We start from the raw sequence: 52,847 nt of genomic DNA, 5'->3' as shown, positions 1-52,847 counted from the left end.
AGTACGCGCCGAGCGTAACCGTGTCCTCGCCGGAAGGCCCCGGTCTGGGCAAGAACGAAAGCATCAGCATTCGCGGTTTCCAGGACGGCCAGTTCAATATCACTTTCGATGGCATTCCGTTCGGCGATGCCAGCGATCTGCATCACACCACATCGGCGTACTTCAACAATCACGTGTTGGGCCAGGCCGAAGTCGATCGCGGTCCGGGTGGCGGTTCGACCATTGGCAACGCGACCTTCGGCGGCACGGTGGGTCTGCGCTCACGCGACCCGAGCGATGAGCCGGGCATCACGCCTTACCTCACCGTCGGCAGCTGGAATACCCGCGCGGGCGGCGTCAACATCGACGAAGCCATTGGCGCGCACACCAAGATTTTTGCCGACGTGTCCAAGGAGGCGAGCGACACCTTCCTCAAAGGTACCGACGACAAGCGCGAACACATCTTTCTGAAGACGATTACGCAACTGGGCGGCGAAACCGCGCTGACCTTCGTCACCAGTTACAACCGCGAGCACCAGAACACCGTGCAGGGCGCGACCCTGGATGAGATCGGCCAATTCGGCTGGCGCTACGGTTTGACCGACAACCCGGCCCTGCAGTCCTATAAGGGCTATAACAACGCCGCCTACTACTCGAGCTTTACCTATGTGGGCCTTACCAGTCGTCTGGGTGACTGGAATGTCGATAACAAGGTCTATCTCAATACCTTCGATCACTGGTCGCGCAAGACCACGGATGCATCGGACAACGATCCGGCCGATAACGGCGTCACCTTCTACAACGCCGCGGGCAAGAAGGTCAGCACGATCAAGGGCGATGTGCCCGGCAAGCTGGCCGATTCGGGCTTCCATTCTTTCGGCGACGTACTGCGCCTGGCGCGCGACCTGGGACCGGGCACGCTGAGCACGGGTGTATGGTTGGAACGTTCGCTCGATGCGCGTTACCAGTTACCGATGGACCTGAGCACCGACCAGTACACCGGCACCAAATACGGCCCATTGCAGAATTACCAGCTGGACGATCGCACCGACACTTTCCAGCCCTACGTGCAATACGACTGGAAGATCACCGATACCACGACGCTGAGTCCGGGCGTGCGCTATTCCGAAGTGACTCGCTCGCTCGACGCGCTGCTTAACAAAGTGTCGCCACCGGTACCGTCGAACGCCGAAGCCACCTATCATGCGACGCTGCCCTCGATCAGCCTGCACCAGCAGGTCAGCGATTCGTGGAGCGCGTATGCGCAAGCCGCCAAGGGCTTCCTCGCGCCGCCGATCGACGTCATCGAGATCAACGGGTCGCATAGCCTCAAGCCGGAGCAGACCACCAACTTCCAGCTCGGCACCGCCTATGCGTCGCGACAGTTCACCTTCGGGGCGGACGTCTATTACATTCGTTTCTCCAACCTGCTGGCCGAAACCACAGTGGCCACGGACAACGGTAACGAAAGTGTTTACATCAACGGCGGCGGCGCGATCTACAAGGGGGCCGAAGTCGAAGCGACCTACGCGCTGACCCACGCGTTAAGCCTGTACGGAAACGCCAGCTATAACAAGGCGGCTTATCGCGATACAGACGTGCAGATCGCCGGTACGCCGAAAGTCACCGGCACACTGGGCTTGCTGTACAGCAGCGACCGGGGCTATTACGGCTCACTGATGAGCAAGTTCGTCGGCAAGCAGTACGGCCTGGACAACACGACTGACAATGCCGGTAATACCGTGTTCGCCAACAGCCAGCGCATCGGTGGCTACATGAGTATGGACGGCGCCTTCGGCTATCGTACGGATCATGGTCCGGCAGGTACCAAGGGCTTCTCGATCAGCGTGGATGTCAACAATATCTTCAACGTGCACAAGATCACCAGCTATGCCGGCACGCAGTCGGTCAGCGGTGAGCCGTTGTTCTTCGGCCTGCCTGGCCGCGGCGTCTTCCTCGACCTGTCGGTGAAGTTGTGATGCGCGGGCTTGGCCTAGGCCTGCTCTGGCTGGCGGTGGCGCTTGCGCCGTCGCTGGCCTGGGCTGCAAGTGCGGGTACGCTCAAGCTCGAGGTGGTACTGGTGCGCCATGGCGTGCGTTCGCCGACCAGCGCACCTGAGGCCCTGGGCAAATACTCGCGCCAGCCCTGGCCCGAGTGGCCGGTCGCCCCCGGCGTCCTGACAGAGCATGGCGCACAAGGCATGCAGTCGTTGGGCGCACGTTATCGCGAGCGCTACGCGAGCAGTGGCCTGTGGAACGGTCGCTGCGATACTGTGGCGGATATCCTGATCGTTGCAGATAGCACGCCACGCAACCGCGACAGTGCGGCCGCCTTCGGTCGTGGCCTTGGCGGCGATTGCGCTCTCGGCTATCTGGCGCGTGAGCAAGGGCAGGACAATCGTCTGTTTCACTTCCAGCGCAAGGATGGCGATGACGACGATGCGGCGACGTGGCCGAAAACGCCGGCGCAGTTGGAGCTTCTCCAAGAGGTGTTGCTCGGCTGTCGCGGCGAAACGTGCCGCAAGGGGGCAGAAATCGCCGGTACCAAGCTTCTGCTCGACGGATCGGTTGCACCCGAGGCGCTGGCCAAGGCCATGAAGACGGCCGGCTCCTTGAGCGAGAACCTGATGCTGGAATACGCGCAGGGCATGCCGCTCGATCGAGTGGCCTGGGGGCGGGGCGGTGCGGCAACGATCGGGCAACTGATCCAACTGCACAACCTGCAGTTCGCCGCCAGCAAGAAGCCGTTGGCTCAGGCTCAGCGAAGCGCGTCGAATCTGCTGGCACACATTGTCGCCACCCTCGAGGCTGCCGCTGGCCGACAGGGCGACGTACAGCCGCTGGCCGACGCTAGCATGCGCGCGGTTATATTGGTCGGCCACGACACCAACCTTGCCCAAGTCAGCGGCTTGCTCGGTACGCAATGGCATAGCGCCGCGCAGCCGGACGACTACCCGCCTGGCGGTGCGATGGTGTTCCAGCTATGGGAAGACAAAGGGCATTACACAGTGCGCGTGCATGCACTGTTGCCAACATTGCAAGGGCTGCGCGAAGCGAATCTTGCCCGCGCCGATAGCCTGATCGACATGCCGCTGGCGTTCGGGCCTTGCGCGGCAGCCAAATCCTGCTCGCTCGAGGCTTTTGTCCAGTGGACTTCCGGGCGCATTCTGCCGGCGGCGGTGGAAGCGGCGATACCGGCCATGCAACATACCGCACCGTAAACCCTATTTGGGCGGCGCAGCCACGCATCCCTGGGCGCAGGTAAACCAAGCCCGCGCCCTGGGGTAGTCGAGTGTCACGGAAAAGTGGCTGAGCACATTGCCCCCGATGGCGCCCTCGGGCGTTTCATCCATCATTCGCGCCATGGTCTTGTGGAAATTTTTATTGGGACGCTCGGTGAACCATACCGGCCCCACGACCCAGCCGGCGATCTGCACCTTGGGTACTTCGATCAGGCGGGCGGCATAGCCAGGCAACAAGTCGTCGCCTTGTTCGACCACCCGCCAATCCGGGTGCTTCTTGTGCCAGATGTCGAACATCCGTGTGGTGATGTAGCTGGTCACGCCGATGCCATCGGCCTCGGTTTCGGTGCCCGCGGCGGCCTTGCCGGCGGCGGTCGGGTGCGCCGTGGCGCCCGTATCGAGCAGCATGTTGATCGGAATGCTATCCACACGGATCACGATGCGCGGGAAGTAAGCCGACACACCGCCGGTATCGTCGTGCTGGAAGCCCAGGTTGGCGGGTTTGGCGACCGGGTCGTGGCGCCAGGCGCTTCCCTCGGCGCGCAGCACCTGGTGCGGATAGTCGAATGTCCAGACGCGTGTGCCGAGATAGTTGGAGCCGAGCATTCCATCGCCGCTGTATTTTTCGGGCAGCACCAGCACCTTGCCGGCGCAGATCCCTAATGCGGGTGGAATGCCAGCCTGTGGCCGATACGAGGGTGGGTTATGCACCTTGAGCATGTGGCCGTCGACTTTGCAGGAGGCTGGAGTCAACTGAAGTTTCTGTGCCACGGCATCGGTGAGCCAGTAAAGATTCGCCGTGCCGCCGCCGCCGGTATCCACCAGCAGCCGTAGCGTCTGTCCGGACGTCGTCGTCGGTGTGGCGTAGAAGTGACCGGCCGCGTACTGGGTCGGCACCGTTTGTGCGACGGTGGTCGCTCCGGCGAGGGCTATCGCTATGGTCAGTGCTGCGGTCATACCCTTCCCACGTGTTGACGTTCCGGCGAATCCTAGAGCGCATCGGCTTTACCGAACATGTGTAAATGCCGCAGGGCGGGCGCAGTTTCCTGCGATGGCATCTCCCTGGCACATAGTGTCCGGTACGTATCTTCCGGCTAGCTGTCGCAATCTGCCAGTTTTCCAGGAGGCTCCGGTGCGGAGCCTCGCAGTGAAGCCGATGGTGCATCGCGCCATCCGAGGGCCACGGCGTTAATGCAGCACTCGAATCCGCAATCCGCGCGGCGTCAGCCAATGCTCCACACCTTCGAATATTGCCTGCACCGCGAGTGCCAATACGGCCGCTGGCACCGCACCTTCCAGGATCAAGCCAATGCTGTCCAGCCGGATACCGGTAAGAATGGGCTGCCCATAGCCGCCCGCGCCGATCAGCGCTGCCAGCGTCGCCGTACCGACATTGATCACCGCCGCTGTCTTGATGCCCGCCAGGATCGAGCGCATCGCCATAGGTAGCTCCACATGACGTAGCCTTGCCCAAGCGGAAAGCCCAAGCACGGCGGCCGATTCGCGCAGTTCATGCGGGATGCCGATCAAGCCGGCATGCGTGTTACGCACCATGGGCAGCAGGCTATAAAGAAACAGCGCCGCCAGTGCCGGCCACGTGCCAATGCCGAAGAAAGGAATCATGAAGACGAACATCGCCATGGAGGGAATGGTCTGCAGGATGCCGGTCAGCGCCATGACCCATTGGCCGAGTCGCGATAAGCGCGCGGCAAGCACGCCGAGCGGAATGGCCAGCAACACGGCGAGTCCTAGCGAGGCGATGACCAGTCGCACATGTTCGAGCGTGCGCTGCAGTATCCGCGCCATCAGTCCGGGGCCGTCGTGCTGGCCGTCGATGCCGAGGAAGGCTGCAGCAACCTCGCTCTCTTGACGACCGTCGAGTTTGACCTCGGCATTGAGCCGCCGCATCGTCGTGACATTAATTTGCCCCGCTAGTTGCTCGAGCGTGGCTATAAATCGTGGCGCATCCTTTTCCAGTGCCAGGCGATACAGGAATACTGCCTGGTAGCTCGGAAAATAATGTCGGTCGTCATCGAGTACACGCAGCCGGTAATACGATATTTCCGCATCGGTGCTGTAAAGATCGATGGCATCGACGGCGCCATCGGCGACTGCCCGGTAGGCCAGCGTGTGATCGAGTCCACGCACTTGTGTCTGTGGCAGCGCGTAGCTTGCGCGCATGCCAGGCCAGCCGTCCTGGCGGTCCATGAACTCGTTGGAAAAGCCCAGGCGCAACTGCGGGTGGGCCGACAAGTCGGAGATACGCGCAATGCCCCATTGCGCCGCACGCGTTTCCAGCATGCCGATGGCATACGTGTCGCTGAAGCCGAGCGAATCGGTGATGCCGATACCCAGGGGCGCGAGCCGGGTACGCAAGACATCGATGCCGGCATCCGGTGCGACATCGCGGAGCAGTTCGCGTGTCAGCGTGCCGGTGTACTCGGGGTAGGCATCGATATCGCCATGCAGCAGTGCGGCCCACAAAATACTGCTGCCGCCAAGTTCGCGCCGGTGCGTTACATCTACGCCGGCCCGCATGGCATCGAGCCGTGCGATTTCGCTCAATACCACCGATTCGGTGAACTGCTTCGAACCTATGCGTACCGGTGTAGCCGATGCAAGCATCGGCAGCAGCCATGCGAGCAACAACAGCGCACGCTTCATGGCGCCTCCGGCAGGCGTCGCTGCGCGGCGACAAAGCGTCGTACAAAATCGCTGGCCGGCCGTTGGCGCAAGTCCGCCAAGCTACCGTCCTGGACGACTTTGCCTTGGCTCATCAGTACCAGCCTCTCGGCAAACCAGGCCGCTTCGGCCAGATCGTGCGTTACCACGACCACGGTCTTGCCCAGGCGATCGAAGATGCGCTTGAGCTCGTCCTGCAGTTCGTGACGCACGATCGGATCCAGCGCACCGAGCGGTTCGTCCAGCAACAGTGCATCCGGATCGAGCATCAGTCCGCGCATCAGCGCCACGCGCTGGCGCTGCCCGCCGGAAAGTTCGGCGGGATAGCGGTCGAGTACCTGCTTCGGCAAAGCCGTCAGTTCCGCCAGTTCCTGTGCACGTGCGGTAATCCGGTCCTTGTCCCAGCCCAGGTGACGCGGCTGCAAGGCCAGGTTGCCCAGGCAGGTCAGGTGGGGAAACAACCCGCCGTCCTGGATGACATAGCCGACACGGCGTCGCAGCGGTTGCACGCCGGCAGGCATAAGTGGGCGGCCGTCGATGCGGATCGTGCCGGAGTCCGGCCAGGCTAGCCCGAGGAACAGGCGCAATACGGTGGATTTACCGGAGCCGCTGCTGCCGATCAGGGCGGTGGTGCTACCCGTGGCAAACGCCAGTTGCACATTGTCGAGCGCGATTGTCGCGCCGTAGCGCTTGCTAACGCGCTCGAGCGCGAACGCCGGTTCAGCCGCGGACAATGGGTGCTCCGATCCGCATCGGTGCGGCTGGCTTCGAAAGGTCGGCTGACATGGGTTCGAAACTTTACCGCAAGCACTTTCGCGCAGCCATATCGGTATGATCGTGCGGACACCAGGGAAGCGGACCCATGCCGACGGTCAAGACGATAGAGGAGAGCGTGTCCTTGCCGCTCGTGCTCGGGCCCTCGGCCGAGCGCGATATTCCCCTGCCCGCGGCCGTCGTCTTCCACATCGTGCATAGCAAGCTGTGGCACCTCATCGCCTGGTCCGATCCCGCTTCGAACAGCTGCGGTCTGTGGCTCAAGGGCATGGCTATTGCCCTGCCGCGCGACCGGCTGGCGACCCTTTCCATCGAAGTGATGCGCCCCGCCAAGGGCGGTGGCTGGGTTGCGCTCGAGGCGCGCCTGGCCGCGCGGCCGGTACCGGTGACGCTGATGCAGTGTGTGACGTTCCAGGAAGCCGCGCTGGCATGGCTTAACGAGCATCGTCAGCGGCTAGCCCTGGCATTCGATTGCGTCGTTACCGACAACGATTACGGCTGCGATTACTGACTGAGCATAACTTTGAGGTTTCAGTCGTCCATGCCGGGTGCAGGGAACACGAGGATGGTAATTTCCTTGCCTTGTTGAATCTGTGCTACTGGCGGGCCCAGTTCGGCCAGGGCGTTCTTGAAGGTATCCACATCTTCGCGCACGCCCATGGCCGACCGGCCGTTGACCGCCCACACGCGGCTGCCTTGCTTCCAACGTGCTACGGCGACGTCGAGATTCTGGGTGACCAAGGCAGTGTCGGCGATGGAGGCCTGCCCCTTCGGTTGCAGCACCGACAGCATCGTCGGTGCGTTGGGGTCGGCGGTGAGCACGGTATCGCCCGGACGCACATGCGCGGCAAGTGTCGCGGCAGTCACATCCCAACGCGGCTTGGTCTCCAGTCGGTAAACGGGGGCCAGGTTCACTGCCGCGAGCAGTACCAATGCTGTACTCAACGCAATCAGGCCACGACGCGGCAATGCCGCCGCACCGAGGCCGGCGAGCACGAAGAACGGTGCGGCACTCCACAGGATATAGCGCGGCAGCAGCATCGACTTGAATAGCGATACGGTCAGCAGCAGCAAGGGCAGGGTAAGGAAGGCTAGCAACAGCACGCGCCCATCCAGACTGCGGTGCATGCGATACATGCCGACCATCCCCAGCAATGCAACCAGCGGCCCGAGCAAGGGCACGGCGGTCGGCATCAGGCCGTACTGCACTACGGTGGCCATGCGCATCAGGTATACGCTCTTGGTGGCGATCCAGATGTTTCGCCAGCTCAATTGCGGAATCCAGTTGAAGTTTTCCAGCATATGGCTGCCGTTGGCCATCACGATGGCGCCATACAGCGGCAGGCAGCACGCTGCCACGACGGCCTGGCTGAGCAGCCAGTTGCGCTGGAAGCTGCCGCGTAGTGTCGGAGTGTGCCGCAATCGATGCCAGATCAGAGCGAACGCAAGGTTGGAGGCCAGCAGCCACGGCGCTGCGTCGCCTAAGACATCGAGTGCGCCGACCGTGCCAAACAGATAGCTCGCCCAGCCGATGCCATCGAAACCGGGACGGCGCATACCCAGCGATGCGCGTTGCGGATCCTGCGCCAGGCGTACGAGGCCCCAAAGCGCAACGGCGATCAACAAGGTCACCAACGTATAGGAGCGCGCTTCCTGGCCGTATTGCACCTGCAATGGAGAGAACGCCATCAATAAACCGGCCACCGCAGCCGCTCCAAGCCCGCCCACGCGCCGGGCGATGGCAAAGATCACGCCGATCGATGCGGCGCCCAGCAGGGCCGAAGGCAGCCGTAGCAAAGCCGCATCGGTACCGAACGGCAACAGCATCTGCAGCAGCAGAAAATAGCTGGGCATGTGCCGGTTGGCGAAGCTGTCGTTGACCAGGTCCGGCAGGTTCAGGTGAATGCGCTGAAAGGTCAGTGCCTCGTCCAGCCAGAACGGTTGATGGCCGATGCGAATCAGTCGAAGCAGCAGGCCGATCGTCACGATCGCGCCGCACCAGGCGATCTCCCGCGCGCCCCAACGACCGGCCGTGGATGCGCCAATATCCGCGGCCGGTAACTGAACGCAGGGCGCGCCGGACGGCGCATCGCAACGTGTAAGAGACAGTGCTTGCTGGTCCGACATGGACTGACCGGGGCGGCTTCTCGCTGGGGACATCGACTCCCAACGGGTATGACACAAATCGGTTGTCGGCCGCATCGGTCTCAGGCTCTCCATGCCCACTATCGGTTAACTCCTGTTGGCTTTCGTCTTTTTTGTGCCAGTGGCCGGTGACGTTTTTAAGTCAGCCAGCCGCAAGCGTCCCATATCTTCAGCTGCCGCTATGTTGGCTGACGGCGTCCATCACGCGAGCCGAGTAGACCAGCGCCGCGCCGGCGTTCATGGAGACCGCCACGCCGAGAGCCTCGGCAATTTCTTCGCGTGTGGCGCCGTGTTTGAGCGCCTCCCCTGTATGTACCGTGATGCAACCGTCGCAGCGGGTAGTCACGGCGACGGCCAGGGAGATCAACTCGCGCGTTTTCGCGTCGAGGTGCCCGGTTTCCTCACCCGCTTTCGACAGGGTCTGGTAGCCCTTGAGGGTACCTGGCGTAAGTTTGCCCAGTTCGCCGATGCGGCCGAGCAGTTCTTTGCGGTAATCCAGCCAATCCATCATGAGAAGCTCTCCTGCTGGTGGGGGGAGCCTCGAGTATCGCGCCGCCGCTACTGCCAGGACAAGCTGTTGCAAGCCTGCTACACCGCGCGGAACGTCACCACCAGCACGTCGCGATGCGAGGGGCGATGCGGATCGATCGGCAGCACAGGCGTTACGCCATGAAAGACGCGCGGGTCGTGAATCAACGCGGTATCGAGCGCGTGCGTCAGGGTGAACTCGCCCAGTGGCGCACCATCGGGCGAATGGATACTGGTCGAGCCGCTGGCGATGTTCTCGCGATCGACCAGCAGCACCAGCACGAAATCGACGCCGTCGCGATGGCTGCCCTCGGGCGTGGGCTCGCCGGCCGCGTCAGCGGTGGCTTCGATGCGGAACTGATGCACTTCCACATGCCATTGCTCCGTGGCCGGCGCCAGCGCATCGAAGAAGCCATGGCAGAACGTGAGGATCGACCGCAGGCTCTGGCCTTGCGCGACCCCGGGCTCTAACGGCTCGAACCAGCGCTGGATATTGCCTTGCAGGGGGTTGTACTGCAGCGACTGGTAGTGCGGTTGATGCGGCCGCTGCACGATGCCGTCGCGGTCGGCGGCGAAGGTCGCATGGCGGCGACGGCGAGAGCGTCCCGTGGCGGCGATATAGGCATCCGGTTCGAGCCGGTTCCAGCTATCGGCAAAGGCCTGCCAGTCATCCAGGCCACCGGCGGCATCCAGCAAAGGTCGCATGGTGTCGGCGGTAGCGAAGCAAAAACCGTCGTGCTGCACAGGGGCGAGCAGCGGCGAAACGTCCGAAATGGGGATGGGGTGCATCGGCCTATTATACGGCGACTTATACGGCGACCGACGACTTCCCGCTGCGAACGGTTCAACCGGCCGGTTGAGTCGTTGGCGTGTGGGTGGCCACGTTCGACACGACCGGCTTGGCGGTGACCATGGCTCCCAGCGTCAAGGCGCACAGCAGCAGCGCGGCGGCGAACAGGCTCTTCATCATCAGGGTCTCGAATTTCATGGCAGTGCTCCTTGGCAAAGATGGATAAGGAATCTTCGATAGGTAGATGGCAAAGGGCGTGCCAGGGTTTAAAAGCGCTGCAAACCTAGCTGTAGAGCCATTTCTCCGAGAGGAGAGGAGAGCGGGTGAGTGTCCGCGGACAGTTGGGAGTGTCCGGTGTACGAAAGGGCGCCCCTCACTCCCACCCGATCCTCCAACACGGGAGCCAGGGGAGAGGAGCAGGTCGCGAGTACGAAATACTGAATTTTGCCCCCGTCAGGCTCCATCTCCATCGGTTTCGCCGGGTGAGATGGTTGGAATGAGGGGCGGCCTCATGAAACCGGCTCTCGACAATGTTCGCCACAACACCAGCAGCAAGCCGATCGGCGCATAATTCACCGGCACTGCTTATCGGCAACGTCGGCAAGAAGCTCTGCAAGCGCACGGCAACGCACATCGAGTTGCTCATCGTCGCGTAGCGACAGCGTCGCCGTATATACGACGCTATCGACGTGCCTCAGCCGCAACGTCGACATCTCGATGTCAAACCATCGGATCGACGGTCGCGCCGGGATTCCCGTGCTGCGGTACTGTTGTCAGATGGCAGCCGTGGCGTTTTCGCAATGAACGAGAAGATTGTCGTATTTACCGGAGCGGGAGTCAGTGCCGAAAGCGGACTGCGGACCTTTCGCGATATGGGCGGTTACTGGAACGAGTACGCCATCGAGGATGTCGCCTCGCCGCTAGGTTGGAAGAAAAATCCGGCAACGGTGCTGCGTTTTTACAACGAGCGCCGCCGGGGGGTGCTGGACGCCACGCCGAATGCAGCCCACCTGGCTATTGCCGCGCTGGAGTCGAAGTTCGAAGTCGTGGTTATCACGCAGAATATCGATGACCTGCACGAGCGTGCCGGATCCACCCAGGTCATCCATGTGCACGGGGAGATCCTCAAGGCAAGGAGTTCGATCGACGCCAATCTCATATACAAGCTCGACAGGCCGACGATCGAATTCGGTGACCTATGCGAAAAGGGCAGCCAGCTGCGTCCCGATGTCGTCTGGTTTGGCGAGAATGTCCGTTTCATGCAAGAAGCGGAGGAACACTTCGCTTCGGCGTCGCGAATCATCGTGATCGGAACATCGCTATCCGTATATCCTGCAGCGGGCTTGATCGATTGTGCAGCTCCGTTGGCAGCAAAATACCTGGTATCGCCAGAGAGGCAGCGAGTGCCTCGAGGTTTCCGCTTTTTGAACGGAACAGCGACTGCGGTAGTCCCCGAGGTAGCTGCATGCTGGATGGCCGGCGTCGAGCCCGGAGAGTAAGAGAAGACTGGCAGACTGCCTCAGTCAAGCTCCCACTCCCCTGGCTTCGCCGGGGAAGAGGGGAGGGGTGAGGGGGCAACGCTGCACGCTAACGCAGAAGACGGTTTTCGCGAAACAAAGCAACTTCCGCTCAATCCGGCTTCAACCCAAAATACGCATACGCGGCGGCCACCGCCAGACCGAACCATGACTGCCCAACGCTGGTAAGCGGCTGCAACTGATTGGGATTGACCATGCCGACCAGAAACGCAGTCAAGCCGGCCAGCAGCCACACCACCAGGTAAAGTCCGCTGATCCATTTGAGCACGCTCTTGGACCTGTCCGATGCATCGGGGGACAAGATCCGGGCCACCGGTGTTTCGCCCGGCTTGGTTACCGCCAGTTCCGCAATAACGAGCGCGGATATCAAACCGCCGATAACCGAAAGCGTCTGTGACATGACATCGTTGAAGGCCAGCCCGGAGGCACCTTTGGAGCCGACGATGATGCATCCGTCGACAATCAGGTATACATAGATGGCGAGCAAAATGATGGCGATGACACCACCGGCTGTGGCCTTCATAAAAATCCCCCTGTTCCGAATGAATTGACTACCCGAGTCAAGATGCCGTCGTTGTCGCCGTTGAAGTGAAAGCCCAGGCTTTGCCACATCGACAAGCCATTGTCGACGTGGGTCACTTTTTGCGGTACGTATAATCCCCTTTTTGCCGCGGCCCAGAAATTAACCGATGCCGTGACGAGACTGGATGCTACAGCAATCCGAGTCGAGCTGTGCATAATCTCGCCATCAAAGGCGTGGTGAAAGGACGTTTGGCACTGCCGGAAATTGCCAGGGTGAGGGATGCTTAGTCTAGATGATGCTCGATGGGGTGCTTTGAACCACGCATATGGCAATGCTTCGGATATACCGGAGTTATTGCGCCAACTGTACGAATTGCCGCAAGTATCCAGTCAAGAAGAACCTTGGTTCTCTCTCTGGAGCGCATTGGCCCACCAAGGCGACGTCTATTCCGCGTCGTTCGCGGCGGTCCCTCATGTTGTGGCAGCCTTGTCGGCGAATCCATTGAAGGCCAGCTTCAACTATTTTCATTTTCCAGCGTGGGTCGAATGCTGCCGAGCTCGGGCGAGTATGCTGGTGCAAGATGACCTGCTCTGGGCATACAAGGCAGCGCTGGAAAAACTGCCGGGACTAGTTGCGAAGGCGAGCAATCGTCCTTGGGAGGAGGGTTTTCTGCAGTGCGCCCTGGCTGCTATCGCAGCAGCAAAGGGCAAGACGATCATCGCTGAGGCAGTGATGGAACTCGACTATCAAGTTGCAAGCGAATTCTTGGTATGGTTCATGCGCCGAGATGTGTGAAGTAAACAGAAGTGTGCTGTCTAGAGAATTCGGCGGATACCTTCCTTCAGTGGGAAAGTGATGTGGAACCCTCTATGCTGACCGTTCAAGATGAAAATTTCGATCGCGTAGAGAAGCGCCGCATGTTGTTGCTCGGCATTCCGACATTCCTACTTGTCTGGTATGTCAGCCTGCGGTTGAGCTTGTTGGCCAATGTTGTGTTTATGCTTTTCTCAATGGTTCCCTATTCTTACTTCTACATGGTGGCTTATCGCTTGTCTGGAATGGCGGACAGACCGGTTGGACGCTGGAAGTTCTATTTGACGGTGCTCGCCACGCAACTGATCGTGATCGCTGGGCTGGTTCTCCTGGGCAGGCATGATACGACCGCACGGTAGGATCGGTTTCGGCGGACTAGCCTGGTCAACGGCATGAGCATCTGCGATGGCCGGATCCCGGCGATTGCAAAAGATGGAAAACCTCGCGTATTAGCCTGGATTCGCCGGTAATCGTATCCGCACTGGCACTCCCTTGGCTGCCGGTGTCTTCGATGCCCGGTCGTGATACCAAAGCGGCACCAACGCATTCATCTCGGGGTAGTAACCGCCCAGGCAACCCCTCGGAATGTTGAACGGCTTGATCGTGAGCCCATCGACGTGCCGATAGATACCGTCCTCGGCGTCACCGACCAGATCGACAATATCGCCTTCGTGCAAACCCATTTGCTGCATATCGCCAGGATGAATCAACAGGATCATCCTCGATCCGGTCAGGCCGCGGAGGCGATCGTCATAACCGTAGATCGTGGTATTGAACTGATCGTTGGAGCGCATCGTGATGAGATGGAATCGCCCCGGGGCATCGCCCACGCCGAGGGCGGACAAGACGTCTGGCGTTGTAAATTCGGCTTTGCCACTTTCGGTTTTCCACTCGCGCTCGTGAGCCGGATTGCCTCGGTAGAAACCGCCGGCTTGAAACATTCGCTTGTTGAAGTCATGGAACTGGTCCGGGTAGGTCTGTTCGATCAGGTCGCGAATTCGTGCATAGTCGGCAATCCAATCGTCCCACTTCCATCGCGGATGAGCGGGCAGGGTAGCCTTTGCAAGGCCGGCGACAATGGCCGGTTCAGATAGGAGCGTGGGGCTGGCCGGCCTGCGGCGCCCCATCGAGCCATAGATATGGCTGAAGCTATCTTCCATCGATACAGCCTGCGGCCCAGATGCTTGAGTATCCAGTTCGGAGCGTGCGAGACAGGGCAGGATATAAGAGGCTTGACCGTGAACCAGATGGCTGCGGTTGAGCTTGGTGGCAATGTAGACGGTTAAATCCAGGGAGCGCCATGCAGGCTCCATCCGATCCCTATCGGGAATCGCGCGCACGAAGTTTCCACCCAGGCCGATAAAGGCGCGGACCTTGCCGTCGCATACCCCTTCGCAGGTATCGACCGTGGTCATGCCTTTTTCCTTGGGTGGTTCAAAGGCAAAAAGCGCTTCAAGTTTATCCATGGGCACCAGCGCGGGCTTTTCGGAAATGCCGACGGTACGCTGCCCTTGAACGTTGGAGTGACCGCGCACCGGTGACACTCCAGCGCCCTGTCGCCCGATATTGCCGCGCAAAAGGAGTAGATTGACCAGCATGGCGATGCTTTGGGAGCCATGGACATGCTGGGTCAATCCCATTCCATACACTCCGATGACGCGCTCGGCCCGCATGTAGATATCCGCGGCAGCTTGGAGATCGTGCCGATCCAGGCTGGACTCGCGTTCGATATCCTCCCAGGGCACGGCTGAAGCATGGTGGGCGAACGCCTCGAACCCTCGTGTATGCCGGTCGATAAATTCCCGGTCGAGAAGGCTGGGCTGTCCGTCATTCAACCGCTGCGTGTCGACGGCCAGGATATGCTTGCACAAGCCGAGAATCGCCGCGATATCGCCACCACAACGTAACTGCAGATACATGTGTGCCAGTTCGGTGGGGCTGTCGGACAACATTTGCAAAGGGTTTTGTGGATTAACGAAGCGCACCAGTCCTTGCTCACGGATAGGATTGAATACGACGATCTTGCAGCCTCGCTTGGCGGCTTCCTGCAGTGGGTGCAGAAAGCGCGGGCTGCACGTGCCGGGATTCTGTCCAAAGTAGAAAATGGCGTCGCAGTGTTCGAAGTCCTCGAATACGCACGTGCCCACAGGCGAACCGGTCACCTTCTTCAAGCCCACCGACGTGGTCTCATGGCACATGTTGGAGCTATCGGGAAGATTATTGTGCCCGTACATGCGTGCGAACAGCGCATATAAATAGGACGCCTCCAGCGATGCCTTGCCCGATGCATAAAATACGGTTCTTCGAGGCTCCATGGCCTGAAGTCGCTGGCCGATATCCCGGAACGCTTCGTTCCAGTCGCAGGCCACATAGCGATCGGAGCCAGCGTCATAGCGCAACGGTTCGGTGAGGCGCCCTTGCATCTCCAGGTCATGGTCATTCCATTCCAACAACTCCGTTACGGTATGCTTCGAAAAGAAAGCTGGCGTACAACGATCGGTCGTGAGTTCCCAGATCGTCGATTTGGCGCCGTTTTCGCAAAACTCAAAAGGGTGCGGATGCGCTGGCTTGGCCCATGCGCATGAGGAGCACATGAAGCCGCCTGTCTTGTTCTGATGGAGCAGTGTGGAGAATGTTCCCGCTTGGGGTTTCTCCCGCAACGCCACCTTGCCGATGCTGCGCAGCGAACCCCAGCCGCCGGCAGGTCCTTCATATTGATATGCCTTATCTGCTTTCTTGGCCATTTCTTATAGGCTCCGTAAAGGCTGGAACGGGCGGCGACATTCAACTATGCAAGGTGCGCACGGATCCCATCCCTAGTGTCTATCTTCACGACGAACTGTGCATTTCAAGTCTGCGACGAGCTCGGCAAAGGCCCGGTCGCGTTCTTCGGCCCGACGTAAACGCAGGATTGCGGAAGGATGCCAGGTCGCCAGGCCTTGAACGCCATGCTTCAATGTATGCCATTGGCCGCGGTCGCGCCCCATGCGGAATGCATTGCCAAAAAGGGTTTGAGCGGCCATCAAGCCTAACGCGACGACTCGCTCAGGTCGGACGCGCGCTAATTCGGCTGCCAACCACGGGCGACATGCTGTCTGTTCGGTGGCATTGGCGCGCTGGTGCAAGCGCGCCTTGCCACGCTGCTCGAACTTGAAGTGCTTGACGGTATTAGTCAGGTAGACCGCATTTCGCGCCAAGCCAGCCTCCTCCATGGCTTTGTCGAGCAATCGTCCTGCCGGACCGACAAAGGGGCGACCTTGGATATCTTCTTGTGAGCCTGGTTGTTCGCCGATGAGCATGATCTTGGCCCGAGCCCGTCCTTCGCCGAACACCGTCTGCGTAGCTTTTCGCCACAGTGGACAGGCGCGGCAATCGGCGGCTAGCGTTTTGAGTTCCCGCAGCGTTCCAACCGGCATCGAGTCTACAGGTTTGGCTAGCGGCGTATCTGCGGGCGGCAGTCGGCGTGGCATGTCAACTTACCTGTCAGACAGCAATCCATGCGCTCAGGGTTTAAGGACCACTTTCGTCCAACCCTTTTCCCTGGCATCGAAACGCCGATAGCCCTCCGGCGCCTGTTCGAGCGGCAGTTCGTGGGACACGATGAAAGAGGGCTTGGCTTTACCTGTTTCGATGAGCTTTGCCAGTCGCCGGTTATAGGCTTTTACGTTGGCTTGCCCCGTACCAATGCGTTGGCCTTTGGTAAAGAATTGACCGAAGTCAAAAGCAATCTTGCCTTGTTTGGCAAGCTCATCGGCAGCTCCCGGATCGTTGGGCATGAATACGCCCACGACGCCGATAACGCCGGTGGGCTTTACGGCCTTGACCAGATTGTTCATGGTGAGGTTGGGGACTTCGTGGCCTTCGCAGTTAAAGCACTGATAGCCAACGCACTCACATCCACGATCGGCGCCGCCGTCCGTTAACTCCAGGACCTGTTCTGCGCCTGTATTCTCTGTGTCATCGATGCCAATGGCACCGATCTGCTCGGCGAGCGCAAGACGTTCGGCGATAGAATCGACAACCAGTACTTTGGCCGCACCTTTAATCAATGCCGAATGCGCGGCCAGCAGGCCTACGGGGCCGGCACCGTAGATAACCACAGTCTCGCCGGGCAGGACGCCTGCCAGTTCGGTAGCGTGATAGCCCGTAGGCAGAATGTCAGACAGCATCACATAATCGTTCTGGTTATCTCGCGCGCTTTCGGGAAGAACCAGGCAATTGAAGTCTGCATACGGCACACGAAGCAGCTCGGCCTGGCCGCCACGATAAGGTCCCATGCCAGCATAACCATAAGCGCCGCCGGCTTTGCCTGGATTGACAGTGAGACAGAACCCGGTAAGTCCGCGTTCGCAGTTTTCGCAGAAACCGCAGGCGACATTGAATGGCAGGCAGACAAAATCGCCGACTTTCACCCGATCCACGGCCGGGCCTGTCTCGATGACCTCACCCATGTTCTCGTGACCGAGCACCTGCCCGGGCTTTACGTCCGTGCGCCCATCGTACATGTGAAGGTCCGAGCCGCAGATATTGGTTGTTGTGATGCGTACCAGAGCATCCGTGGGCTTTTCGATGCGTGCATCGGGTACATTCTCCACGCTTACGTCGCGCGGACCGTTATAGACGACGGCTCTCATGTAGCACTCCAGGCAGGAACCCGCAGAAGATTGCATTACCGAACGTACGCCAGGACATGTCCTTATGCCGGCAATACAACGTGCCTTCGGAGTGAATACAACCCATCTCCTTCGGCCTGTATCTGTCAGGAATAGGGCTATGCGGGCGGCATACGAGTGACAGCTTTCGTCAGGAGACGCTTAAATGCCATGGTCATCCAGGCAGCCACGCCGAAAACACTTCGCGTAGAGTCTGCCGAATCACAGCCCGCTCATCCGGATCGCCTTTATAAAGCGCGGTCAGATATGCTTGTGCTTGTGACCAGGTGATATGCGGTGGTAGCGGCGGCACATTGGGATCGGCCAGGATCTCCAGCACCACCGGCCGGTCGCAAGCGAACGCTTCGCGCCAGGCGCGTGCAATATCCTCCGGCCTTTCGACACGTATGCCCTTGAACCCCAGCAGCTCGCCGTACTTGGCATAGGGGAAATCTTCGACATTCTGTGCGGGTTCGAATTTCGGGTCGCCAGCGAGTGCGCGTTGCTCCCAGGTCACCTGATTGAGATCGTGATTGGCTACTACTAGCACCACGAAGCCAGGATGCTTCCAGCGACGCCAGTACTGTTTGACGGTAACGAGTTCAGCGTTGCCATTCATCTGCATGGCACCGTCGCCGACGATGGCCAGGACGGGGCGATCCGGATGTGCCATTTTAGCGGCAATGGCGTACGGTACGCCGCTACCCATCGTCGCGAGCTTTCCCGAGAGCGATGCCATCATGCCGCGACGCAACTTCACGTCGCGCGCGTACCAGTTGGTATGCGAGCCGCAGTCGCCGCAAACAATCACATCGTCGGGCAGGGCGGATGAAAGCTCCCAGAAGATACGCTGCGGATTGATCGGATTGGCAGGCTCCATCGCTTTGCCCTCCAGGGAACGCCACCACTTGCGGATATTCAACTCGATGCGTTCGCGCCAGTCCGGCCGTGCACGTGCCTTAAGCTTAGGCAGCAGGCGACGCAGAACTTCGCCGCTGTCGCCGATGAGATTGACTTCCGTCGGATAGCGCATCGATACGTTGCGCGGCGCGATATCGATCTGCACGGCACGCGCCTGACCGTCGGCAGGAAGGAATTCGGTGTACGGGAATGTGGTGCCTACCATCAATAGCGTGTCGCAGTTATCCATCAGCTCCCAGCTCGGTCGAGTGCCTAGCAGGCCGATCGACCCGGTTACGTAGGGCAGGTCATCGGGCAGGGCCGCTTTTCCCAATAGTGCCTTGGCAACGCCAGCACCAAGGCGTTCCGCGACAGCTGCCACATCGTCGCCCGCCTGCAGTGCACCGGCGCCAACCAGAATTGCCACGCGCTCCCCTGCATTGAGAATATCTGCGGCGCGGTCGATTTCCTGATCGTCGGGCACGGGGTGCGGTATGGCATAGCCCACGCCGGACAACACGTTGCCATGGGTGCGCGGAGGGCTGGCGGCGGATTCCATTTCCTGGATATCGTTGGGAACGATGACACAACATACGGCGCGCTCTGCCGCAGCGATTCTCATGGCGCGATCGATGACGTGACGCGCTTGAGCAGGAACCACGATAGTCTCGACATAAGCAGCCAGATCTTTGAACAGCGCCTGCAAATCGACTTCCTGTTGATAGTCGCTGCCAAGCGCCGTACGCGCCTGTTGCCCGACAATCGCCAGTACGGGTACATGATCGAGCTTGGCGTCGTATAGTCCATTGAGGAGATGGATGGCACCCGGCCCTGAGGTTGCCATGCATACACCGACTTCGCCGGTAAATTTGGCATGGCCGCCAGCCATGAACGCAGCCATTTCCTCATGTCTCACGCGGATATAGTCGAAACGATCCGCTGCGCGACCCATCGCGCCCATGAGGCCGTTAATGCCATCGCCTGGATAACCGAAGATCCGCTTGATGCCCCATTCGGTCAGTCGATGCAGGATGAAATCCCCGACTTTCTCGCTCATGGTTGCGCTCGCTGTGCAGTTATGAAGAGCGGTAAAGGCTGCGCCGAGGACGGTCGGCTAGCGGTGAAGCCGGCGGCAATGCGAATCGGAGAAGTCGTTCCCTCTCGGTTGCGTTCGGTTTCACGTCATCGCGGTGGGTGGTAATCGATACTCCTCTTTCGCTCATCCGTGGAGTCAATAACATGCAGCGCTTCGACAAGAAGGTCGTCTTGGTGACCGGTGCGGCCTCGGGCATCGGCGCCGCGGCCGCACGTCGTTTCCTCGATGAGGGCGCGACAGTAGTCATGGCCGACCGGCAAGAGATAGAACTATCCGATGACAGCCGCTCCAGCGAGCGCGTCTGGACGTACCGAGTGGATGTGTCCGATCCCAAGCAAGTCAGAGAGTTGGTGGAAGCCGCTGTCAAGCGCTATGGCAAGCTTGACGTACTGGTTAACAATGCGGGTGTGGCAGAAACCGGATCGCCGGATGAAATTACCGACGATCAGTGGCGGCGAGTGATGGGCACCGACCTCGATGGCGTCTTCTACGGGTGTCGTGCCGCGACGGAGCATTTGATCAGTAGCGGTGGGTGCATCGTCAATACAGCCTCTGTTTCAGGCACGGGCGGCGATTGGCAAATGAGTCCCTACAATGCGGCAAAGGGTGGCGTGGTCAACCTGACCCGGGCGCTGGCACTCGATCTGGGTCCACAAGGCGTGCGCGTCAATTCGGTGTGTCCAAGCCTCACTCGAACCGGTATGACACGTGACATGCTCAAGGATGAACAACTTGTGGCTAAATTTCGCGAACGTATTCCATTGGGCAGGGTGTGCGAACCGGAAGAGATTGCGGCAGTCATCGCTTTTCTTGCCAGCGACGATGCGAGTTTTGTCAATGGTGTCAATTTGCCTGTCGACGGCGGTGTCTCGGCTTCCAATGGCCAACCGGCACAGTAGGTGAGCAGGTCGCCGGCGACACACGTTTGCATGTCGCCGGCTGTCCGGACCAGCCAAGTAACTTAGCGGTTCTTGTGGCTTTGTTGCCCAGCCTTTACATGCTGTTCGTGACTGGCGTGATCGCCGCCGCCCTTTTTTCCGGCCTGCACGTGTTGTTCGTGTGACGCATGATCGCCTCCGCCAGAGCGACCGCCTTTGGCAGCGATCTCACGCTGCTTGTCGTCATCCATCGAGCCGAAACCGCGTTTGCTATTAGCCATGTCATTCTCCACTTAGCCTGATTTGGGTAAATGTTCCATCGCGGCGCGACGCGAGTGCGCCAAGTGCGACGTCGAGGGAACACGATCCAAAATACGCTCGAAGGTATCAATCGAAGATCAATAATGGATTGAATTCGGTGAAAGCGGGCGAGGCAGCGACGGCAATTGCACATGCGATGGAGCATGCTCGAGTGCGTCGACGACAAGGTCATGCCTCTTCATGTTCTCGCTAGAGCCAGCTCTTCTGGACAGGATGCAGCGTTATTGGAACGCCGCCAACTATCTGACGGTCGGTCAGATCTACCTGCGCGACAATCCATTGCTGGAAGAGCCTTTGACGCTCGACCACGTGAAGAAGCGTTTACTTGGGCATTGGGGCACGACGGCAGGGCTGAATTTTATTTACGTCCATCTCAACCGTCTGATTTGCCAGCACGACCTGGACATGATCTACATTGCAGGGCCCGGTCACGGCGGGCCGGGCCTGGTCGCCAATAGTTATCTGGAAGGCTCTTACACCGAGATATATCCGCATATCGAGCGTAATCGCGAAGGCATGCGTCAGTTGTTTCGTCAGTTCTCCTGGCCTTATGGCATACCCAGCCATGCGGCGCCTGAAACACCTGGGTCGATTCATGAAGGCGGCGAGCTGGGTTATTCCTTGTCTCACGCTTACGGTGCGGCTTTCGATAACCCCGAGCTTATCGTTGCCTGTATCGTCGGGGACGGGGAAGCGGAAACCGGCGCCCTGGCCACGGCGTGGCATTCCAATAAGTTTCTCAACCCTGCTCGCGATGGCGCGGTGATCCCTATTCTCCATCTCAATGGCTACAAAATCGCCAACCCGACGGTGCTGGCTCGCATCGGCGATCGTGCACTGAAGCAACTGATGCTGGGTTACGGGTATGAGCCGATTTTCGTCGAAGGAAACGATCCAACGGCTATGCACAGGGCCTTCGCTGCCGCACTGGATACTTGCCTGACCCGTATTCGCCGGCTTCAGCGCGAGGCGCGAAAAGGAAAGGTACCGTCGCTTCCCCGCTGGCCCATGATTGTCTTGCGTTCCCCGAAGGGATGGACAGGCCCCGTGTCCGTTGACGGATCGCCTGTCGAAGGAACGTGGCGGGCACACCAGGTTCCACTGGCGGACATGGACAAGCCCGGTCATCTTGCCCTGCTCGAACACTGGATGCGTAGCTACCGGCCTGAAGCTTTGTTCGATGCGCACGGTGGCTTCATCGAAGAGCTGGCCAACCTGGCGCCTATGGGACAACGCCGCATGAGCGCCAATCCTCATGCGAACGGAGGGCAGTTACTCAAGCCGCTGCGCATGCCCGATCTGCGCCAGTCCGCTCTATCGTTGAACGCTCCTGGGGCTGTCAAAGCCGAAGCGACCCGCCAATTAGGATATTGGTTGCGCGAAGTAATGGCCTTGAATATCGATCCAGCCCACTTCAGGCTGTTCGGTCCCGATGAGACGGCGTCGAACCGGCTGGATGCCGTTTACAGTGCCAGCGCAAAAACGTGGATGGCAGAAAGGCTCGCTACCGACGAGCACCTTGCGCCCGAAGGGCGAGTCATGGAAGTGCTCAGTGAACATCAATGTCAGGGGTGGCTGGAAGGTTATCTGCTTACCGGGCGACATGGGTTATTCAACTGCTATGAAGCTTTCATCCATATCGTCGATTCGATGTTCAACCAGCACGCCAAATGGCTGAAAGTGACCCGTGGCCTGCCCTGGCGTGCGCCGTTGGCATCGCTCAATTACCTGTTGAGCTCGCACGTGTGGCACCAGGATCACAATGGATTTTCGCATCAGGATCCTGGGTTCATCGATCATGTGGCCAACAAGAAAGCCGAGGTGGTACGAATCTACTTGCCGCCGGACGCCAATTGTCTCTTAGCGGTAACCGATCATTGCCTGCGCAGCAGGCATCTGGTCAACCTGATCGTGGCCGGCAAGCAGCCGGGCTGGCAGTGGCTGGATATCGAATCGGCTATTGCCCATTGCACCGCAGGTGCCGGTATCTGGCCGTGGGCAAGCGACGATCAGGGCGACCCCGACGTAGTGATGGCTTGCGCGGGCGATGCACCGACAGTCGAGACTCTTGCTGCCGTCATGCTGTTGCGCGATTTCGCGCCGGAATTGCGTGCGCGCGTGGTCAATGTCGTCGATTTGCTGTCACTGCAGCCTTCGGAGGAACATCCTCATGGCATGGACGACGATCAGTTCGACCGCCTGTTTACCAGGGACAAGCCCATCATTTTCGCTTTCCATGGTTATCCCGGGTTGATCCACCGTCTGACTTATCGCAGGCGCAATCACGGCAATCTGCATGTGCGGGGCTACAAGGAGGAGGGCACCACAACGACTCCCTTTGACATGATGGTGCTGAACAACCTCGACAGGTTTCAGCTGGCCCTCGATGTCATTCGGCGTGTGCCGAAGATGGCCGGTCGTCGTGAAGAGGCCGAGCAGTGGTATGGGGCGAATATTCAACGCCATCGATTGTACGTCAGCGAACATGGCATCGATTTGCCGGAAGTTCTTCACTGGCGATGGAAAGGCGCATGAAGCTCCTGGTCCTGAACGTGGGCTCGTCATCCCTGAAGTTCGGTGCTTACGCCGATATCGGCAAGGAACCTCGCTTGCTCGCAGAAGGCGTTATGGCGGATGGCGAGGCGAGCCCATGGCACGATGTGCCGTCGTTGCACGATCTGGGGACATTCGATGTCGTTGCTCATCGGATCGTGCATGGTGGGCCGTGGTTGCGCGACCATTGCCTGATCGATCGCCAAGTCGTGGAAAGAATCGAGGCGGCTGCAGACTTCGCGCCGCTGCATGTCCCGGCCGCCCTTCGATGGATTCGGCGCGCCCAGGAAGCGTTCCCGCGCGCACGTCAAGTGGCCTGCCTGGACACGGCATTTCATTATCCCTTGCCGGACTTGTCGCGATTTTTCCCGCTACCTTACGCGTGGCGCGCGCTCGGGATCGAGCGTTTCGGATTCCATGGCCTATCTTGCGAATCGATTCTGCATCAGCTGAACGATGTGCCGTCGCGCCTGGTGATAGCGCATCTGGGGGGTGGCGCGAGCCTTACTGCGCTGCAGGATGGACGGTCAGTCGATACGAGCATGGGAATGACGCCCGCAGGTGGCTTCATGATGGGAACGCGCTCAGGAGATATCGATCCAGGTATCCTGCTTTTTCTGATGCGTAAGCATGGCATGGGGCTGGACGAGCTGGAGCACGGCCTGGAGCGCGAGTCGGGCTTACGGGGTCTGTCGAACGAAAGCGCCGATATACGCGAACTTATGCGTAACGGCGCTAAGCCACTGGCAGAACTCGCCGTGGAACATTTTGCACGGGATATCGCACGCTGGTCTGCAGCATTCGCGGTCGTCCTGGGTGGGTTGGATACGCTGATTTTCACCGGAGGCATCGGCGAGCATCATGCGCCTACCCGCGACCGCGTTACCGCTCTGCTTCGGCCATGTTTTCCGTTGGTGGATATACACGTCCTGCCGTCGCAGGAAAACCACGCGATGGCCCGCCATGCGATGCGTCTCGCCGCTGCGTTATAGGCCGGCGGATCATTGCTCGCCCTTTTTTATTCACATGGCTCGAGGTCCATATTCACTCCGCAAAGGCTGAGGCGCGTACACACTGCCATGTGCCATCACGCATGAGGCTTTACCGATGTCCCTGAAGGCTGTTGCGCTGAATTGCACGCTCAAGGCGTCTCCCGAACGATCGTCTACCCAAAAGCTGCTGGACGAAGTACTCGGAGCGCTACAGAACCATGGTGTCGAGTCGGTGTCCATTCGCCTGGCCGATTACGACATCAAGCCCGGCGTGCGTGCCGATGAAGGCCCGGGCGATGCGTGGCCCGGCATCCGTCGGCAGATCTACGATGCGCAGATCCTGGTGATCGGCACGCCGATATGGTTGGGGCAGCCAAGCAGCCTGGCAAAACGCGCGCTGGAGCGCCTGGATGCGGTGCTCGGAGAAGTGCAGGAGGACGGTCGTTATCCGACGTTCGGTAAAGTCGCAGCGGTCGCTGTCGTAGGCAACGAAGATGGCGCGCACCATGTCAGTGCCGAGCTCTACCAGGCGTTGGCTGACGTCGGCTTCTCGATTCCCGCCGGCAGTCCTGCGTACTGGGTCGGCGAAGCCATGGGCAGCAAGAACTATATCGACCTGCCACAGACGCCTGAGAAGGTGAGCGGCACCATCCAGACGCTTGCAAGGCATTGCTTTCATCTGGCCAGCCTGCTTGAGCGATATCCCTATCCAGCCAAGCAAGCGTGAACGGTATGTAGACACGCGCCTCCGATTTCGCGTGCACGACATTCATACTGTACTTGGCGTTCACCGCGTCGAATTTAAGGTAAGCGATCTGTAGAGCCGAATCGTGCGTCAATGGCCCAGGTCTTTTCCAGGCGGGCTGGATTGTACCTCCAGCTTGTCTTGCTCGCGTTGCTGGTTCTGGTCGTGTCGGGCGTCATTGCCTGGCGAGCCATGACTGCCGAGCCGAATGGTATGAATGAAACAGTGGATCAGCCGGTACCTTTCAGCCACAAGCATCATGTGGGCGATATCGGAATCGATTGTCGCTATTGCCACGCATCGGTGGAGACCTCGGCCTATGCGGGCATGCCGTCGATTGCCACGTGCATGACTTGTCACTCGCAGCTCTTCTCCGATCAGCCCATGCTCAGACCTCTGATAGACGCTTGGCAGAGCGGTGTGCCCTTGGCGTGGCGTCGAGTCAATCAACTGCCGGATTTTGTCTATTTCGATCATTCCATTCATGTTGCAAAAGGTGTCGGTTGTGCCAGTTGCCACGGTCGCGTGGATCGCATGCCCCTGATGCGCCGAACGCAACCGCTTTCCATGGCGTGGTGCCTGGATTGCCATCGTGACCCTTCGCTTCAATTGAGGCCTCGCGAGCACGTCTTCGATATGGCGTGGGCACCGCATGACACGCGTGCGTTGGGTGACGCCTTGGTGGAAACCTATCGTATCGATCGACGCAAGCTGATGGATTGCTCGATATGTCATCGATGAATGACGATTCCTGGGCGCCTTGGCGGGCGCGCCTTGCCGGGCAGCGAGGGCATCGCTATTGGCGTGCGCTGGAGGACTTGGCCGCCGATGCCTCTTTCAGGGAGCATGTGGCCTCGACCATGCCGGCTTGGTCGCAGGTGGCCAGCATGGATCGCCGTGGTTTTCTCAAGTTGCTGGGAGCCTCGCTGGCGATGGCCGGCCTCACCGGTTGTGGAAGGCCGCCCGAAGACAGCATCGTGCCGTGGCTGCGCATGCCGGAAGGGCAGCCCGATGCAGACGCGATTTTTTATGCGACGACGCTGTGCATGGCTGGCGAAGCCGTCGGCGTGCTGGTGCAAACCCATCAGGGACGCCCCACCAAGATCGAAGGCAATCCGCAGCACCCCGCGAGCGCCGGTGCGACAGGCCCGCAGCTGCAGGCAGCGATTTTGGACCTGTGGGACCCGGATCGTTCGATGACGCCCCGCCGGCTTGGCGACATCGGTACCTGGGACGCGTTTGCCGCCGACGTCGGTCAATGGCGGTCGCGCTTTGCATCGCACGGCGCTGGGCTGCGCATACTGAGCGGATCGATACGGTCGCCGACGCTCCAGGCACAACGTAAGGCGTGGCTGCAGCGGTTTCCCGGCGCGAAATGGCACGTGCACGAGGCTATCGACGATCGCCAGGCATTGGCCGGCGCACAGCAGGCGTTCGGCAGGCCTTATCGGTGCCGTTATCGCCTGGAGAAGGCGGATGTCGTCTTGTCGCTCGAAGCCGACCTGCTGGACGGAGGACCGGCGCATCTCGCTTATGCCTGGGGATTTGCGCAGCGGCGCGATCCGGAGCGCGGCACGATGAATCGCCTCTATGTTGTCGAAGGCACGCCATCGGCTACCGGGACGATGGCGGATCATCGCTGGGCGATAAGCTCCGCTCGCATCGGCGACGTACTCGTCGAGGTAGCTGTTGCCCTTGGCATGAAAGGTCTGCCGACTCTCACGCCCAGCGGTCTTTCACATGCTCGTATCGCCGCGCTTGCCCGAGACCTGCAGGCGCATCGCGGTCGAGGCCTTGTCGTCGTTGGTGCATGCCAACCGCCACATGTACACGCATTGGCCCATCTGGTGAATGCTTGGCTGGATAACGCCGGAAAAACCGTCGTATATATTTCGATCGATGACGCGTTGCCGGGCCTGGCCGAGCTCTGCCGCGACGCGCGAGCGGGACAGGTCGAAACATTGTTCATCCTGCAGGCCAATCCAGTCTACGATGCGCCAGCCGATCTCGACGTTTCGGCGTCGTTCGCCAAAATACGCCATACGGTGCATTACGGCCTGTATCGCGATGAGACGGCGCATATCTGCGAGTGGCACTTGCCAGCCTCGCACCCGCTGGAATGCTGGTCCGATGCTCAGTCCTGTGACGGCAGCCGAAGCATTGCGCAACCTTTGATTGCACCGTTATATGACACCCGTTCGCCGCATGAGTTGCTTGCGTTGCTTCTGGGCGATATCGAGCAGCGTGGACAGGCGATCGTGCGCAACCAGTGGAAAGCACTGGACGACACTGCGTGGATAGCGGCGCTACGTGCGGGAGTTCTTCCCGAGATGGAAAGCGATGAGCCGGATTTACCTGTCCCGGCAGACGAGGTTCTTCGGTCTTGGCCACTGCGACAGGGGCAAGCGACGGAGCTTGTTTTGCTCTGGCGACCAGATCCTTTTCTGCACGATGGAACCTATGCCAATAATGGCTGGCTGCAGGAGTGTCCACGCCCACTGACTCAGCTGACTTGGGGGAATGCGGCGCTCGTCAGCCCTGCGTTGGCTGCCCGACGCGGCTTGAATACTGGCGATCTGGTAACACTGAAGGTGCGCGGGCGAGCGCTTACCCTTCCGGTGTGGGTGATGCCGGGTCAGGCCGAGAGCGACATCACCGTACATTTGGGATACGGCCGCACTCTTGCCGGCCGCGTCGGCTCGGAAGTCGGCGCCAGCGCCTATATCCTGCGTACGCAAGATGCCCTCTGGATGGCCGCCGGTCTCGAACTGGTGCGAGCCGACGGGCATGTAGATCTTGCATCTACACAATCGCACGATCGCATGGAAGGAAGCGAGTCCGTGCGTTCCTCTTCGTTGACCGCGCTATTGGCAGGCGCCGCGATGGAGAGCGCGCCGACGCCGCCCAGTCTCTATGAAGCTACGCAGTCCGGCGACTATGCCTGGGGCATGACCATCGATCTGAATGCCTGTATCGGCTGCAAAGGTTGCACGGTAGCCTGCCAGGCGGAAAATAACATTCCTGTCGTCGGAGCGGACGAGGTGCGGCGCGGCCATGCCATGCATTGGATCCGCGTCGATCGATACTACGCCGGCTCGCCCGACGCGCCGGAGACAGTCCATCAACCTGTCCCGTGCATGCATTGCGAACATGCGCCTTGCGAACTGGTCTGTCCGGTAGGCGCTACCGTTCACGATAGCGATGGCCTGAATGTGCAGGTCTACAACCGCTGCGTCGGCACACGCTTTTGCTCCAACAACTGCCCTTACAAGGTGCGCCGCTTCAATTTCCTCCAGTATGCGGACCTGACGACCGAATCGCTCAAAGGGCAGCGCAATCCGGACGTGACTGTGCGCAACCGCGGCGTTATGGAGAAGTGTACTTACTGCATTCAGCGGATCGAAAAGGCCCATATCCAGGCTGACCGCGAAAATAGAGCCATTGCCGATGGTGAAGTCGTGACAGCCTGCCAGGCGGCGTGCCCGACGCGCGCCATCCAATTCGGCAATCTAAAGGACAGCGGAAGTAAAGTCAGGCGGACGCGGATGTCGCAACGACATTACACCCTGCTGGCCGAACTCAATACGCGCCCGCGCACCACTTATCTCGCACGCGTACGCAATCGACATCCCGATTTGGGCGAGGATGCGTGATGAAGACGTCTCTCCTGCCCAGGGGTGCTTCACCGGCGCGTATTTCCGCTGATGTCAGCGACCTTGTGCTCCGCCGGGCGCCAGGACGGCTATGGATGACCGGCTTCGCCCTGGCGCTTCTTTTTACGGGGCTGTTCGTCGCAGGCATCGTCCACCTTCTTTCGACGGGCATAGGCATCTGGGGAAACAATATTCCTGTCGCCTGGGCGTTCGACATCGCCAATTACGTCTGGTGGATCGCCATCGGTATGGCGGGAACCTTTATTTCCGCTGCGCTTCACCTGGCGCGACAGCCCTGGCGTGCGCCGCTCAATCGTTATGCCGAAACGATGACGGTGTTTGCGGTGTCGATTTCTGGCTTGTTTCCGATTTTCCACCTGGGTCGACCTTGGTTTTTTTACTGGCTTGCACCGTACCCAAATCGCATGGATCTCTGGCCGCAGTGGCGTAGTTCGCTGTTATGGGATTTCTTTGCCATCGTCGCTTACTTGATCGTTTCTCTGCTTTATTGGTATGTGGGGCTGCTGCCGGATATGGCGACCCTGCGCGATCGCGCGAGTCGTCGCTGGCAGCAGGTTTTCTATGGATTGCTGGCGATGGGGTGGCGGGGTGAGGTGAGGCATTGGCAGCGCCATGAAACCTTGAGCCTGCTGCTGGCTGGCCTTGCCGTGCCGTTGGTTTTTTCCGTGCACAGCATGGTGGCGCTGGATTTTTCCGAAGGGCTGCTACCCGGTTGGCACTCGGCGCTTTTTCCCCCGTTCTTCGTCGCCGGAGCACTGTTTTCCGGCTTTGCCATGGTTCTTGTTCTTATTATCCCGCTGAGGCGCTGGTACCGGCTGGACGCCTATATACGGCTCATCCATCTCGACCACTTGGCAAAGATGATGCTGGCTGCTGGCTTGGTCATCGATTACAGCTATGCCATGGAACTGTTCGACGATTGGTATGGGCAGGATCCCTATGCCATCGCTGGCGCAATGGCCAAGTTCCATGGGCCGTATGCGTGGGTGTATTGGATCACCATGGCATGCAATGTCGTGGCTATTCAGCCGTTGTGGTTCGAGCGGGTGAGAAACACGCCTTGGGCGTTGTGGGCCGTGGGAATCCTGGTTCTGCTCGGCATGTGGTTCGAACGTTTTCTGTTGATCGTCAACAGCCTGTTCCATGACTTCCTCCCGTCGAGTGCGGGTTTGTTTTATCCCACATTGTGGGACCTGGTGTTCCTGTTCGGCTCGATCGGTTTGTTCTTTCTGTTGCTGATGACGTTCGTGCGCGTGCTGCCGCTATTGTCCATGGTGGAGCTGCGAAAGCTGGCACATCGTCTGACGAGGCGGAGCGCATGAGCGGCCTCGAACGCTATGGCGTCATGGCAATCTTCGACAGTCCAGAGAGCCTGCGCGCGGCTATTCGCGCCGTCAGCGATGCGGGTTGCCGGAACGTCGAAGCTTATACCCCGTTTGCGGTCGAAGAGTTGGACGAAAGCCTGCCTTTTCCGCGGTCACGTCTGCCCTGCGTCATGCTGATTGCGGGCGCCGCCGCGATGCTTGGCATGTTGGCGCTGCAGTACTACTCCGCCGTCGTGGATTATCCCGTGCATGTCGGCGGTCGTCCGCTGGCCAGTTGGCCGGCCTTTCTGCCCGCTGCATTCGAAGTCGGCTTGCTTGCCGCTGCCGTGGCGGGTGTGATCGGCATGTTTGTCGGCAACGGCCTGCCGCGTCTGCATCATCCGGTTTTCGATGTCGAAGCTTTCGCGCGGGTCAGCCAGGACCGTTTTGCCTTGCTTGTTCGGGACCGCCGCCCGGTCGACGAGATTGCGGCTTGTCTTGTCGGCTGCGGCGCGGAAAGCATAATCGAGGTGCATCCGTGAAGCGCGCTCTGTGGCTGCTGCCGTTGGGCTTGCTGGCGGGGTGCGAGCGCGGCATGCACGACATGTACGATCAGCCACGTTTTCGTCCTGGATCGGCCAGTCAGCTATTTGCCGACCATAGCGCGGCGCGCAGACCGCCGGTCGGCACGGTGGCATATGCAGCCGGAGGTCTGGCGCAAAGTTCCGGCGGCCTTCTGGGCAAGACTCAGGCAACTGTTGCGAGGCCAGCGATAACGCTGGCCCTGATGCGACGGGGGCAAGAGCGTTACGAAATCTACTGCGCGCCATGTCACGGTCTGGCGGGCGACGGCGATGGTCTTGTGGCGCAACGGGGTTTCCCAGCGCCGCCCAGCTATGACCTGCAACGCTTGCGCGATGCGCCGGATGTGCAGATTTTCGATGCCATCACGAATGGCTATGGTGTGATGTATCCGTACCGCGATCGCATCGACACGCAGGATCGCTGGGCGATCGTGGCTTATGTGCGCGCCTTGCAGCAGAGCCGTCGAATGCCTGCCGATCAACTGGATAGCCGCGATCGTGCAGCCCTGGATCGTCTGGCTCCCGGCTCCCCAGGGGGCGGGCGATGACGGTGCGGAGATGGCGGGCAGGTTGGGCGACCGTTGCGGGCTTATCGTTCGCTGCACTTTATGTCGTCGGGCGCGGCGATGCGCGGCGCGCCTGGCTCGCTTACCTGGTGGCGTGGATGCCGATACTGGGCATTGCCTTGGGTAGCTTGTCATTGCTCATGGTGCACGCGCTGACCGGCGGCGCATGGGGACGGCGGCTGCAGCCTGCGTTTGTCAGTGGTGCGTTGTACTTGCCTGCAGCTTTGTTGCTTGCATTGCCTTTGCTGATCGCAGCACCGTCTATTTTCCCCTGGGCGCGACAGAATGCAGGAAAGGATTGGCCATTTTTTTACCTGAATCTGCCGTTTTTCTATGCACGTACACTGGTGTGTTTCGCATGCTGGCTAGTGTGGATGCGAGGCATCCTCGGTCGTTTACGCGATGCTTCGAGGCCTTGGCCAGGTTTCGCCGCTGCCGGCTTGGTGATGATGACAGTGACAGTCTCGCTGTGGGCGACCGACTGGATCATGTCGCAAGTCAGAGGTTGGCACAGCACGGCGCTCGGCGTGACCGTACTGAGCGCGCAATGGTTGATTGCGCTCGCGTTCGCCATAGTGCGGGATGCCCGTTGCAACGACACACGTTGTCCGCCGACACTCAGCCGGGACTTGGGCAGCTTGCTTCTGGTGGCCTTACTAGGGTGGGCCTATCTGGGATTCGTGGATTTCCTCACAGCGTGGATTGCCGATCTGCCAGCCGATACAGTCTGGTATCTACCCCGATTGACGACATCGTGGCGCTGGCTGGGCACGGGCATAGTCATTCTGAACTTTGTGCCTATCGTCTTGTTGCTGTTCAGCGCGTTCAAGTGCAATCCGCGCGCACTGGCGCGACTGGCCGGCGCGCTGGCGGTGTTGCAGGCGCTCTATGGGTTCTGGTTGATCCTGCCCGATGTGCATCCGCAGGGCATGACGCTCGGCCTGGTCGATCCGCTTGCCTGGATCGGCGTATGCGCGGGCGCCATGCTGGGACACGCCGCCTGGCGACAGCGATCATGGAGGTCGAGCGAATGATGCCGGGCCTGCGCCACGAACCGCATCGCGTAGATGTCACCGCTCTCTACCGTTGGTCCCTGCGACTGGCAGTATGCGTGATCGGTGTCGTTGCCCTGATGTACCTGCTTTGGCGACACGTGGCGCCCGAGGCGTTGCCCGTGCCGACATCGCCTCCTGGCCCGAAGCTGCAAGCCCATGCGTTGCAAGATCGTGCCCGTATACAAGCGACGCAGCGTGCGCGTCTGGAAGAATATCGTTGGTTGGACCGGGAACATCGTATGGCAGAAGTACCGGTCGAACGCGCGATGGAGATTGCAGCTTCTCGCGCTGCACATAAGGACGAGGTGGGCGAGCCATGAGGTGGGGCGCCGCTATCGGACGCCTCGGACTTGCATGGCTGTGCTTGTGGGTCTTTCTTGCCGCGACGTCGCCGCCGAAGGAACTGGATCGATTGGCAGGTTACGATCAAAGACTCGGTGCTTCGCTGCCGATGGAACTTGCCGTGATCGATGCGCAAGGGCGAACGGTACCATTGCGGGCAGTTCTCCATGGGCGGCCTGCCATTCTGGCGCTTGGATATTTCGATTGCCCGAACCTGTGCGATACCGTTCTGCAGAACTTGGCGCATGGCATAGCGGCGTCCGGCGATCGGCCGGGACAAGATATGCAGGTTATCTTCGCCAGTGTCGACCCGCATGACGATCCTGAGGCGGCACGCCATGCCATGCGGCAATGGGCTCTCCGCACGCCCGACGCGAATGTGTCGCGGTGGGCATTTTTAACGGGCGAAGGTGTCTCGCAGCTCGCGGCTGCTGTCGGCTTTCGCTATTTCTACGAAGCCCGGCTCGGGCAATACGTCCATCCCGCCGGCCTTGTCGTGGTCACGCCGCAAGGGCGCATCGCTCAGTACATGATGGGAGTCGATTATCCGCCTCGGACGCTGCATCTGGCGTTGGTGGAAGCATCGCGCGGGCAGCTGGGAAGCTTGACTGACCGCCTGGTGCTGCTGTGCTGCGGCTATGACCCATCCACGGGACGCTATTCGTTGCTGATCGGCAAGACGATGCGTGTCGCAGGCATGGCCTTCCTCGCGTTATTGCTGGGCGTGCTGGCATGGCTGCTACGGAGCAGGCGGACATGACGCCGCTGCGGCAAGCATCCTCGGTCGCGCCGGGCATCGATGCATTGTTCGACGCGATGCTCGCCTTGAGTGCGGTCGTGGCTGCAGGCGTCTTCGTTGCGATGACCGTGCTATGCATTCGCTATCGCCGCGGCAGCGCGGCCGATCGCCATGGCGCCGGGCAGCATGAATTCGGTATCGAGCTGGCCTGGACACTGATTCCATTCGGCTTGTTTGTCGGCTTGTTTGCCTGGAGCATCGGCTTATGGAGGCGTCTGCAGACCCCGCCGAGCGATGCGCAGACGGTTTATGTAGTGGCGAAGCAGTGGATGTGGAAGACACAACATGCGAATGGTCAGCGCGAAATCAATGCTCTGCATGTACCGCTAGGCGAGCCGATACGGTTGTTGATGACATCGGAGGATGTGATTCACAGTTTCTACGTGCCGGCGTTCCGCGTAAAGCAGGACGTGCTGCCGGGACGTTATACGCAGTTGTGGTTTACGGCAACGGAGACCGGGCGATTCGATTTGTACTGTGCGGAGTATTGTGGCTCCGATCATGCGACGATGCGCGGCGAAGTCGATGTCCTTCCACCGGCGGAGTACGCCCGCTGGTTGCGAGCCCACGCGGTACAAAGCCTGGCGTCGCGCGGCAGCCAGCTTTTCCGTCAACTCGGTTGCAGCGGTTGCCATGGGAGTCAATCGTCGGTGCACGCCCCGGATTTGAGCGCGCTCTACGGCAGCACGGTGGCCTTGTCGGACGGTTCGCATGTCATAGCGGACGATCGCTACCTGCATGATTCGATCATGCTGCCAGCCCGTGAGGTTGTGGCCGGTTACGCGCCCATCATGCCCAGTTACCAGGGACATATCGATGAGGAGGATGTGCTCGCGCTCATGGCTTTTCTCAAGTCCAGCGACGGAGGGCCTTCCCATGAGCAACCCTGATGCCAGCGGCATCCTGGCGCGGCCATTGGCCGGTGGCAGCTATCTTACGGAAGGTAGGCCCGGATTGTCGGGCTGGCTGGCGACGCACGATCACAAACGTATCGCCCTCCTGTATGGCGTGGGCATCACGTTCTTTTTTCTGCTTGGCGCGGTAGCGGCGGCACTGATCCGGCTCAATCTACTGACCCCGGCTGGCAGCTTGATGAGCGCCGAAACCTACAACAAAGCTTTCACCTTTCACGGGGTAGTGATGGTCTGGTTCTTCCTGATCCCCTCGATTCCGGCGACGCTGGGCAACTTTCTTTTGCCGCTGATGATCGGGGCTCGCGATGTCGCTTTCCCCCGGCTGAATTTATTCAGCTGGTATCTCTATGTAGGCGGCGGCTTGTTCACCATCGGTGCCTTGTTGCTGGGCGGGGTGGACACGGGCTGGACGTTCTATACGCCGTTCTCGACCATGTTTTCCAACTCGCATGTGATCCTGGCCGTCGTCGGCGTCTTTGTCGTGGGGTTTTCATCGATCCTTACCGGTCTCAATTTCATCGTGACCGTCCATACCATGCGCGCGCCGGGAATGTTCTGGTTTCGCTTGCCGCTGTTTGTGTGGGCCATGTATGCCACCAGTCTGGTGATGGTGCTTGCTACGCCGGTGCTGGCGATGACGTTGGCGCTGATTGCATTGGAGCGGCTGTTCGGCATAGGTATTTTCGACCCGGCGCTCGGTGGCGATCCGCTATTGTTTCAGCACTTTTTCTGGTTTTACTCGCATCCCGCCGTGTACATCATGGTATTGCCGGCGATGGGGGTGACCAGCGAGCTCATTACCTGCAGCGTGCGTCGGCGCATCTTTGGATACAAGTTCATGGCCTGGTCGATGCTTGCCATCGCGATCATCGGGTTCATGGTCTGGGGACACCATATGTTCGTTTCGGGACAGTCGATGTATGCGGGCATCGTGTTCTCCATCCTGAGCTTTATCGTGGCCGTTCCATCGGCGATCAAGGTTTTCAATTGGGTGGCTACGCTCTACAAAGGCGATATCGATTTTCGTGCGCCGATGATTTACGCCCTGGGTTTTGTCGGTCTGTTCATGCTTGGCGGATTGACTGGCTTGTTCCTCGCTGCGACTGCACTGGACGTAAACTTGACCGACACCTACTTCGTAGTCGCGCATTTCCACTACATCATGGTCGGCGGTACGGTCATGGCCTACCTGGGCGGTGTCCATTTCTGGTGGCCGAAGATAACCGGGCGGCTCTATCCGGAAGGTCCGGCACGGTTTGCAGCCTTGCTCATGTTCTTTGGCTTCAATATGACGTTCTTTCCGCAGTATCTGCTGGGCTACCTCGGTATGCCGCGTCGTTATCATGCGTATCCTGAGCCCTATCAATGGCTTAATGTCTTATCCTCTGCCGGCGCCTCGTTGCTCGCCATCGCTTATCTGATGCCGCTTTGTTATCTGGCGTGGTCGCTGCGGCAGGGGCGCCGGGCAGAGGCCAATCCCTGGAACGCGACGGGACTGGAGTGGACCGTGCCGTCGCCGCCGCCGACCACCAATTTCGCCTTGTCGCCGGTGGTTACCGAAGGCCCCTACGAGTACAGGTCATGACGGAAATGTCCGCTTCATCCGTAGCCGCGCGTGCCGATGCATTCGACGATATCGAACAACAGCGTGGTGCCTCCGTACTGGGTATGTGGGTTTTTCTGGCTACCGAGATACTGTTCTTTGGCGTTTTGTTCGCCGGTTACGCGATTTGTCGCATTCGTTTTCCTGAGGCGTTTGCGGCAGGCAGCCGGCAAACCGATTTTGCGATGGGCACGCTCGACACTGCGGTGTTGTTGTTCAGCAGTTGCCTGGCAGCTTTGGCCGTACGTAGTGTGCAGCTCGGCGCTCGCCGGTCAGCGGTTTGGCTGTTGATGGGGACGGCTTCACTCGGTTGTGCATTCCTGCTACTGCATGGCATTGAATATCATGACGAATACAAGCAGGGCCTGATTCCGGCGCTACGGTACGACCCGGCAGGCCATCCGCCCGTGGCGATGGCATTGTTCTTTTGCCTGTACTACGCCATCACGGGTTTTCATAGCCTGCACGTAGCGATCGGGGTGGTCCTGCTTGCGCGCTTGGCCCGGATGACCGCGCATGGCGCTTTCGATCGCGACTATTACGCGCCGGTGGAAGTCACAGCCCTATACTGGCATCTCGTGGATATCGTATGGATATTCGTGTATCCGCTGCTTTACCTGGTGGGGCGGGCAGGGTGAGCTCGCCGCCATCCACGCTGCGCAGTCATTGGGGCGCCTTGATAGCGCTGTTTATCCTGCTTGTTGCAACCGCGGCCTTCGCGTTGCTGCCGCTGGGCGCCTTCAACACCGTCGTAGCCTTGGGGATTTCCCTGCTCAAGATGCTGATCGTGATGGTGTACTTCATGCGTATACGCGAAAGCCATCCCTTTGTGCGTGTCGTAGCCATGATCGGCTTCATCTGGTTGGCGATGCTGGTGGGATTTTCGCTGACCGACTACCTGGCACGGCTACCTGTCGCTGTCGGTTGAATCTCAGGACGACTGTCGGGTGGGTTTCTTGCGCGGGTTGTTCTGAGGTTCGTGTGGTGTCTTGGCATCGGGCATGTGCTGGTGCTTTTTTGACGGCGTCGGTTGCGGCTCCGGATAGCCGGAGGTTCCCGGTGGCTGATGTTTTTTCTGTTCTGGCATGTCGAAGGCTCGGAGACGATCTGGGCCTCTACGCTGTGCAATCGGCTGTGCCCGGCAGGTGAATTTCAGGTCGACTTTCGCCATACATCGAGCCGATAGCAGTCGGTGCGCTGTCGTGACATGGGTCGCAAGCCGCCAAACGCGCGTTCAAGGCGGTCTACAGCAGCCTGAGCGGTCAAGGGATAGTCGGTAGGGCCCAGCCAATGCACCGCCACGATATCGGCCCCGGGCAGGGCACAATCGCACAGCTTTCGTGCCAGCCTTTGCAAGACCGGTGTGGTGAAGTAATAGAGCACCTCGGAGGCCACGATCAGGTCGTAGCGGTTTCGATTCCATCCACCCGCAGGAAGGTGTGCATGCAGCAGTTCGACATGAGCTTGCCGGCAGAGCCGCTGACGTGCTCGATCCAGGGCATCGGATGAGGTATCGATCGCGGTCAATGCCGATACGCGGCTCGCGAGCTTTTCGCTCAGGACGCCGATCGAACAACCCAGTTCCAACCCATGGCGATAGTGTGCACGTGGCAGGCAGGCCAGCGTTGCTGCGTATTTTGCCTGTTCGTAGGCGCTGGTCTCGAATTGCCAGGGATCGGCTTCACGGCGATAGAGCGCCTCGAAATAGTCATGGTCATAGGCGTTCATCGATCAGCACTTCGTGGTCGTGGCAGGCAATATCCAATAGGTAAGCCGGTATCGCGAAGCTGGATCTCGCATCGTGTACGACCTTGCCGAGCTGGCTGCAATGAGCGGCGATGGCTGCTTGCTTGTCCGCAGCGTTGTGCAATGGCAAGCGCCAGGCACGCCGTGCGGGCGTGGCAATCCACCGGTGAGGATCGAGCGACCATGTCCATACCGGAAAGCTAAGCGCTTCCGCATCGCAATATCGCGCCAGACTCGTCGCAATCAGCCATGCCGCCTGGTGATCGCCATGGGGATCGGTGCGGGCTGTGACACAGATCAGCGGCGTAGCGCCGGCGACCAAGCCAAGCAGGCTGAAGCGGATCGCTTCCAGCGCGTCGTCGTCCATGTGGCTCATGCTGCCGTCGGGAAGGCCGAGAAAATGCAGTTGGTGCCGCTCTACGCCAAGTCTGGCCGCTGCCGCGATAGCTTCCGCGCGTCGTAGCCGAGCCAGGGTTTCGCGAGGAAATTCCCGCGAACCTTCATGCGATCGCTCGCCATCGGTGAGGAAGACTATGGTCACGGACAGGCGATGCGCAGCCGCCCAGCCGATCAGACCGCCGCAACCCAGGCTCTCGTCGTCGGGATGGGGGGAAATGACCAAAAGGGGCCGGTCGCGCATCAATACGGCCGGATCGATCACCGGGCTCTGGCGCAGCCACGCAAGGTAGTCGGCCGCATTCACAGCAAGGTATCTCGAATCGGAAAAGGTTCGTCCAGCCACGCTTGCGCTACGCGGTCGAGGACGGCATCGGGGCCTGGTTGGTGCAGGTAGGTCCGCAGATCGCGCAGGACGCGTTCCATCGGATGATCGCGCAGTTGCGAGCGCAGGCCTACGCAACGCTGGCACAATTGCATGACTTCTTGCAGGCTGGCGTCGACACAGGCGCGTGCCATCGCGACGTGGGCGACGGTAGCCTCTATCGCTGCCTGGCTATGATGGACCGACTCGGCGCGCCACGCCGCCGATTCGATCCAGGCTACCGCAGTACACAGCGCGATGCCTGCGCGCGCCAGACGGGATCGCTGATGAGGATCGCCGGTGCGGCCGGTGTGCCGCAGATCTTCCCGAGTCAGGTCGAACAATGCTTCGCCCGCCCCCAGTTGTGCCGCAAGGAAGCGCCACGCGCCGCCGGAAAACGCCGGTTCCCGGTGATAGACATCGTCGCGGCCGAAGATCTCCTCTGGCATGACTCGCAGGCCCGTGAAGTCCACCCCATAGGTTGCCGACGCGCGCATACCCTCCGCTGGCCAACTGTCCCATGCGACAACAGCAGCGCTCGTATCGGGCCACAGCATGCGTAGCGTCCCCGTATCGTCGAACGCCGTTACCAGGGCTCGCGTCATGCTGCCGGCGCCGGATGCATAGCTCTTGCGTCCCAGCAGGCGGTAACTTCCCGATGCGTCGGCGATCAGCTTGCAGGGCCCGGAGGCGTGAGGCGCATTCCATACCCCCAGCCAGCCACCTTCTTTTACGTAGCGGCATAGCGTCTGCTGCTGCCTGGCATCGCCGTGGCGCCACAATAATTGAAAGGCATTGACATGGCCTTCGAACAAGCGCGCCGCTGCGAGGTGAAGCGCGCCGAGGAGCCGCAATGCATCCATGAGCGTGCCGGTTACATTACGCTCCCAGCCCAGGCCGAGGCCGCCGTGCTCGCGAGGCAGGACAGAGCGGCCGAGTCCCATGTCCGTCAGCAAGGCCATCGCTTCATTGGGGAACACGCCTTCCTGGTCGTCGATGGCAGCCAGAACGCGCAGGTCCGCGCTGGCCGATCTCAGCCGCTGCAGAAGCAAGGCGGGTAGCCCGACTTCCGGAGAATGACGGGCGTTCATGCAGGTATCTCGACGATGGCCGGTTCGCTATCGAGATAGGACGATAGGTACGTATGCGGAGTATGGATGCGTAGCCACTCGGTGGCGGTGCGAATCTCCTGGTCCAGAGCCGATGGATTCAGTCGAACCGGCGTCAAGCGTGCGCTGGATTGCTGACAGGCTTGCCAGAACAGACCGAAGGTAGGCATCGCGACGATGCGATCTGCCTCCCGGGGAGATATCGCCAACGCACGCGCAAGCCATGCCGCCGATATGTGCCCCTGCCGGCGGCGTTCCCTCAGCCGGATACGCCAGCGCACACGCGTTATGGCCCGTGTAACCGGCTCGAGCATCGAATCGCATGGTGCTCCAGGATTACGAATCCAGTGCGCCAATGTGTCGGCCATGCCGTGGCGCGCTCGGCCGTGTAGCCGACCCGATGTCGTCACCCGTATCTGTGCATCGCCGCGAATCTTCAGATCCAGCGCATGGCAACGCTGGACCAGGGCGCGATCTTCGCCAACAGCGGGTGCGGGCAATGGAAACGCCGCGCGCAACGCAGTGGGACGAAAACCCAGACTGGCGCCGCTCGGTGTGCCATGGCGAGGCCAGGGATCGTAATCGCATGGATCCATCCAGGCATCGATGCGGCCGAGCCAGCGCGCATAGCAGCATTCGCGCCGGTGACGCTGGATCAGCTCGCGTGGCCATGCGTGGGTGCTGTCGAGTGCCACTTCGGGCGCGCCGAGAATGACATCGCATCCGCGATGCATCCATGCCAGTTGCCGGGCCACCCAGGTCGTCGATACGGTACTGTCGGCATCGGTGGTGGCGATCAGGTCGGTGTCGTCAGTCGCCAGTCCCAAGGCCGTAGTCAGCGCCACACGTCGCGCACCCCCTGCATGACGAAGTGCGACCGGTAACTCGCCATCGATACCTATCCACGCGGGTGCTTGCGCGTTACGCAACGACTGGAGCCGATCCCAGCTGGCGTCGGTGCAGCCGTTGAGCACGACCACGACCAGTACGTCATGAAACGCACGGCCATGAAGATCGTTCTGTGCGCCGAGAGCAAGCATTGCCGGTACAAGGCTATCGGCTTCGTTGCACACCGGCATGGCCACGATGGCCTTGGGCCGGCTGCCTGGTCGGACATGTACCGCACGGCGACGGATATCGAATGCGGCTTGGTCCATGGATGTACTTCTCGTTGTGCTGGTATTCGATGCTCGCGGCGTCGCCGTCAAGTAGATGGCAACGCGCCGACAAGGTTGCCGTCACTGGGCGAAGTACAGGCGATTCACCGCATGCTCGCGGGCCAGGCTCGATACTGCGGTGGTGTACCGAGCAAGGTAAGAGACCATGAGCGACCGCATTCTGGATCAGTTCGCTATGCGCGATCCGACGACTCAATATCCGCGTCCTCCGTTCGAGGAGCAGCCGCAAGAGCCCCCTGGCCTGGCGCGCGATATGCTGCCTCGGCCGGATCATGGTGAGACAAGCTATCGTGGATTTGGACGCCTGAAGGGGCGCAAGGCGCTTATCACCGGTGCCGACTCCGGCATTGGACGGGCGGTTGCCATTGCGTTCGCCCGGGAGGGCGCGAATCTCTTTCTTACCTATCTTCCGGAAGAGCAGCCCGACGCCGAAGAAGTGATCGAGCTTGCGAAGAAAGCCGGTGTCCAGGTGCATGCCATGGCAGGCAACCTGCGCCATGAAGACTTCTGCAAGGAACTGGTCGAGCGTGCGCATACTGCGCTCGGTGGTCTGGACGTGCTGGTCAATGTCGCCGGGCATCAGATTTACGAGGAGAAGCTGCAAGACCTCACCTCGGAGGCGTTCGATGCCACCTTCAAGATCAATGTCTATGCCATGTTCTGGCTGTGCAAGGCGGCACTGCCCCATTTGCCACGCGGTGCGTCCATCATCAATACCGCGTCCATCCAGGCTTACGATCCGTCGGCCATTCTTGGCGACTATGCACCAACGAAGGCAGCCATCGTGGCCTTCACGAAAGCCCTGGCCAAGCAATTGGGAAAGGAGGGCATTCGGGTCAACGCGGTCGCTCCCGGGCCGGTCTGGACACCGCTGCAACCGGCGGGCGGGCAGCCGCAGGAAAAGGTCAAGAACTTTGGCGCCAATGTTCCCCTGGGTCGGCCAGGGCAACCCGTGGAAGTTGCCCCAGCCTATGTCTTTCTGGCGTCGCAGGAGGCAAGTTTCGTGACCGGCGAGATTTACGGCGTCACGGGTGGCCACGCCACGCCGTGAAAGAATACTTCGGAGTCGCGCGCGGGTTTTCCGGAGTTCTCCTCCGTTGCGAGTTCGAAAGGGTCGAATATTCGGACGCCTTGTTGCACAGATGCGTCATGGCTCTTGGGCAGTAGCAGCCATTGCTTCTTTTTCAGCCGCCGGCGGATTTCATTGATGTGACCGTTGACGAGCTAAAGCCGGGCTCTTGAGACCCGGTCTGCGACTTTCTCCAAACCGCGCCAGGGGCGCCGGTCATAAGTTGTATTTCCAGGAGAAGTCGATGGTCAATTCCAAATCTACTCGCCCGGGTCGTGGCTTTGCGGGCATGAGCGAAGAACGTCAACGCTCTGTAGCTTCCCAGGGAGGCAAGGCGGCTCATGCTGGAGGCCGGGCGCATACGTTCGATGTCGAGGAAGCGCGCGAGGCAGGGCGAAAGGGTGGTGCAGCGGTGAGTAAAGATCGCCAGCACATGTCCGAAATCGGCGCCAAGGGAGGGCGTAGCGGCCAACGCAAACGGAACTCGGCAAAGCATTCGTAAGGAAAAAGCGGTGTGTTGATGGGGTCGTTGACATGCCAAAGGCACATCGTAGAAGCACAATCTGTGATTTTACGTTTTTGCAGCCCATACCCGGCTGACACAACCAAATGAGGAATCCCCATGGCTGTCAAGACAATTGAAGAGCTTTTCGTTCATGAGCTATCGGACATCTACAGCGCCGAAAAACAGCTGAGCCGCGCGCTCCCGCGCCTGGCCCGTGCAACCAGCGATCCGCAGTTGAAACAGGCTTTTGAGGCGCATACGGAGGAAACCCATGGGCAGATCGAGCGCATCGATAAGATCGTGGAGGTACTCGATCTCAAGCTCAAGCGCGTCAAATGCGCTGCCATGGAGGGTCTGATCGAAGAGGGCAAGGAAGTTATCGATTCGGTGGAAGAGGGGCCCTTACGCGATGCGGCTCTTATCGGAGGCGCACAGAAAGTGGAGCATTACGAGATCGCTGCCTACGGGACCTTGAGTGCATTAGCGAAGGAGTTGGGCTATAGCGACGCAATTCCCCTTCTTCAAGCGACACTGAAGGAGGAAAAGTCGACAGACGAGAAGCTGACTCAGCTGGCCGAATCGGCCGGTAACCAGCGAGCGGCGCAAAAGCGTGCCGCCTGAGGGCCATGCCCTGCCAGGGTAACAGCGGCTGCGGCGGCCATGACGGCCGTTGCAGCCCAACTTAAGCTTAAAAGGCTGCCATAGATGACGTGGCCCGCTACCGTCCGCGGCAGTCATTCTGAGAATTCACACTGAGCTCGACGATACGGCTTCTGGGGCGTCGACGTTTATCTGCCTTTGATGCCGAACGGCCGATACTGCAAGTCCCGCCGATGATCGTTCGGAGCGGCGACATGCATCGCACGCAACCAGGCCATGTAAATTCAGCGTTGCTCATCGTCGACATGATCAGCGACTTTCTTTTCCCGGAAGGAGAGGCGTTGGTTCGGCAAGCGCGCTCGATCGTAAAGCCAATATCCCTGCTGGCTGCACGCTTCCGCCGTTCGGGCTGGCCCGTGGTCTATGTCAATGACAACTTCGGTCAATGGCACTTGAGCTTTCCCGAACTGGTGCGATGGGTACAGCGTGGGGAAAGCCTGGGGCGGGAGATCGCGGCGGCCATCGCACCGGTGGACAGTGACTACTTTATTCTCAAGCCAAGGCATTCCGCGTTTTATGAGACCGCGTTGCCGTCGCTGCTTCGAACGCTGGATACCCATCGCCTGGCATTGGTTGGTTTGGCTGGCGATGCCTGTGTCCTGGCTACAGCGATGGATGCACATATGCGAGAAATGGCCGTCTGGATCCCAGCCGATGCGACAGCGTCGCTGACGCAACAGCGGAATCGACGCGCATTGGATTTTCTGCACGAGTCCATGCAGTGTGATATTCGGACCGTCAGTCAGTTTCTCAGTGAGCTCCGTCATGACGAACTCACAAACATCTAAGCGGGCTTCATCGGACCATGACGTTTGCGAACGACGATATGGTTCATAGTGAACCGACTTGCATTGTTTGATTTTCGTGTTGGCGATTCGCTCCATGTCGCCATGCTCGCATCGCAGGGTGTTCCGATCGCCTTGCTTTTCTTGGGGAATGCCATGGCAAACAAAGTTTCGCTTCTTCCGCTGGACCAGCAGGTCATTGTCATCACAGGTGCATCGAGCGGTAGCGGCTTATGCACGGCCTTGCTCGCGGCGGAACGCGGTGCCTGCGTAGTGCTGGCCGCGCGCAGCGCGTCGACGCTGAAAGACGTAGCTACGGTCATTCGTGACGCGGGAGGCCAGGCCCTGGCGGTGCCGACGGACGTCACTGACCGCGACATGGTCGAGGCGCTGGCCGGAGCGGCCGTCAATGAGTATGGGCGTATCGATACGTGGGTCAACGGCGCCGGCGTAGCCATCTACGGGCGGCTGGAGGAGGTTGACGAAGACGACAGCCGGCGTCTGTTCGATATCAATTTCTGGGGCCTTGTCAACGGCTCCCTGGCCGCATTGCCTTACCTGCGTTATCAGGGAGGCGCGCTCATCAATATCGGTAGTGAAGTTTCCGACGCCGTCGTGCCATATCAGGGCATGTACTCTGCCTCCAAACATGCCGTTAAGGGTTTCACCGACGCGCTGCGCGTGGAAATCGAGGAATTAGAGCAGCCTGGAATTTCCATCACGTTGATCCAGCCGACAGCCGTCGATACGCCTTACCCGCATCATGCTCGGAACTACATGTCGCGGGAGCCACAGTTGCCCAAGCCACGGATCGATCCAGCCAAGGTGGCGGAAGCCATTCTCAAAGCGGCTGTCGAAGGAGGACGCGACGTGAAGGTGGGCGCGATGGCTTCGCTGAATGTCCTGGCTTCCAAGCTGTTGCCCTCATGGGCCGATCGCATGGCAGCCAAGCAAGCAGACCGGCAGCAGGAAGATCGCCCGCCCGTCGCTCCCGTCGGCACGCTATTCGTTCCCGGCGTGACAGGGGATGTTTACGGTCAACGGCATGCTTGATTTTCCACGCTAGCGCTGGCAGCCCCTTTAGGAGTTATCCAGCGTGAGCCAACGCGTCGCCATTTATATCAGGCATCCTCCCGATGGCGGACGGGACTGGTTAGTCACGGTTTCCGGGGAGCCCGACGCGCGCTTTGCTACCGAAGAAGCGGCAACGCACCATGCGCTCGCGCTAGCGGTAACGGAGTCAGTAAGGGGGGCGAGGGTAAGTCTGCGTATCGAAGGGCGTGACGGAACATGGCGTACCTGGCCTGTCGGTACGTTCAAATCCGAGCCTTGGGGCAGCCGGTGACGTCCCCGGCGCACTCTGCTGGACAAGACCGTTCGCGCAAGGTTGTATGGGCGGCACTTGCAGGTAATTTAGCGATTGCGTTGTCGAAGATGGCAGCTGCCTGGCTGACCGGCAGCTCGGCCATGTGGAGCGAAGCCATCCACTCGATGGTAGATATGGGCAATCAATGTCTGATGCTCCTGGGAATGCATCGCGCCGCCAGGCCACCCTCGCAAAAACACCCCTTTGGGCATGGCATGGAACTCTATTTCTGGTCTTTCGTGGTGGCTATCCTGATCTTTGGGCTGGGAGCGGGTGCCTCCCTCTATCAAGGCATGGTCAAGTTGCGTTCGCCCGAACCGTTGCGTGATATATGGGTCAGCTATGCCGTATTTGTCGTCGGAGTGTTGTTCGAAGGAGCTGTGTGGCTGTTCGCGCTGCGTGCCTTTCGTCGGTCACGCCGTGGCGTTGGCTGGTTGCGCGCTATTCGTGCCAGCAAGGATCCGACTGTTTTCACCGTGCTATTCGAGGACACCGCCGCCTTGCTGGGTCTGCTCTTCGCACTGGCGGGCATCACTGCTTATGCACTGACCGATAATCCGCTCTACGACAGCTTGGCATCACTGTGCATTGGTTTGGTGCTTGCTGCAACCGCTGTGATTCTTGCCAATGAATGCCGTGGATTGTTGGTGGGCGAAGCGGTGGCGAGACCTGTACGTGACGACATCATGCGACTGCTGGAACGACAGCCAGAGGTTCTCGCTGTACACCGCGTATTGACGATGCACTTTGCGCCGAACGATGTTCTGCTTACTGCGAGCCTCGCCTTCGAAGAAGCATTGACTGCCCCGCAAATGGAGGAGTTCGTCGAGCGTGTCGAGGCAACAATACGCCGGAGGCATCCGGAGTTTCGGCGGATATTCCTTGAACCACGAAGGCAGCTGAGCGACTACGGGCGGAAGACGGAGCTGGTAGAGGCGACATAAGGATCTGTCGGCCAGGCAAGGAGATCGCGCTTCCCATACAATTAAGTCGTTGCGCGCCGCTCCTGGCGACGAATAAAGGTGATCTTTCCATTCGATTCCAGTCGGGCAATGACGATGTCGCCCTCGTTCTCCAGCCCATGAGCGCGAAGCTCGCGGTCGAATTCCGAGTCCGAAATGTCGTAGCGATTCAATGCCCGACTGTCGCGCATGCCATTTATGGCAAGCACGGCGGGCCTCCCTTGCACAGCGCGATCGAAAATCCGCCAGCGGGCCGTCAGCCAGCCGATGATCTTGTTGGTCAATATGATGCTGGCGACCGCAATCAAGGGGCCGATAAATGAAGCGTCCTTGCCGACGATCGCCGTGCGTAACGCGCCTCCCACGACGATCAGAACCACGATATCGAAAGGCGACATATCGCCGAACGAGCGTTTGCCCGCCAGCCGGAGAAAAATCAGTACGGCCAGGTAGACCGCCACCCCACGCCAAACGAATGCCCACCAGGGTAACGCCAGATCGAATGCGCCTTGCATAGCCGCCTCCGCTTGAAGACAAGTATGTGGTGCACACGGCAGGTGTCGGCTTGGCATGCGCACATGAACATAAATAGCGCGGTGCGAGTAAATACCCGGTATCCCCTGGATGAGCCTGTCGTGATCCTGTTTCCACAGGGAGAGGACTAATGTCAGCGCTCTGTTTGAATGAGGATCGGTATCATGCAGAAGCATCCTATAGACCATGGCAGCGGCGACCGCAATGTAGATGACGTTGCTTCCAAGGATCGGGACATCCAGCATCAGCGGGATAAAGACAACCGTAGAGCGGATGAGCGATCTGACCGGGCGGATGAGGTGGGTACAGGTAACCGGGAACCGGCTTCGCCGGGCGGAGATCGCTGAATCCGGCAAAAAAACCGGGCGGGACGAATTCCGCCACGGTTTTAAAGTTAAATCTGTACGGAAGCGTTAGCTGTTTTTGTGGCTCTGTTGGCCGGCTTTGGCGTGCTGTTCGGAGCTGCCACCGCGAGTCGAACCGGACGACTTATCGTCCTGCTCGCTGCGGGAAGACGTGGAGCTGCGTGCCTGACCGCCTTGACTGTTCCGTCCGCCCTCGGCACCTATCTCCGCCATGTGCTCGCGATCGCGGCTTACCGCTTCGCCGCCCTTGCGCCCCGCCTCACGGGCTTCTTCCGAATCGAACTCGTGCGCATTGCCACTCTCATGAGCTGCCTTTCCGCCTTTAGAGGCGATGTCGCGTTGCTTGTCTTCATCCATCGACGCAAATCCGCGGTTGTCGTTACCAGACTGTTGATTGGCCATAAAGCTTCTCCGTTGCGATTGATTGTCGGCGAAGGCTTCGTCGACGAAGCAAGCATCGCAAGGCCACTCTCAATGCACCGCCTTAGGCGCGTCAACGATCACATCGATATGGCGAGATAAAGCGATCTTCTCGGGCTGCCTGGCGTTGCCGATTAATAGCAGGCAAGTCTTGACGAGAGCGATCGCGTTTGTAGTGGCGCGAAATGAATCGTGGCGTTAGCTTCGTGGGATGGTCAGCGAAAAGCGCTGGATATCCATTAGCGGGCGCGGCTGACGGATGACGGCGATCATGACGAGAAACTACCGTCGCACTCATGGATGGAAGCCTAGCTTGATGTCTCCGGTGTCGATCTGGCGAGGCGGGTCGGTGCTTTTCTCTTTTTTGCCGGAGGCTCCTACATGTTTGCCCATAACAAGCGACTTCAATATTCCGTGCATGTTGCCGAGTGCAATCCTGGCTTAGCTAACCTGATGCTTGAACAATTCGGCGGCCCTCAAGGCGAGCTGGCGGCGGCCATGCGCTATTTCACGCAGGCGCTGGCCGAAGAAGACCCCGGTCGCAAGGATCTCTTGCTGGATATCGCGACCGAGGAGCTCAGCCATCTGGAAGTGATCGGCTCCATCGTGGCCATGCTTAACCGGGGTGCCAAGGGGCAGCTTGCCGAAGCCACGGAAGAAGCGGCCGAGCTTTACCGCTCGCTTCATGGTGCAGGTAACGATTCCCATGTGACACAGGTACTTTTTGGCGGAGGCCCTGCGCTGATCAACTCCGGCGGGCAATTGTGGAATGCGGGCTACATCGATTCCATCGGTGAACCGACTTGCGACTTGCGCTCGAATATTGCGGCCGAGGCACGTGCCAAAATCGTCTACGAGCGGTTGATCAATGTGACCGACGATCCGGGTGTCAAGGAGGCGCTTCACTTCTTGATGACCCGTGAGATCGCTCACCAGTTGTCCTTCGAAAAGGCACTCTATGCGATCGAGCCGAATTTCCCGCCTGGGAAACTCCCTGGCATGGCACCGTTCGACCGGACGTACGTCAACACATCGCAGGGCGATGGCGATACTCGCGGTTCGTGGAACAGCGATGAAAACTTTACTTACGTGACAGATCGCAAGGAACATCTGGCGATGGACGGAGGAGACGGTTTGGCGGTATCGAGTCTGACCCCTGAGGAAACGGAGGCCATCGCTGCCTTTGCCGACCGTACAGCTTCCAATCCGAAAGACAACCCGGAAACGGGCGCCGAGTTAGGCGAATAATCGGTCGCGGACGGCATGTCGCCGGACGGGTCGACCGATGGCGCGAGGACGCGAGCGTGTGCTCCACAGTTGCGTCCGCGGTACCCGTTGTTGGGTGCCGGTGCGCTTGTGGCAGCCGGGTACATGGATCCCGGCAATTGGGCGACCGCCATGCAAGCCGGGGCACGGTACGGCTACAGGCTCTTGTGGGTGGTTCTAGCCGCAAGTCTGGTGGCGATGCTGGTTCAGTGGATCGCAGGCCGCGTAGGTGCCGTCACTGGGCGTGGGCTGGCGGAGCTATGTCGCGATGAGCTGCCGCGCCCAAGCGTGTTGCCATTGTGGATTGTCGCCGAGATAGCGATCATCGCCTGCGATGTCGCCGAGACCGTGGGAACTGCGGTGGCGCTTCGCCTGATCTTTGGCATGCCCTTATGGTCAGGTGTACTGCTCTCCGGTGCGCTGGTCATCGGCTATTTTTTGCTTGAGCATCCCCGTCGGGCTCGCCTGGAGCGGGTCGTGGCTCTCAGCATGGTCGGCGTGGCCGTCTGTCTGGCCGCGCAGTTGTTTCTGGCGCAACCGGCTTGGTTCGAAGTGGCGCGCGGGTTTGTTCCGAGCGGCGAACTGTTTCATAGGGAGGGCATGCTGTGGCTCGTCGCCGGCATTGTCGGAGCTACCGTGATGCCGCATAACTTGTTTCTCCATTCGGCACTGTTGAAGCGGTATGCCGAACCCATGCAGCCCCGTCGGTTGCGAGGTGTCTTGCGTGAGGCGAACAAGGACACCATCGTGTGTTTGTCGTTCGCGTTGCTGATCAATCTGGGGTTGATGCTGCTGGCCGCAGCGGCACTGCATGGAACGACAGCAGAGGTGGGAGATCTTGCACAGGCCCAGCGGCAACTGACGCCCAGCCTGGGTGCAACCTGGCCAGGCTTGTTGTTTGCGACGGCCCTGCTGTGCTGTGGGCTGAACTCGATGGTTTCCGGCACGCTGGCCGGCCAAGCGGTGGCAGAAGGTTTTCTCAATATCAGATTACCCAGGCTTTGGCGGGCGCTCTTCACGCGTGGGTTGGCGCTTGGGCCTGCATTGATTGCTGTGCAAGTGGCCGGTGGCGAACGGTCGACGTTCCTGCTCGTCGGCAGCCAGGTCGTCCTGAGCATGAGTTTGCCAATAGCGTTGCTACCGTTGATGGGATTTGCCTCGTCATCGCGTTTAATGAGACCGTTCGAATTGACTCCTGCCGTTAAAGCCGGCGGTTGGGGCTGTGCATTGCTTCTTGTCAGCGTCAATGTGCTGCTTCTTTGGCAATTGCGTTGAAGGAATCATGGAACGGCGCGCGTCCCCAAGTTGTAGTGCATTCGCATTTTCTTGCAGGTTCGCGCCATTCAAGATAACTCTCTCCACTAGCGCCCGTCGGTACCAATGGTGTTAAGTATCCGGCTTGTCCATCCGCTCGCTGGAGTCTTCATGCCGTTCCTCCCTTTCGCCGCATCGCCGGCCATCTTGCGTCGTGCGCCTGCGCGCCTTGCCATGGCCGTGGCCATGGCGCTTGCCTCCGCGGCTGCCTGCGCGCAGCAGATCGGTGCCGATAACGTGCCGCCGCCGCAGGATACGCCGTATCCAGGCACGGTGACGCTGCATGTCGATGCGAACGATACGGCGCAAGGCATTTTTCGTGTCCATGAAACGATTCCGGTCAAGCCTGGCGAGTTGACGCTGTTGTATCCGCAATGGATTCCGGGCGATCACTCGCCAACCGGTCCGATCGCCATGCTTGCCGGCCTCAAGCTGAGCGCAGGTGGCAAGCCTTTGATGTGGAAGCGCGACAAGTACAACGTCTTTGCGTTCCATGTGGATGTGCCGGGTGGGATTTCCTCGATCGATGCGCAATTCGAGTATTTGTCCGGCCGCACCGACAGCCAGGGTTTCGAGTTCACCGATCGCATGATGGATATGGAGTGGAGCAAGGTCTCGCTCTATCCGGCGGGATACTTCACCCGCGGCATTACCTACGCTGCCAGCATCACGTTGCCGCGGGGCTGGCAGTTCGGTACCGCCCTGGAGACTGCCTCGCAGTCGGGCGATACCACGACCTTCAAGCCAGTCACCTTCAACAACCTGGTCGATTCGCCCGTCTATGCGGGGCAGTACTTCAAGCGCGTGGATCTCACGCCGAGCGGCGGCGCGCCGGTGCATCTGGATATCGTTGCGGACGAGCCGAAGTACCTGGAAATGACGCCCGAGCAGCTGAAAGTCCATCGTGCCCTGGTAACGCAGGCGGTGAGCCTGTTCGGCTCGCATCACTACGACCATTACGATTTCCTGTTCTCGCTTTCGGATCAACTGAGCGGTAACGGTACCGAGCACCATCAATCCAGCGAAGACGGCCTGGGCGCCGATTATTTCACCGCCTGGAAGGAGGCCGCGCCCGACCGCGACCTGCTGGCTCACGAATATACGCACTCGTGGAACGGCAAATTCCGTCGCCCGGCCGATCTATGGACGCCGAATTTCAACGTGCCCATGGGCGACTCTTTGCTATGGGTCTATGAAGGGCAGACCCAGTACTGGGGCTTTGTGCTGACCGCACGCTCCGGCATGTGGTCGGCACAGGAGTTCCGCGATGCCATGGCGATGGTCGCGGCCAACTACGAGCGCAACCGCGAAGGTTTCCAGTGGCGCACGCTGGAAGACACGACCAACGACCCCACCGTCGCGCGTCGCATGCCACTGCCGTACCGCAGCTGGCAGATGAGCGAGGATTACTACAGCGGCGGCCAGATGATGTGGCTGCAGGTAGATGCCAAGCTACGCGAGTTGACGCACGATAAGAAGTCGCTGGACGATTTTGCGCGCGCTTTCTTCGGTGTAGAGAACGGCAGCTATATCACGAAGACCTATACCTTCGAAGACGTCGTTGCCGCATTGAATGGCGTCGCTGCCTATGATTGGGCGAGCTTCCTGCATTCGCGCGTCGATGTTCTCAATCCGCCGCTGGCCGATGGCATTGCGGCTACGGGTTGGAAGCTGGTCTACACCGACCAGCCAAGCGAATACGAGAAGGAATACAACAGCCGCGCGCAATCGCCGCGCCACATGTACAACCTGGCCTGGTCGATCGGTCTGACCATGGGCGAGAAGGGGCAGGTCAACGATGTGCGTTGGGACGGTCCGGCTTTCAAGGCGGGCGTAAGTACCGGTGCCACGATCATGGCGGTGAACGGTCAGGATTATTCGGATGATGTGCTCAAGGACGCCATCGCCGCCGCCAAGACCGGCAAGGCTCCTATCCAGCTTCTATTGAAGTACCAGGGCAGCTTCCGCACGATATCGGTGGACTACCACGACGGCTTGCAGTATCCGCACCTGGTTCGTATCGAAGGCAAGCCCGACTATCTGAGCGAAATCATCGCGCCACGTAAATAAGCAGCCTCGGTCGGGCACCCTCTCCCCTGGCTTCAGCGGGGAGAGGGTGGACATAGAGGTGCTTCTCATATCTTGGGCCGGTTAGTTTGGTACCGGATGCTCCATTGGCGCGATCTCATGTTGAGCCTGCAACCGATCTTCGCCATCGACCCGGCGCCCCCAAGAGGCGGACTCAAGCTGGGGCCCGGTGTCTTCACAGCGGTATCCGGTGCAGACATGCAGAGCGGAAGTTCGTAGGTTCACAGCCCCGCCCACTTGCGCAAGCTGTCGCCCCGCTGCATCCTGACTTCGATGAAAACGGTGCCTCCCACCGCTGCGGAACTGGCCATCCTGCGCGTGCTTTGGCGCGAAGGGCCGTCAACCGTGCGCGAGGTGCATAAAGCGGTATATGCAGGCACCGAGATTGGCTACACCAGCTCGCTCAAGCTCATGCAGAACATGCTCGCCAAGGGGCTGGTGACGCGGGTGGAAGAGGCCAGGCAGCACATCTATACCGCAGCGGCTTCCGAGCGGCCTACGCTCAATCAGTTGGTAAGCGGGTGGATGGACAGTGCCTTTGCCGGTTCTTCAGTGGCATTGGCGATGCAGGCGCTCGACGCCCGGCCCGTCGCTGCCGACGAACTCGCGCAGCTCAAGGCGCTTATCGAGAAGCTCGAGAACGACTCATGAGCTTTTTTACGGCAGCTTGCCTTGTTCGGGTCGGGGTGTGGTGGCTGTCGATGGCCGTGGTACAGGGCGGGTTGGTAG

Annotated in this window: 52 protein-coding genes; 32 read left to right on the top strand and 20 right to left on the bottom strand. The window is 60.0% G+C overall.

Annotated features, from left to right (window positions below; all coding sequences use genetic code 11):
* Nucleotides 1-1,958: TonB-dependent receptor (locus tag VIM98_RS09555; protein WP_331992869.1), on the top strand; the 1,958-nt coding region annotated here is incomplete at its 5' end.
* Nucleotides 1,958-3,199, top strand: a complete 1,242-nt coding sequence (locus VIM98_RS09550) for a histidine-type phosphatase (protein ID WP_331992868.1) — start codon at nt 1,958-1,960, stop codon at nt 3,197-3,199. The genes VIM98_RS09555 and VIM98_RS09550, both read left to right, overlap by 1 nt.
* 3 nt (nt 3,200-3,202) lie before the next feature.
* On the opposite strand, the gene VIM98_RS09545 is transcribed toward VIM98_RS09550, so the two are convergent.
* From VIM98_RS09545 to VIM98_RS09535, 3 genes are all read right to left on the bottom strand, one after another.
* On the bottom strand, nt 3,203-4,177 hold the full coding sequence (locus VIM98_RS09545; RefSeq protein WP_331992867.1) for a hypothetical protein: 975 nt from the start codon (nt 4,175-4,177) through the stop codon (nt 3,203-3,205).
* A 231-nt stretch (nt 4,178-4,408) separates the two neighbouring features.
* Entirely contained in the window at nt 4,409-5,884 is a 1,476-nt protein-coding gene (locus tag VIM98_RS09540) for a glycine betaine ABC transporter substrate-binding protein (RefSeq protein WP_331992866.1), read from the bottom strand.
* Complete coding sequence (locus VIM98_RS09535; RefSeq protein WP_331992865.1) at nt 5,881-6,636, bottom strand: ABC transporter ATP-binding protein; 756 nt, start codon at nt 6,634-6,636, stop codon at nt 5,881-5,883. Before VIM98_RS09535 ends, VIM98_RS09540 begins: the two co-directional genes overlap by 4 nt.
* A gap of 128 nt (nt 6,637-6,764) precedes the next feature.
* On the opposite strand from VIM98_RS09535, the gene VIM98_RS09530 reads away from it, so the two are divergent.
* The gene (locus VIM98_RS09530) at nt 6,765-7,187 is read left to right on the top strand and encodes a hypothetical protein (protein WP_331992864.1); all 423 of its coding nucleotides are present in this window, start codon (nt 6,765-6,767) and stop codon (nt 7,185-7,187) included.
* A gap of 20 nt (nt 7,188-7,207) precedes the next feature.
* Here VIM98_RS09530 and VIM98_RS09525 read toward each other — a convergent pair whose 3' ends face one another.
* The 5 genes from VIM98_RS09525 to VIM98_RS09505 all read right to left on the bottom strand — a co-directional run bounded on the left by VIM98_RS09525 (nt 7,208) and on the right by VIM98_RS09505 (nt 10,852).
* Nucleotides 7,208-8,803 (bottom strand): glycosyltransferase family 39 protein, encoded by a 1,596-nt coding sequence (locus tag VIM98_RS09525; RefSeq protein ID WP_331992863.1) that lies wholly within the window; start codon nt 8,801-8,803, stop codon nt 7,208-7,210.
* Nucleotides 8,804-8,990: 187 nt separating this feature from the next.
* Complete coding sequence (locus VIM98_RS09520) at nt 8,991-9,332, bottom strand: carboxymuconolactone decarboxylase family protein (RefSeq protein WP_331992862.1); 342 nt, start codon at nt 9,330-9,332, stop codon at nt 8,991-8,993.
* A 77-nt stretch (nt 9,333-9,409) separates the two neighbouring features.
* Nucleotides 9,410-10,138: a 2OG-Fe dioxygenase family protein gene (locus tag VIM98_RS09515; RefSeq protein ID WP_331992861.1), complete on the bottom strand. Its 729-nt coding sequence runs from the start codon at nt 10,136-10,138 to the stop codon at nt 9,410-9,412.
* Nucleotides 10,139-10,193: 55 nt separating this feature from the next.
* Nucleotides 10,194-10,337: a hypothetical protein gene (locus tag VIM98_RS09510; protein ID WP_331992860.1), complete on the bottom strand. Its 144-nt coding sequence runs from the start codon at nt 10,335-10,337 to the stop codon at nt 10,194-10,196.
* A gap of 374 nt (nt 10,338-10,711) precedes the next feature.
* On the bottom strand, nt 10,712-10,852 hold the full coding sequence (locus VIM98_RS09505) for a hypothetical protein (protein ID WP_331992859.1): 141 nt from the start codon (nt 10,850-10,852) through the stop codon (nt 10,712-10,714).
* Nucleotides 10,853-10,939: 87 nt separating this feature from the next.
* Here VIM98_RS09505 and VIM98_RS09500 point away from each other — a divergent pair, with 87 nt between their 5' ends.
* Nucleotides 10,940-11,638: an SIR2 family NAD-dependent protein deacylase gene (locus tag VIM98_RS09500; RefSeq protein ID WP_331992858.1), complete on the top strand. Its 699-nt coding sequence runs from the start codon at nt 10,940-10,942 to the stop codon at nt 11,636-11,638.
* A gap of 130 nt (nt 11,639-11,768) precedes the next feature.
* Here the strand turns inward: VIM98_RS09500 and VIM98_RS09495 are convergent, their stop codons facing one another.
* Entirely contained in the window at nt 11,769-12,200 is a 432-nt protein-coding gene (locus tag VIM98_RS09495; protein ID WP_331992857.1) for a hypothetical protein, read from the bottom strand.
* Between the two features lie 279 nt (nt 12,201-12,479).
* Between VIM98_RS09495 and VIM98_RS09490 the strand changes: the two genes are divergently transcribed.
* Both VIM98_RS09490 and VIM98_RS09485 read left to right on the top strand, forming a co-directional pair.
* The gene (locus tag VIM98_RS09490; protein ID WP_331992856.1) at nt 12,480-12,995 is read left to right on the top strand and encodes a hypothetical protein; all 516 of its coding nucleotides are present in this window, start codon (nt 12,480-12,482) and stop codon (nt 12,993-12,995) included.
* Nucleotides 12,996-13,069: 74 nt separating this feature from the next.
* Entirely contained in the window at nt 13,070-13,372 is a 303-nt protein-coding gene (locus tag VIM98_RS09485; RefSeq protein ID WP_331992855.1) for a hypothetical protein, read from the top strand.
* Between the two features lie 90 nt (nt 13,373-13,462).
* On the opposite strand, the gene VIM98_RS09480 is transcribed toward VIM98_RS09485, so the two are convergent.
* The 4 genes from VIM98_RS09480 to VIM98_RS09465 form a co-directional block, all read right to left on the bottom strand.
* Nucleotides 13,463-15,757, bottom strand: a complete 2,295-nt coding sequence (locus VIM98_RS09480; RefSeq protein WP_331992854.1) for an FdhF/YdeP family oxidoreductase — start codon at nt 15,755-15,757, stop codon at nt 13,463-13,465.
* 72 nt (nt 15,758-15,829) lie between these two features.
* A complete protein-coding gene (locus tag VIM98_RS09475) occupies nt 15,830-16,483 on the bottom strand; it encodes a UdgX family uracil-DNA binding protein (protein WP_331992853.1) in 654 nt (217 codons plus the stop codon).
* A gap of 33 nt (nt 16,484-16,516) precedes the next feature.
* Nucleotides 16,517-17,647, bottom strand: coding sequence for a glutathione-independent formaldehyde dehydrogenase (locus VIM98_RS09470; protein WP_331992852.1), 1,131 nt, complete (start codon nt 17,645-17,647; stop codon nt 16,517-16,519).
* 193 nt (nt 17,648-17,840) lie between these two features.
* The gene (locus VIM98_RS09465) at nt 17,841-19,622 is read right to left on the bottom strand and encodes a thiamine pyrophosphate-requiring protein (protein ID WP_331992851.1); all 1,782 of its coding nucleotides are present in this window, start codon (nt 19,620-19,622) and stop codon (nt 17,841-17,843) included.
* A gap of 182 nt (nt 19,623-19,804) precedes the next feature.
* Here VIM98_RS09465 and VIM98_RS09460 point away from each other — a divergent pair, with 182 nt between their 5' ends.
* The gene (locus VIM98_RS09460) at nt 19,805-20,560 is read left to right on the top strand and encodes an SDR family oxidoreductase (protein WP_331992850.1); all 756 of its coding nucleotides are present in this window, start codon (nt 19,805-19,807) and stop codon (nt 20,558-20,560) included.
* Nucleotides 20,561-20,622: 62 nt separating this feature from the next.
* On the opposite strand, the gene VIM98_RS09455 is transcribed toward VIM98_RS09460, so the two are convergent.
* Entirely contained in the window at nt 20,623-20,820 is a 198-nt protein-coding gene (locus VIM98_RS09455; RefSeq protein ID WP_331992849.1) for a KGG domain-containing protein, read from the bottom strand.
* 253 nt (nt 20,821-21,073) lie between these two features.
* Between VIM98_RS09455 and VIM98_RS09450 the strand changes: the two genes are divergently transcribed.
* The 15 genes from VIM98_RS09450 to VIM98_RS09380 all read left to right on the top strand — a co-directional run bounded on the left by VIM98_RS09450 (nt 21,074) and on the right by VIM98_RS09380 (nt 36,919).
* Complete coding sequence (locus VIM98_RS09450) at nt 21,074-23,395, top strand: phosphoketolase family protein (RefSeq protein ID WP_414650206.1); 2,322 nt, start codon at nt 21,074-21,076, stop codon at nt 23,393-23,395.
* Nucleotides 23,392-24,405 (top strand): acetate/propionate family kinase, encoded by a 1,014-nt coding sequence (locus VIM98_RS09445; RefSeq protein ID WP_331992848.1) that lies wholly within the window; start codon nt 23,392-23,394, stop codon nt 24,403-24,405. The genes VIM98_RS09450 and VIM98_RS09445 overlap by 4 nt, the downstream gene beginning before the upstream one ends.
* A gap of 115 nt (nt 24,406-24,520) precedes the next feature.
* Nucleotides 24,521-25,132, top strand: coding sequence for a flavodoxin family protein (locus VIM98_RS09440; protein WP_331992847.1), 612 nt, complete (start codon nt 24,521-24,523; stop codon nt 25,130-25,132).
* A gap of 141 nt (nt 25,133-25,273) precedes the next feature.
* A complete protein-coding gene (locus VIM98_RS09435; protein WP_331992846.1) occupies nt 25,274-25,891 on the top strand; it encodes a cytochrome c3 family protein in 618 nt (205 codons plus the stop codon).
* Entirely contained in the window at nt 25,879-28,803 is a 2,925-nt protein-coding gene (locus VIM98_RS09430; RefSeq protein ID WP_331992845.1) for a TAT-variant-translocated molybdopterin oxidoreductase, read from the top strand. Before VIM98_RS09435 ends, VIM98_RS09430 begins: the two co-directional genes overlap by 13 nt.
* The gene (nrfD, locus tag VIM98_RS09425; protein WP_331992844.1) at nt 28,803-30,146 is read left to right on the top strand and encodes an NrfD/PsrC family molybdoenzyme membrane anchor subunit; all 1,344 of its coding nucleotides are present in this window, start codon (nt 28,803-28,805) and stop codon (nt 30,144-30,146) included. Before VIM98_RS09430 ends, nrfD begins: the two co-directional genes overlap by 1 nt.
* Nucleotides 30,143-30,670 carry a DUF3341 domain-containing protein gene (locus VIM98_RS09420; protein ID WP_331992843.1) on the top strand — a complete coding sequence of 176 codons (528 nt, stop codon included), beginning with the start codon at nt 30,143-30,145 and terminating at the stop codon, nt 30,668-30,670. The genes nrfD and VIM98_RS09420 overlap by 4 nt, the downstream gene beginning before the upstream one ends.
* Entirely contained in the window at nt 30,667-31,260 is a 594-nt protein-coding gene (locus VIM98_RS09415; protein ID WP_331992842.1) for a cytochrome c, read from the top strand. Before VIM98_RS09420 ends, VIM98_RS09415 begins: the two co-directional genes overlap by 4 nt.
* Nucleotides 31,257-32,312, top strand: a complete 1,056-nt coding sequence (locus tag VIM98_RS09410) for a hypothetical protein (protein ID WP_331992841.1) — start codon at nt 31,257-31,259, stop codon at nt 32,310-32,312. The genes VIM98_RS09415 and VIM98_RS09410 overlap by 4 nt, the downstream gene beginning before the upstream one ends.
* Nucleotides 32,309-32,653, top strand: a complete 345-nt coding sequence (locus VIM98_RS09405) for a hypothetical protein (protein WP_331992840.1) — start codon at nt 32,309-32,311, stop codon at nt 32,651-32,653. The genes VIM98_RS09410 and VIM98_RS09405 overlap by 4 nt, the downstream gene beginning before the upstream one ends.
* On the top strand, nt 32,650-33,435 hold the full coding sequence (locus tag VIM98_RS09400) for an SCO family protein (protein ID WP_331992839.1): 786 nt from the start codon (nt 32,650-32,652) through the stop codon (nt 33,433-33,435). Before VIM98_RS09405 ends, VIM98_RS09400 begins: the two co-directional genes overlap by 4 nt.
* Entirely contained in the window at nt 33,408-34,364 is a 957-nt protein-coding gene (coxB, locus tag VIM98_RS09395) for a cytochrome c oxidase subunit II (protein ID WP_331992838.1), read from the top strand. Before VIM98_RS09400 ends, coxB begins: the two co-directional genes overlap by 28 nt.
* Nucleotides 34,351-35,973 carry a cytochrome c oxidase subunit I gene (locus VIM98_RS09390; RefSeq protein WP_331992837.1) on the top strand — a complete coding sequence of 541 codons (1,623 nt, stop codon included), beginning with the start codon at nt 34,351-34,353 and terminating at the stop codon, nt 35,971-35,973. Before coxB ends, VIM98_RS09390 begins: the two co-directional genes overlap by 14 nt.
* Nucleotides 35,970-36,629 (top strand): cytochrome c oxidase subunit 3 family protein, encoded by a 660-nt coding sequence (locus VIM98_RS09385; RefSeq protein WP_331992836.1) that lies wholly within the window; start codon nt 35,970-35,972, stop codon nt 36,627-36,629. The genes VIM98_RS09390 and VIM98_RS09385 overlap by 4 nt, the downstream gene beginning before the upstream one ends.
* Nucleotides 36,626-36,919 (top strand): cytochrome C oxidase subunit IV family protein, encoded by a 294-nt coding sequence (locus tag VIM98_RS09380; protein WP_331992835.1) that lies wholly within the window; start codon nt 36,626-36,628, stop codon nt 36,917-36,919. Before VIM98_RS09385 ends, VIM98_RS09380 begins: the two co-directional genes overlap by 4 nt.
* A gap of 224 nt (nt 36,920-37,143) precedes the next feature.
* Here VIM98_RS09380 and VIM98_RS09375 read toward each other — a convergent pair whose 3' ends face one another.
* From VIM98_RS09375 to VIM98_RS09360, 4 genes are read right to left on the bottom strand one after another with little or no spacing between them, the layout of a single operon-like run.
* Nucleotides 37,144-37,719, bottom strand: a complete 576-nt coding sequence (locus VIM98_RS09375) for a class I SAM-dependent DNA methyltransferase (protein ID WP_331992834.1) — start codon at nt 37,717-37,719, stop codon at nt 37,144-37,146.
* Nucleotides 37,706-38,440 carry a PIG-L family deacetylase gene (locus tag VIM98_RS09370; protein WP_331992833.1) on the bottom strand — a complete coding sequence of 245 codons (735 nt, stop codon included), beginning with the start codon at nt 38,438-38,440 and terminating at the stop codon, nt 37,706-37,708. The genes VIM98_RS09375 and VIM98_RS09370 overlap by 14 nt, the downstream gene beginning before the upstream one ends.
* On the bottom strand, nt 38,437-39,588 hold the full coding sequence (locus VIM98_RS09365) for an acyl-CoA dehydrogenase family protein (protein ID WP_331992832.1): 1,152 nt from the start codon (nt 39,586-39,588) through the stop codon (nt 38,437-38,439). Before VIM98_RS09365 ends, VIM98_RS09370 begins: the two co-directional genes overlap by 4 nt.
* On the bottom strand, nt 39,585-40,763 hold the full coding sequence (locus VIM98_RS09360; protein ID WP_331992831.1) for a glycosyltransferase family A protein: 1,179 nt from the start codon (nt 40,761-40,763) through the stop codon (nt 39,585-39,587). Before VIM98_RS09360 ends, VIM98_RS09365 begins: the two co-directional genes overlap by 4 nt.
* Before the next feature lie 166 nt (nt 40,764-40,929).
* Here VIM98_RS09360 and VIM98_RS09355 point away from each other — a divergent pair, with 166 nt between their 5' ends.
* The 6 genes from VIM98_RS09355 to VIM98_RS09330 all read left to right on the top strand — a co-directional run bounded on the left by VIM98_RS09355 (nt 40,930) and on the right by VIM98_RS09330 (nt 46,113).
* Nucleotides 40,930-41,835 carry an SDR family oxidoreductase gene (locus VIM98_RS09355; RefSeq protein WP_331992830.1) on the top strand — a complete coding sequence of 302 codons (906 nt, stop codon included), beginning with the start codon at nt 40,930-40,932 and terminating at the stop codon, nt 41,833-41,835.
* Nucleotides 41,836-42,097: 262 nt separating this feature from the next.
* On the top strand, nt 42,098-42,355 hold the full coding sequence (locus tag VIM98_RS09350) for a KGG domain-containing protein (protein ID WP_331992829.1): 258 nt from the start codon (nt 42,098-42,100) through the stop codon (nt 42,353-42,355).
* 120 nt (nt 42,356-42,475) lie between these two features.
* Nucleotides 42,476-42,979: a ferritin-like domain-containing protein gene (locus tag VIM98_RS09345; protein ID WP_331992828.1), complete on the top strand. Its 504-nt coding sequence runs from the start codon at nt 42,476-42,478 to the stop codon at nt 42,977-42,979.
* A gap of 233 nt (nt 42,980-43,212) precedes the next feature.
* The gene (locus VIM98_RS09340) at nt 43,213-43,806 is read left to right on the top strand and encodes an isochorismatase family cysteine hydrolase (protein ID WP_331992827.1); all 594 of its coding nucleotides are present in this window, start codon (nt 43,213-43,215) and stop codon (nt 43,804-43,806) included.
* 153 nt (nt 43,807-43,959) lie between these two features.
* Nucleotides 43,960-44,856, top strand: coding sequence for an SDR family oxidoreductase (locus VIM98_RS09335; protein WP_331992826.1), 897 nt, complete (start codon nt 43,960-43,962; stop codon nt 44,854-44,856).
* Between the two features lie 237 nt (nt 44,857-45,093).
* Nucleotides 45,094-46,113 (top strand): cation diffusion facilitator family transporter, encoded by a 1,020-nt coding sequence (locus VIM98_RS09330; RefSeq protein ID WP_331992825.1) that lies wholly within the window; start codon nt 45,094-45,096, stop codon nt 46,111-46,113.
* A 41-nt stretch (nt 46,114-46,154) separates the two neighbouring features.
* Here VIM98_RS09330 and VIM98_RS09325 read toward each other — a convergent pair whose 3' ends face one another.
* Nucleotides 46,155-46,910 carry a DUF421 domain-containing protein gene (locus VIM98_RS09325; protein ID WP_331992824.1) on the bottom strand — a complete coding sequence of 252 codons (756 nt, stop codon included), beginning with the start codon at nt 46,908-46,910 and terminating at the stop codon, nt 46,155-46,157.
* A gap of 168 nt (nt 46,911-47,078) precedes the next feature.
* Nucleotides 47,079-47,432 carry a KGG domain-containing protein gene (locus VIM98_RS09320; RefSeq protein WP_331992823.1) on the bottom strand — a complete coding sequence of 118 codons (354 nt, stop codon included), beginning with the start codon at nt 47,430-47,432 and terminating at the stop codon, nt 47,079-47,081.
* 399 nt (nt 47,433-47,831) lie between these two features.
* Here VIM98_RS09320 and VIM98_RS09315 point away from each other — a divergent pair, with 399 nt between their 5' ends.
* The 4 genes from VIM98_RS09315 (at nt 47,832) to VIM98_RS09300 (ending at nt 52,769) form a co-directional block, all read left to right on the top strand.
* A complete protein-coding gene (locus VIM98_RS09315; protein ID WP_331992822.1) occupies nt 47,832-48,698 on the top strand; it encodes a manganese catalase family protein in 867 nt (288 codons plus the stop codon).
* 15 nt (nt 48,699-48,713) lie between these two features.
* Nucleotides 48,714-49,991, top strand: coding sequence for an Nramp family divalent metal transporter (locus VIM98_RS09310; RefSeq protein ID WP_331992821.1), 1,278 nt, complete (start codon nt 48,714-48,716; stop codon nt 49,989-49,991).
* 150 nt (nt 49,992-50,141) lie between these two features.
* Nucleotides 50,142-52,100, top strand: a complete 1,959-nt coding sequence (locus tag VIM98_RS09305) for a peptidase M61 (RefSeq protein WP_331992820.1) — start codon at nt 50,142-50,144, stop codon at nt 52,098-52,100.
* Nucleotides 52,101-52,391: 291 nt separating this feature from the next.
* Nucleotides 52,392-52,769, top strand: a complete 378-nt coding sequence (locus tag VIM98_RS09300) for a BlaI/MecI/CopY family transcriptional regulator (protein ID WP_331992819.1) — start codon at nt 52,392-52,394, stop codon at nt 52,767-52,769.
* The last annotated feature ends 78 nt before the right edge of the window (nt 52,770-52,847 follow it).

The organism is Dyella sp. (assembly GCF_036568765.1).
GTDB lineage: Bacteria > Pseudomonadota > Gammaproteobacteria > Xanthomonadales > Rhodanobacteraceae > GSA-30.
Note: the sequence above shows the minus strand (reverse complement) of the source record. Positions and strands in the feature narration are given on the sequence as shown.

What these genes read in the sequence shown, in the direction of transcription:
- VIM98_RS09385 (WP_331992836.1), top strand. Translation starts at nt 35,970, where the DNA reads ATGACGGAAATGTCCGCTTCATCCGTAGCCGCGCGTGCCGATGCATTC.
- coxB (WP_331992838.1), top strand. Translation starts at nt 33,408, where the DNA reads ATGGCTGCTACGGAGCAGGCGGACATGACGCCGCTGCGGCAAGCATCC.
- VIM98_RS09545 (WP_331992867.1), bottom strand. Translation starts at nt 4,177, where the DNA reads ATGACCGCAGCACTGACCATAGCGATAGCCCTCGCCGGAGCGACCACC.
- VIM98_RS09375 (WP_331992834.1), bottom strand. Translation starts at nt 37,719, where the DNA reads ATGAACGCCTATGACCATGACTATTTCGAGGCGCTCTATCGCCGTGAA.
- VIM98_RS09340 (WP_331992827.1), top strand. Translation starts at nt 43,213, where the DNA reads ATGCATCGCACGCAACCAGGCCATGTAAATTCAGCGTTGCTCATCGTC.
- VIM98_RS09550 (WP_331992868.1), top strand. Translation starts at nt 1,958, where the DNA reads ATGCGCGGGCTTGGCCTAGGCCTGCTCTGGCTGGCGGTGGCGCTTGCG.
- VIM98_RS09305 (WP_331992820.1), top strand. Translation starts at nt 50,142, where the DNA reads ATGCCGTTCCTCCCTTTCGCCGCATCGCCGGCCATCTTGCGTCGTGCG.
- VIM98_RS09325 (WP_331992824.1), bottom strand. Translation starts at nt 46,910, where the DNA reads ATGCTGGATGTCCCGATCCTTGGAAGCAACGTCATCTACATTGCGGTC.
- nrfD (WP_331992844.1), top strand. Translation starts at nt 28,803, where the DNA reads ATGAAGACGTCTCTCCTGCCCAGGGGTGCTTCACCGGCGCGTATTTCC.
- VIM98_RS09355 (WP_331992830.1), top strand. Translation starts at nt 40,930, where the DNA reads ATGAGCGACCGCATTCTGGATCAGTTCGCTATGCGCGATCCGACGACT.
- VIM98_RS09470 (WP_331992852.1), bottom strand. Translation starts at nt 17,647, where the DNA reads ATGAGAGCCGTCGTCTATAACGGTCCGCGCGACGTAAGCGTGGAGAAT.
- VIM98_RS09410 (WP_331992841.1), top strand. Translation starts at nt 31,257, where the DNA reads ATGACGGTGCGGAGATGGCGGGCAGGTTGGGCGACCGTTGCGGGCTTA.
- VIM98_RS09500 (WP_331992858.1), top strand. Translation starts at nt 10,940, where the DNA reads ATGAACGAGAAGATTGTCGTATTTACCGGAGCGGGAGTCAGTGCCGAA.
- VIM98_RS09540 (WP_331992866.1), bottom strand. Translation starts at nt 5,884, where the DNA reads ATGAAGCGTGCGCTGTTGTTGCTCGCATGGCTGCTGCCGATGCTTGCA.
- VIM98_RS09525 (WP_331992863.1), bottom strand. Translation starts at nt 8,803, where the DNA reads ATGTCGGACCAGCAAGCACTGTCTCTTACACGTTGCGATGCGCCGTCC.
- VIM98_RS09505 (WP_331992859.1), bottom strand. Translation starts at nt 10,852, where the DNA reads ATGTCGACGTTGCGGCTGAGGCACGTCGATAGCGTCGTATATACGGCG.
- VIM98_RS09465 (WP_331992851.1), bottom strand. Translation starts at nt 19,622, where the DNA reads ATGAGCGAGAAAGTCGGGGATTTCATCCTGCATCGACTGACCGAATGG.
- VIM98_RS09310 (WP_331992821.1), top strand. Translation starts at nt 48,714, where the DNA reads ATGTCGCCGGACGGGTCGACCGATGGCGCGAGGACGCGAGCGTGTGCT.
- VIM98_RS09490 (WP_331992856.1), top strand. Translation starts at nt 12,480, where the DNA reads ATGCTTAGTCTAGATGATGCTCGATGGGGTGCTTTGAACCACGCATAT.
- VIM98_RS09330 (WP_331992825.1), top strand. Translation starts at nt 45,094, where the DNA reads ATGGCGTACCTGGCCTGTCGGTACGTTCAAATCCGAGCCTTGGGGCAG.
- VIM98_RS09320 (WP_331992823.1), bottom strand. Translation starts at nt 47,432, where the DNA reads ATGGCCAATCAACAGTCTGGTAACGACAACCGCGGATTTGCGTCGATG.
- VIM98_RS09335 (WP_331992826.1), top strand. Translation starts at nt 43,960, where the DNA reads ATGGCAAACAAAGTTTCGCTTCTTCCGCTGGACCAGCAGGTCATTGTC.
- VIM98_RS09445 (WP_331992848.1), top strand. Translation starts at nt 23,392, where the DNA reads ATGAAGCTCCTGGTCCTGAACGTGGGCTCGTCATCCCTGAAGTTCGGT.
- VIM98_RS09530 (WP_331992864.1), top strand. Translation starts at nt 6,765, where the DNA reads ATGCCGACGGTCAAGACGATAGAGGAGAGCGTGTCCTTGCCGCTCGTG.
- VIM98_RS09365 (WP_331992832.1), bottom strand. Translation starts at nt 39,588, where the DNA reads ATGAACGCCCGTCATTCTCCGGAAGTCGGGCTACCCGCCTTGCTTCTG.
- VIM98_RS09360 (WP_331992831.1), bottom strand. Translation starts at nt 40,763, where the DNA reads ATGGACCAAGCCGCATTCGATATCCGTCGCCGTGCGGTACATGTCCGA.
- VIM98_RS09460 (WP_331992850.1), top strand. Translation starts at nt 19,805, where the DNA reads ATGCAGCGCTTCGACAAGAAGGTCGTCTTGGTGACCGGTGCGGCCTCG.
- VIM98_RS09485 (WP_331992855.1), top strand. Translation starts at nt 13,070, where the DNA reads ATGCTGACCGTTCAAGATGAAAATTTCGATCGCGTAGAGAAGCGCCGC.
- VIM98_RS09300 (WP_331992819.1), top strand. Translation starts at nt 52,392, where the DNA reads ATGAAAACGGTGCCTCCCACCGCTGCGGAACTGGCCATCCTGCGCGTG.
- VIM98_RS09350 (WP_331992829.1), top strand. Translation starts at nt 42,098, where the DNA reads ATGGTCAATTCCAAATCTACTCGCCCGGGTCGTGGCTTTGCGGGCATG.
- VIM98_RS09515 (WP_331992861.1), bottom strand. Translation starts at nt 10,138, where the DNA reads ATGCACCCCATCCCCATTTCGGACGTTTCGCCGCTGCTCGCCCCTGTG.
- VIM98_RS09430 (WP_331992845.1), top strand. Translation starts at nt 25,879, where the DNA reads ATGTCATCGATGAATGACGATTCCTGGGCGCCTTGGCGGGCGCGCCTT.
- VIM98_RS09480 (WP_331992854.1), bottom strand. Translation starts at nt 15,757, where the DNA reads ATGGCCAAGAAAGCAGATAAGGCATATCAATATGAAGGACCTGCCGGC.
- VIM98_RS09345 (WP_331992828.1), top strand. Translation starts at nt 42,476, where the DNA reads ATGGCTGTCAAGACAATTGAAGAGCTTTTCGTTCATGAGCTATCGGAC.
- VIM98_RS09390 (WP_331992837.1), top strand. Translation starts at nt 34,351, where the DNA reads ATGAGCAACCCTGATGCCAGCGGCATCCTGGCGCGGCCATTGGCCGGT.
- VIM98_RS09420 (WP_331992843.1), top strand. Translation starts at nt 30,143, where the DNA reads ATGAGCGGCCTCGAACGCTATGGCGTCATGGCAATCTTCGACAGTCCA.
- VIM98_RS09400 (WP_331992839.1), top strand. Translation starts at nt 32,650, where the DNA reads ATGAGGTGGGGCGCCGCTATCGGACGCCTCGGACTTGCATGGCTGTGC.
- VIM98_RS09440 (WP_331992847.1), top strand. Translation starts at nt 24,521, where the DNA reads ATGTCCCTGAAGGCTGTTGCGCTGAATTGCACGCTCAAGGCGTCTCCC.
- VIM98_RS09405 (WP_331992840.1), top strand. Translation starts at nt 32,309, where the DNA reads ATGATGCCGGGCCTGCGCCACGAACCGCATCGCGTAGATGTCACCGCT.
- VIM98_RS09510 (WP_331992860.1), bottom strand. Translation starts at nt 10,337, where the DNA reads ATGAAATTCGAGACCCTGATGATGAAGAGCCTGTTCGCCGCCGCGCTG.
- VIM98_RS09520 (WP_331992862.1), bottom strand. Translation starts at nt 9,332, where the DNA reads ATGATGGATTGGCTGGATTACCGCAAAGAACTGCTCGGCCGCATCGGC.
- VIM98_RS09455 (WP_331992849.1), bottom strand. Translation starts at nt 20,820, where the DNA reads ATGGCTAATAGCAAACGCGGTTTCGGCTCGATGGATGACGACAAGCAG.
- VIM98_RS09495 (WP_331992857.1), bottom strand. Translation starts at nt 12,200, where the DNA reads ATGAAGGCCACAGCCGGTGGTGTCATCGCCATCATTTTGCTCGCCATC.
- VIM98_RS09475 (WP_331992853.1), bottom strand. Translation starts at nt 16,483, where the DNA reads ATGCCACGCCGACTGCCGCCCGCAGATACGCCGCTAGCCAAACCTGTA.
- VIM98_RS09315 (WP_331992822.1), top strand. Translation starts at nt 47,832, where the DNA reads ATGTTTGCCCATAACAAGCGACTTCAATATTCCGTGCATGTTGCCGAG.
- VIM98_RS09450 (WP_414650206.1), top strand. Translation starts at nt 21,074, where the DNA reads ATGCAGCGTTATTGGAACGCCGCCAACTATCTGACGGTCGGTCAGATC.